Annotated in this window: 36 protein-coding genes and 1 pseudogene; 17 read left to right on the forward strand and 20 right to left on the reverse strand. The window is 54.0% G+C overall.

Annotated elements, in window-relative coordinates; all coding sequences use genetic code 11:
- Window positions 1-9: 9 nt before the first annotated feature.
- Window positions 10-195: pseudogene (locus D9K61_RS27865) on the reverse strand (helix-turn-helix domain-containing protein); the annotation flags it as partial.
- 120 nt (window positions 196-315) lie between these two features.
- On the opposite strand from D9K61_RS27865, the gene D9K61_RS13085 reads away from it, so the two are divergent.
- The 9 genes from D9K61_RS13085 to D9K61_RS13125 all read left to right on the forward strand — a co-directional run bounded on the left by D9K61_RS13085 (window position 316) and on the right by D9K61_RS13125 (window position 12,114).
- Window positions 316-2,307: a CocE/NonD family hydrolase gene (locus D9K61_RS13085; RefSeq protein WP_120633665.1), complete on the forward strand. Its 1,992-nt coding sequence runs from the start codon at window positions 316-318 to the stop codon at window positions 2,305-2,307.
- 21 nt (window positions 2,308-2,328) lie between these two features.
- On the forward strand, window positions 2,329-3,894 hold the full coding sequence (locus D9K61_RS13090; protein WP_120633666.1) for an ABC transporter substrate-binding protein: 1,566 nt from the start codon (window positions 2,329-2,331) through the stop codon (window positions 3,892-3,894).
- Window positions 3,895-3,982: 88 nt separating this feature from the next.
- A complete protein-coding gene (locus D9K61_RS13095) occupies window positions 3,983-4,921 on the forward strand; it encodes an ABC transporter permease (protein WP_120633667.1) in 939 nt (312 codons plus the stop codon).
- Between the two features lie 12 nt (window positions 4,922-4,933).
- A complete protein-coding gene (locus tag D9K61_RS13100) occupies window positions 4,934-5,791 on the forward strand; it encodes an ABC transporter permease (RefSeq protein ID WP_120633668.1) in 858 nt (285 codons plus the stop codon).
- Window positions 5,788-6,768, forward strand: a complete 981-nt coding sequence (locus D9K61_RS13105; protein WP_120633669.1) for an ABC transporter ATP-binding protein — start codon at window positions 5,788-5,790, stop codon at window positions 6,766-6,768. The genes D9K61_RS13100 and D9K61_RS13105 overlap by 4 nt, the downstream gene beginning before the upstream one ends.
- Window positions 6,765-7,709, forward strand: coding sequence for an ABC transporter ATP-binding protein (locus tag D9K61_RS13110; protein WP_120633670.1), 945 nt, complete (start codon window positions 6,765-6,767; stop codon window positions 7,707-7,709). Before D9K61_RS13105 ends, D9K61_RS13110 begins: the two co-directional genes overlap by 4 nt.
- A gap of 25 nt (window positions 7,710-7,734) precedes the next feature.
- Window positions 7,735-9,834, forward strand: a complete 2,100-nt coding sequence (locus tag D9K61_RS13115) for a CocE/NonD family hydrolase (protein WP_120633671.1) — start codon at window positions 7,735-7,737, stop codon at window positions 9,832-9,834.
- An 87-nt stretch (window positions 9,835-9,921) separates the two neighbouring features.
- Complete coding sequence (locus D9K61_RS13120) at window positions 9,922-11,529, forward strand: ABC transporter substrate-binding protein (protein ID WP_120633672.1); 1,608 nt, start codon at window positions 9,922-9,924, stop codon at window positions 11,527-11,529.
- Between the two features lie 108 nt (window positions 11,530-11,637).
- Window positions 11,638-12,114 (forward strand): L-2-amino-thiazoline-4-carboxylic acid hydrolase, encoded by a 477-nt coding sequence (locus D9K61_RS13125; RefSeq protein WP_120633673.1) that lies wholly within the window; start codon window positions 11,638-11,640, stop codon window positions 12,112-12,114.
- 3 nt (window positions 12,115-12,117) lie between these two features.
- Here D9K61_RS13125 and D9K61_RS13130 read toward each other — a convergent pair whose 3' ends face one another.
- From D9K61_RS13130 to D9K61_RS13150, 5 genes are all read right to left on the reverse strand, one after another.
- Window positions 12,118-13,752 (reverse strand): ABC transporter ATP-binding protein, encoded by a 1,635-nt coding sequence (locus tag D9K61_RS13130; RefSeq protein ID WP_174235100.1) that lies wholly within the window; start codon window positions 13,750-13,752, stop codon window positions 12,118-12,120.
- Window positions 13,742-14,662: an ABC transporter permease gene (locus tag D9K61_RS13135; protein ID WP_120633674.1), complete on the reverse strand. Its 921-nt coding sequence runs from the start codon at window positions 14,660-14,662 to the stop codon at window positions 13,742-13,744. The genes D9K61_RS13130 and D9K61_RS13135 overlap by 11 nt, the downstream gene beginning before the upstream one ends.
- Window positions 14,659-15,639, reverse strand: coding sequence for an ABC transporter permease (locus D9K61_RS13140; protein ID WP_120633675.1), 981 nt, complete (start codon window positions 15,637-15,639; stop codon window positions 14,659-14,661). The genes D9K61_RS13135 and D9K61_RS13140 overlap by 4 nt, the downstream gene beginning before the upstream one ends.
- 412 nt (window positions 15,640-16,051) lie before the next feature.
- On the reverse strand, window positions 16,052-16,762 hold the full coding sequence (locus D9K61_RS13145) for an IS6 family transposase (RefSeq protein WP_120633676.1): 711 nt from the start codon (window positions 16,760-16,762) through the stop codon (window positions 16,052-16,054).
- Window positions 16,763-16,984: 222 nt separating this feature from the next.
- On the reverse strand, window positions 16,985-18,424 hold the full coding sequence (locus D9K61_RS13150; protein ID WP_120633677.1) for an ATP-binding protein: 1,440 nt from the start codon (window positions 18,422-18,424) through the stop codon (window positions 16,985-16,987).
- A gap of 708 nt (window positions 18,425-19,132) precedes the next feature.
- On the opposite strand from D9K61_RS13150, the gene D9K61_RS13155 reads away from it, so the two are divergent.
- The 4 genes from D9K61_RS13155 to D9K61_RS13175 all read left to right on the forward strand — a co-directional run bounded on the left by D9K61_RS13155 (window position 19,133) and on the right by D9K61_RS13175 (window position 23,212).
- Complete coding sequence (locus tag D9K61_RS13155; RefSeq protein ID WP_120633678.1) at window positions 19,133-19,504, forward strand: DUF3768 domain-containing protein; 372 nt, start codon at window positions 19,133-19,135, stop codon at window positions 19,502-19,504.
- Window positions 19,505-19,753: 249 nt separating this feature from the next.
- The gene (locus D9K61_RS13160) at window positions 19,754-21,619 is read left to right on the forward strand and encodes a ParB/RepB/Spo0J family partition protein (RefSeq protein WP_120633679.1); all 1,866 of its coding nucleotides are present in this window, start codon (window positions 19,754-19,756) and stop codon (window positions 21,617-21,619) included.
- A gap of 185 nt (window positions 21,620-21,804) precedes the next feature.
- Window positions 21,805-22,347, forward strand: a complete 543-nt coding sequence (locus D9K61_RS13165) for a hypothetical protein (RefSeq protein WP_120633680.1) — start codon at window positions 21,805-21,807, stop codon at window positions 22,345-22,347.
- A 502-nt stretch (window positions 22,348-22,849) separates the two neighbouring features.
- Window positions 22,850-23,212, forward strand: coding sequence for a hypothetical protein (locus D9K61_RS13175; protein ID WP_120633682.1), 363 nt, complete (start codon window positions 22,850-22,852; stop codon window positions 23,210-23,212).
- Window positions 23,213-23,505: 293 nt separating this feature from the next.
- Here the strand turns inward: D9K61_RS13175 and D9K61_RS13180 are convergent, their stop codons facing one another.
- From D9K61_RS13180 to D9K61_RS13190, 3 genes are read right to left on the reverse strand one after another with little or no spacing between them, the layout of a single operon-like run.
- Window positions 23,506-23,748, reverse strand: coding sequence for a hypothetical protein (locus D9K61_RS13180; protein ID WP_120633683.1), 243 nt, complete (start codon window positions 23,746-23,748; stop codon window positions 23,506-23,508).
- Window positions 23,745-24,191 carry a hypothetical protein gene (locus D9K61_RS13185; RefSeq protein WP_120633684.1) on the reverse strand — a complete coding sequence of 149 codons (447 nt, stop codon included), beginning with the start codon at window positions 24,189-24,191 and terminating at the stop codon, window positions 23,745-23,747. The genes D9K61_RS13180 and D9K61_RS13185 overlap by 4 nt, the downstream gene beginning before the upstream one ends.
- On the reverse strand, window positions 24,178-25,005 hold the full coding sequence (locus D9K61_RS13190) for a ParA family protein (protein WP_120633685.1): 828 nt from the start codon (window positions 25,003-25,005) through the stop codon (window positions 24,178-24,180). The genes D9K61_RS13185 and D9K61_RS13190 overlap by 14 nt, the downstream gene beginning before the upstream one ends.
- 470 nt (window positions 25,006-25,475) lie before the next feature.
- On the opposite strand from D9K61_RS13190, the gene mobC reads away from it, so the two are divergent.
- From mobC to D9K61_RS13215, 4 genes are all read left to right on the forward strand, one after another.
- Complete coding sequence (gene mobC / locus D9K61_RS13200; protein ID WP_120633687.1) at window positions 25,476-25,922, forward strand: plasmid mobilization relaxosome protein MobC; 447 nt, start codon at window positions 25,476-25,478, stop codon at window positions 25,920-25,922.
- On the forward strand, window positions 25,919-28,654 hold the full coding sequence (locus tag D9K61_RS13205) for a relaxase/mobilization nuclease domain-containing protein (protein ID WP_120633688.1): 2,736 nt from the start codon (window positions 25,919-25,921) through the stop codon (window positions 28,652-28,654). Before mobC ends, D9K61_RS13205 begins: the two co-directional genes overlap by 4 nt.
- Complete coding sequence (locus D9K61_RS13210) at window positions 28,651-29,622, forward strand: ATPase, T2SS/T4P/T4SS family (RefSeq protein WP_120633689.1); 972 nt, start codon at window positions 28,651-28,653, stop codon at window positions 29,620-29,622. The genes D9K61_RS13205 and D9K61_RS13210 overlap by 4 nt, the downstream gene beginning before the upstream one ends.
- A 412-nt stretch (window positions 29,623-30,034) precedes the next feature.
- Window positions 30,035-30,862, forward strand: coding sequence for a DUF4365 domain-containing protein (locus tag D9K61_RS13215; RefSeq protein ID WP_120633690.1), 828 nt, complete (start codon window positions 30,035-30,037; stop codon window positions 30,860-30,862).
- A 224-nt stretch (window positions 30,863-31,086) separates the two neighbouring features.
- On the opposite strand, the gene D9K61_RS13220 is transcribed toward D9K61_RS13215, so the two are convergent.
- From D9K61_RS13220 to D9K61_RS13275, 11 genes are all read right to left on the reverse strand, one after another.
- Window positions 31,087-32,133 carry a PfkB family carbohydrate kinase gene (locus tag D9K61_RS13220; RefSeq protein ID WP_254055769.1) on the reverse strand — a complete coding sequence of 349 codons (1,047 nt, stop codon included), beginning with the start codon at window positions 32,131-32,133 and terminating at the stop codon, window positions 31,087-31,089.
- A complete protein-coding gene (locus tag D9K61_RS13225) occupies window positions 32,130-33,194 on the reverse strand; it encodes a hypothetical protein (RefSeq protein ID WP_254055770.1) in 1,065 nt (354 codons plus the stop codon). Before D9K61_RS13225 ends, D9K61_RS13220 begins: the two co-directional genes overlap by 4 nt.
- 52 nt (window positions 33,195-33,246) lie before the next feature.
- Window positions 33,247-35,160 (reverse strand): hypothetical protein, encoded by a 1,914-nt coding sequence (locus tag D9K61_RS13230; RefSeq protein ID WP_120633692.1) that lies wholly within the window; start codon window positions 35,158-35,160, stop codon window positions 33,247-33,249.
- A gap of 9 nt (window positions 35,161-35,169) precedes the next feature.
- Window positions 35,170-36,306, reverse strand: a complete 1,137-nt coding sequence (locus D9K61_RS13235) for a hypothetical protein (protein ID WP_120633693.1) — start codon at window positions 36,304-36,306, stop codon at window positions 35,170-35,172.
- Window positions 36,303-38,243, reverse strand: coding sequence for a sucrose-6-phosphate hydrolase (locus D9K61_RS13240; RefSeq protein WP_120633694.1), 1,941 nt, complete (start codon window positions 38,241-38,243; stop codon window positions 36,303-36,305). The genes D9K61_RS13235 and D9K61_RS13240 overlap by 4 nt, the downstream gene beginning before the upstream one ends.
- Before the next feature lie 489 nt (window positions 38,244-38,732).
- Window positions 38,733-39,752 (reverse strand): IS110 family transposase, encoded by a 1,020-nt coding sequence (locus D9K61_RS13245; RefSeq protein WP_120633695.1) that lies wholly within the window; start codon window positions 39,750-39,752, stop codon window positions 38,733-38,735.
- Window positions 39,753-40,024: 272 nt separating this feature from the next.
- A complete protein-coding gene (locus D9K61_RS13255; RefSeq protein WP_162946871.1) occupies window positions 40,025-42,163 on the reverse strand; it encodes a type IV secretory system conjugative DNA transfer family protein in 2,139 nt (712 codons plus the stop codon).
- A 99-nt stretch (window positions 42,164-42,262) separates the two neighbouring features.
- The gene (locus tag D9K61_RS13260) at window positions 42,263-43,558 is read right to left on the reverse strand and encodes a TrbI/VirB10 family protein (protein ID WP_120633698.1); all 1,296 of its coding nucleotides are present in this window, start codon (window positions 43,556-43,558) and stop codon (window positions 42,263-42,265) included.
- Complete coding sequence (locus D9K61_RS13265) at window positions 43,558-44,382, reverse strand: TrbG/VirB9 family P-type conjugative transfer protein (RefSeq protein WP_120633699.1); 825 nt, start codon at window positions 44,380-44,382, stop codon at window positions 43,558-43,560. Before D9K61_RS13265 ends, D9K61_RS13260 begins: the two co-directional genes overlap by 1 nt.
- A complete protein-coding gene (locus D9K61_RS13270; RefSeq protein WP_120633700.1) occupies window positions 44,382-45,119 on the reverse strand; it encodes a virB8 family protein in 738 nt (245 codons plus the stop codon). The genes D9K61_RS13265 and D9K61_RS13270 overlap by 1 nt, the downstream gene beginning before the upstream one ends.
- 59 nt (window positions 45,120-45,178) lie before the next feature.
- On the reverse strand, window positions 45,179-46,030 hold an 852-nt coding region (locus D9K61_RS13275), incomplete at its 5' end, for a type IV secretion system protein (protein ID WP_162946872.1).

A 46,030-nucleotide genomic window follows, 5' to 3' on the forward strand; every position in this document is an offset into this window, starting at 1 on the left:
GAATAACTCACTTTCAGAGATGGACAAGTAGTGAGCTATTCGACGCATCGTGTGGGCAGCAGGCAGTGCTGTTCCCTTCAAGTATCGATCAAACTGTTGCCTGTTGATTCCAATTTCTCGGCAAATTTTCGAAACTGTTCCCCGTTCGGCGCAAAGAAACCGAAGGTTTCCAGAAAAGTTGTCATTTGAACCCAATTTCTTGCTCTCTCTTACGCTGAATAGCTAAAATTCGCACAAAAAAGCATACAACCACTCACTTCCATTGTTCCAGCTAAAATCTGAGATTTGTACTAGCGAACAGAAATTTGTGAACTAATGGCTGGCCAAAACTCCCATACCTTGATCAATGATCAGTGGATTCCATTGCCCGATGGACGTCGGCTAGCTGCGCGAGTCTGGATGCCAAGTGGACTGGGGCCGTTTCCCGCCATTCTGGAGTATTTACCCTACCGCAAGCGCGACGGAACTGCACCTAGGGATGAGACCACTCACCCGGTCTTTGCAGATGCCGGCTACGTATGTGTCCGTATCGACATTGCCGGATCCGGAGATTCCGACGGCCATCTTAAGGACGAATATTGTGAGCAAGAGCTTGATGATGGAGAAGCTGTGCTCGAGTGGATTGCTGCTCAGAGCTGGTGTAGTGGAAACGTCGGGATAATCGGGATATCTTGGGGTGGATTCAATGGATTGCAGCTGGCTTATCGTCAACCAGAAGCACTAAAAGCGGTAGTTAGCGTTGCTTCCACTAGCGATCGTTTCATTGACGACTGCCGCTATATGGATGGCTGCCTCCTAACCGACAATTTTAATTGGTCTGCACAGCTTTCAACCTATCAGGCGCGGCCACCAGATCCAGAAATACGGGAGGATTGGCGCGAAGAATGGGTTAGTCGGATGCAGGGGTTACCTTTTTTTGGCGCCAAATGGTTGTGTCACCAAACTAGAGATGAATATTGGGAACATGGCTCTGTGTGTGAGGACTTCTCGAGAGTAACTGTTCCGGTTCTGGCGGTTACCGGTTGGGCTGATGCTTACGTCAACACACCCCTTATTCTCTTGGAGAACCTGAATGGACCGACCAAAGCATTGATTGGTGCCTGGGAACATCGCTACGCGCATTTGTCGCGGGTCAACCCATCAGATTTTCACTCCGAAGTCATCGGTTGGTTTGACCGATGGCTCAAGTATGAACAAAACGGTGCCGAGGATTTGCCGAGTTATCGCGCTTTCATGCAAGAGCATTTCAACCCTCAGCCTGTTAGTACGCCACGCCGGGGACGCTGGGTCGCAGAGACTAGTTGGCCATCACCTAACATCCGGCATATGAACTGGTATCTTGGAAAATCGGCGCTTACAAAATCGGTGCAAAATGGAACCGTCACGGTGGCAACACCTGCACATGTTGGGAACGCAGGAGGGAACTATTACGCGGGCATGCTAGCAGAGAATGAACTGCCCGGCGACCAAAGGCCGGATGATGCACTGTCTGTCTGCTTTGATACACCGGCCCTTGATGATCCATTGGAATTGATGGGGCGCGCCTGCTTGACCATCAACTTTTTGGTCAACCGTCCAGTTGCTCAAATAGTTGTTAGATTGTGCGATGTTTCACCAGACGGTGTTTCACAGCGGATATCATTCCGAGCAGTCAATCTGACGTATCACGGTAATAATGAAACCCCGGAGACATTGAGTCCGGGTAAACTCTACTCTGCAACTATTAAATTGAATGAATGTGCCCATCGGCTCCGCAAAGGCCACAAGTTGCGTCTGGCTTTGTCCAATAGCTATTGGCCGATGGTTTGGCCGGCACCCGAACCAGTTATTCTAGAGTTAGATCTGGCTGGGTGCAAACTGGATTTGCCAATACGGTCCGTAGGTGTTGAGACAGAAGCTGCGGCCCCTGACTTTCCGCAGGACCATCCGATTCTGATGTCCCAAATTTTGAGACATCCAGACAGTACGGTCCGGTTCGAAACCCTGCCGGACGGCACTTTTGTTCGCGAAAATGAAGATGACTTAGGCGAAACGCGTAACCCTGATCATGGGCTGGTGTCCGGATACCGAATTTCAACCCGCTATTCTATACATCCCGATAATCCTACTAGCGCGAAGATTGAATCTCGATGGCAGTTTTCGTGCGGTCGAGGGAAATGGCAAACTGAGATTGAAATTGAAGGCACAATGACCTGCGATCGGGACAATTTCTATCTTACGCGCAAATTGCGATCTACTGAAAGTGTGCACAAATCTGAAGTGGTGACGAAGGAGTGGTCTGAATCCATTCCGCGCGGGCTTCTATAATATATTCCAAGGGAGGAAAACATGAAAATCGAATGGATAAAGGCGCCGATCGGAAGGCGCAACTTTCTGAAGGGCGCGACCGCGCTTGGCGCGGCGTCTGCCTTGCCGATGGGTTGGGCAAATCGTGTGATGGCGGCAGACGATGGTGTTCTGCGAGTCCGATCCTATAGCGATCTGCGCTCGCTTGATCCGGCCTATAGTGGCGGAGCTTTCGACGAAGAAATGCACGCATGCATCTACAACAAGCTCATTCAATTCAAACCGGGCGATGAATGGGGCTGGCAGCTTGATGCCGCATCTATGATTGAGCAGGTTGATCCCACTCACATTAAATTCGCTCTTCGCGATGATATCGGCTTCACCAATGGATTTGGACCGATGACTGCCGAAGACGTCAAGTACAGCTTTGAGCGCATCATTGATGAAGAAATCGATTCGACCAACAAACCAGACATGGGATCTCTCAGCCATGTTGAAGTTACTGGTGAGCGCGAAGGAACTATTGTCCTGAATGAAGCCTTTGCGCCTTTGTGGTCAATCGCGCTTCCGTATATTACCGGCAATATCATCTCGAAGGCTGCGGCCGAGGCCGAAGGCGGCAAGATCGGCACCGACCCAGTTGCGGAATCCGGCCCCTATTTGCGCGACAGTTGGAACCCAAAAGAAAAAACTGTGCTGAAACGGAACCCGGATTGGAAGGGTGATACGCCGGCTTGGGATACGATCGAAATCTATCCAATCGATGATGAAAATACCGCAGAAATTGCCTTTGAGGCAGGAGAAATCGACTTCACGCGGGTCTCACTTGGTGCGGTCGAGCGGTATCGCGAGGAAGTGCCAAACGGTGGTACGCTGATCGAGAAACCGTCTCTTTACTATGTCTGGTTAGGGATGAATCTTGATCACCCAAAACTGCAAAATCCAAAATTGAGACAAGCTATTCAACATGCGGTGGACGTGCCAACAATATTGGAAGCCGCATATTTTAGCGCTGCTGAGCCATCTACCGGAATAATCGCCCCCGGTCTTGCTGGCAATCGCGCGGCTGGACTGGTTCCACCTGAAGCCAACCTTGAAAAAGCGGCTGCGTTGCTGGCTGAATCGGGCGAAACCAATGTTACGCTGACCCTGGATATCCTGAACAAGAATACCTACAGTGCGATGGCGCAGGTGATACAGGCCATGTTGGCCCAAATAGGGGTTACGGTTGAAATCAACGTCCTGGAGTCCGGCGCGTTCTGGGCCAGCGGTGACAACGAAGACCTGCAAATGGTCCTAAATCGGTACTCGATGACGCCTGATCCCTACTACGCAACCTCTTGGTTCACATCTGATCAGGCTGGTGTCTGGAACTGGGAACGGTTCCGCAACGATGAGTTTGACGAAATCCATGTCCAGGCTTCTCAGGAAACAGACCAGGGCAAGCGCGCTAAAATGTACCAGCGTGCACAAGACCTGATGGAAGAAAGCGGCGCCTACCGCTTTATCACCCACGAAGCGACGCCGGTTGTTCACTCTTCGCGTGTAGTACCTGCCCTGCGGCCCGACGGCCTACCGCTCCTGCGTTACTTCGGCAAGGGTTTCTGACCGTCCCGTAATCTTACAGGCGTGGCAACTGCATTCGGCTGTTGCCACGCCCAGCGACCCGCCGAATAGCTATGGGGACCAACGCGCCATGATACTTTTCACGCTCAAGCGCTTTGCGCTTGCATTGCTCATTCTGTTCGTGGCGGTGACCGTCATGTTCCTGATGATCCGCGCTGTGCCTGGCGATCCGGTCCAGATCATGCTTGGGCCGCGCGCGACGCCCGAACTTCAGGCCCAACTCACTGCCGCGCTGGGGCTGGATCAACCAATTTGGAAACAACTTTTGATCTTCTACGGAAACCTCGTGCAGGGTGACCTGGGGACCGACGTCTTCTCAGGCCGATCCGTGACGAGCATTGTGTTCCAGCAATTGCCATTCACTCTGGAACTGATTTTTGCGTCGATCCTGTGGTCTGCAACACTGGGCATTGCACTTGGCGCCTATGCAGCTGCGCATCCCAATACGCTGATCGACCGGGTCGCCGCAGCAATATCTGTCAGTTTCGTCGCGGCACCGGCCTTTGTTGTCGCGCTTTTGGCGCTTCTGGTTTTTGCCGTGCATCTGCAATGGTTCCCCGCCATTGGCGCAGGAGAAGGGTTTTGGGACCGCCTTGACCATCTGATCCTGCCGGCCTTTGCTATCGGGTTAAGCTGGGTCGGCTATATTGCCCGGCTGGTGCGGGCTTCGATGCTGGAGGTCATGGGCGAAAATCATGTGCGCACGGCCCGGGCCTTTGGTATCGCTGAACGTCGCGTGGTTCTGGTCTACGCCTTGCGCATTGCCATTTTGCCAGTCGTCACCGTGATCGGCGTAGGGATGGGCTTTCTGCTCAGCTCGGCCGTTTTTGCCGAAATCGTCTTTGCCCGGCCGGGTCTGGGTAAACTGGTGATCGATAGCATTACGACCCGAAACTACCCGATTGTTATGGGCTCTGTTCTCATATCAACGGCGCTGTTTGTGGTGTCCACCGCATTGGCAGACCTGATCAATGCGTTGCTCGATCCCCGTGCACGCACGGCTCATTGAGGAGGGGGCGTTATGGAAAAATCACGTTCCGAACTCGGGCAGATCATCGTCGGTGTTGCCCGTGACCCGCTTGGGCTTATGGGGCTGATCATCGTTGGTGTGATCGTTTTCTGCGCAATCTTCGCCTATTGGATCGTGCCCTACGATCCGATCGCGATGGATATCAAATCCCGCATGCAAGGACCGTCCGCCGCGCATTTGCTGGGCACTGACCAACTGGGTCGTGATACGTTTTCACGGGTTATCGCCGGTGGTCAGGTCGCGCTGAAGGTGGCGTTGCCGGCTGTGTTCGGTGCGATGGCGATTGGTCTGACCCTGGGTATGATTGCCGGGTATGGGCCGAAATGGCTCGACAACCTTCTGATGTTGTTCTTCGATACCATTCGGTCCTTTCCGACGGTCATGTTTGCGCTTGCCGTTGTGGCCCTGATCGGACCCAGCCTGCAAACAGTTGTGTTTGTCGTCATGGCGACCTCGATCCCGACCTATGGCCGGGTGGCCCGGACACAGACGCTGACGCTGCGCAATTCCGAGTTCATCCTGGCCGAACGGTCGATGGGGGCCAGCATGGCGCGCATTCTGGGCGTGCATATGTTGCCCAATATCATCGGCGTTCTGGCGGTGCTGGCGGCGATGGATATTCCCACGGTTATCGCACTGGAGGCAGGTCTGTCGTTCTTGGGTTTGGGTGTGAAGCCCCCAACACCCAGCTGGGGTGCTTTGCTGAAGGATGGGTATTCCCTGATCCGCCAAACCCCCTGGCTGGTCGTTGGCGGAGGCCTTCCGATCATCCTGGCAACGCTTGGGTTTACGTTCCTGGGTGAAAGCCTGCGCGATGTGGTTGACCCGAAACTGAGGAAACAGCGATGACCGATACACTTCTGGAAATCGACAACCTCAGCGTCGATTACGAAACAGGCCGCGGCGATCTCCAGGCCTTGAGGGACATCACCTTCAACGTCAACAAGGGCGAAATCGTTGGCATCGTCGGGGAATCCGGTTGCGGCAAATCCACGTTGATTTCATCCATCCTGCGTTTGACCGCTCCCAATACGCGGTTCCGCGAGGGTGAAATCAGATTCAAGGGGCAGGATTTGTTGCAGGTGTCCGAACGGCACATGCGTGATCTGCGTGGGGCTGATATATCCATTGTCTTTCAGGACCCGATGCAAACGCATAATCCGGTCCTGACCATCGGGCAACAGATGCTGGATATTCAACATCGCTCCAAACAATCAAAGGCGGACAAACGGGCGCATGCGACCAAGATGCTGGGCGCTGTTGGTATTCCCGATCCCGAAGCGCGCCTAAAGCAGTATCCGCATGAATTCTCTGGCGGGATGCGCCAACGGATCGCCATCGCGATGGCGTTGATGTCCGAGCCTGACCTCTTGATCGCGGATGAACCCACCACTGCGTTGGACGCAACGCTTGAGGTGCAAATCATCGAACGTCTGCAAGAGCTGCAGCGCGAGTTTCACTGTGCCATCCTGTTCATCTCGCACCATCTGGGCGTGATTGCGGAACTCTGTGACCGGGTGGTAGTGATGTATGCCGGCGCAGTTGTCGAAAGCGGAGAGGTGCGTGAGATTTTCCACAATCCCAGGCATCCCTACACACGGCGTCTGATCGAATGTGACCCCGGTCACATCAAGGAACGCGCCCGCATCTTGCCGACCATCCCCGGCGAAGTGCCCGATCTGGCGAACTTGCCGGGGGGCTGCATTTTCCGGGTCCGGTGCGATCAGGCAATGGCGCGCTGTGCCAGCGACGTACCACCACTGGATCAATTGAAAGAAGGCCACCATGCCGCATGCTGGCTGAACCATGAGGAGGTCACAACATGAGCTTGCTGAACGTCGTAGACCTTAAAACCAGCTATGGCCCGGTCAATGTTTTGGCGGGTGTCAGCTTTACCGTAGAACCTGGCGAAACCTACGCGCTGGTTGGCGAAAGTGGTTCTGGCAAAACGACTGTTATTCGCGCCATTGCGGGTCTTGCGCCTGCGCAAGACGGCTCGGTCACTTTTGAGGGTCAGGAAATCCGGGGTGCGCCGGAAAGTGTCATGCGCCCGTTGCGCAAAGACATGACAATGATGTTTCAGGACCCGGTCGGCAGCCTCTCGCCACGCCTGACGATCCGCAGCCTGATCACCGAACCTTATCGCATTCAAGGCATGAAAGACCGCGATCTGGATGCCGAGGCAAAGCGCCTTTTGGAAATGGTGAACCTGCCAACGCATTTTGCAGACCGGTATCCTTATCAGCTGTCAGGCGGCCAGGCACGGCGTGTGGGCGTGGCGCGCGCGTTGGCACTGGAACCAAAACTGATCCTTGCGGATGAGCCGACCGCGGGCCTTGATGTGTCGGTACAGGGTGAGCTTTTGAACCTGCTCAACGATCTGCGCGAAAGGCTGGGACTGGCGATGGTGATCATCACCCATAACCTCAGCGTTGTGCGCCATGTGGCCGACAGAATGGGTATCATGTATCTGGGCCGGTTGGTAGAAGAAGGCACAACCGAGACGATTTTCAAAGATCCGCGCCACCCCTACACCCGTTGCCTGCTGAGCGCCAACCCAGAGCCGGACCCGGATGCGCGGTTGGAACGGATCGCCCTAAAAGGTGAACCCCCCAGCCTGCTCAAACGCCCTTCGGGATGTGAATTCCGTGAACGTTGCCCTTTTGCCAAAGACATCTGCACCCAAACCCCTGAATGGAAATTGGACGGCGGCCACGGGTTGCGCTGTCTGGCCCCGCTATCCAGCGATCAATCACAAGAAATATAGCTAATAGTTATCTACAGGTGACAAAATGAGAAGTTCGGCATTGTTCGAAGAAAAACTTGGAAGCCCGAAAAAGAGCGCAGAAGCACTAAGACAAGATGGCACGGCGCCAAGCTTGGCAGAGGCTGAGTTGAAAGAGATCCAAATTATTGAGCACGTTTGGATAAAAATGTCGGACGGTGTGCGCCTATCCGCAAAAATTTGGCTGCCCGTCGACGCTGCCGATATCCCGGTCCCGGCGGTATTGGAGATAATTCCGTATCGCAAACGCGACTCCTATGCAATTCGTGATCATCGCAATCATGCCTGGATGGCTGCCAGGGGATACGCTTGCATTAGGCCAGACATGCGTGGACATGGAGACTCGGAAGGGATCATGCTGGATGAATATTCTCTCAGAGAACAGCAGGATACGATAGAAGTCATTGAATGGCTGTCCAAGCAATCCTGGTGCAGCGGCGAAGTAGGAATGATGGGGCTTTCCTGGGGAGGAATCGCCAGTATGCAGGCGGCCGTCAAGCAACCGCCAGCTCTGAAGGCGATTATTCCAGTTGGTGCCTCAGTCGATCGCTACTATGCAGACGGCGGATATCTTGTAGGCGGTTACGCTGGTCAAGGGTTGGGGTGGGGCGGTGTCATGTTCGGCTACTGTGTTCGGCCACCTGATCCAGCAGTTGTTGGAGATGTCTGGCGTGATATGTGGTTTGAGCGCTTGGAGCAAACTCCAATGTTTGCTGAAAAATGGTTAACCCATCAACTTCGCGATGAAACTTGGAAACAGGGGTCGGTTTGCGAAGACTATGATAAGATCGAAGTTCCCGTGTTGGGAGTCAGCGGTTGGAATGACTGCTGGCCAAACACCATGATCCGCCTGCTTGAGAACATTGAGGCGCCTTGTAAGGTGGTTTCTGGGCCGTGGGGACATGTATTCCCAAATCTCGGCGGGCCTGGCCCAATGGCGGGCTTCTTGCAGTTGGCACTCGCCTGGTGGGATTACTGGTTGAAGGGAATTGACACCGGGGTCATGGAAAACCCGGCATTTCTGGCATACCTACAAGAAAGCCACGCCCCAAACCCAAATCCAACTGATAGACCCGGTCGCTGGATTGGTGAGACAAGCTGGCCGTCAAAAAATGTGTCAGTGCACACATTTGGGATGATCCCCGGACAGTTGTCGGAAGACAAAGGCGCCTCCAGTGACATCGTAGAAATATGTTCGCCAGTAACTCTTGGTTTGAAAACCGGTGAATACATGCCGATCTCGGGGGTTGCTGAGTTGGCGCAGGATCAAAGTGCGGATGACGCCTTATCAGTATGTTTTGATAGCGAACCTTTGAAAGATAGGTTCGACATTCTGGGTACCACCAATGTGAACCTGCGCATTTCCAGTGACTGCTCACACGGTATGGTTGCGGCACGGATTTGCGATGTCGCACCCGATGGCAAATCTACGCTGATCAGCTATGGATTGCTTAACTTGAAACAGCGCGAGGGGCTGGAACGTTGTACCGAAATCACACCTGATGAAATGATGGAAGTTTCGGTCAGGCTCAATGATACGGGATGGTCCATAAAGCCAGGGCATCGGCTACGGTTGGCTCTGTCGAGTCATCTTTGGCCCATGGCTTGGCCACAGGCAGAGCAAGCAACTCTAAAATTGAATCTTGCCAGTTGTTCTCTGAATTTGCCGGTTCGTCACCCCGAAGCCGACAGTCTAATTCATTCACCGCTTGCTGAACCGGAAGCGGCAGACCCTCCAACCCACGAAATCGCTGCCCCTTCGCAGGGATCGCGGCATGTGAATTACGATATTCAATCTGGACAGACTGTCTACGACGTACAATTCGATGGCGGGAAGATTCGTTTTGACGCCATCGATTTGACCTATGGGTCTACAAATACGCAGCGCTACACGATCACCGAAGGAGACCCTCTTTCAGCCAAGATCGAATACAGCGCGGATTTCAGCTTCGCTCGCGAAGGATGGGATGTCAGAACCGAAAGCCGGCTTGTCACAACATGTGATGCCGACAACTTCATCCTGAACGGCAGCGTCGCTGCGTTTGAAGGAGAAAATCAAGTCTTTACACGTACTTGGGACATAAAAATCCCACGCGTGGTGTTTTGACCTCGGACCTCACTGGCCCGGTGCAACTAACCGAGGAGTAACCGCACTACTGCTCGATTCTGAACAACACAGAAACTGGAGGATGAAATGAAAAACCAATACCTGAAAAAACAATGCCAAAAACTGACAAGCGGGACTATCGACCGGCGAAAATTTGTCATGTCAGCACTGGCAGCAGGTGTCGTACTGCCGAACGCTTTGACAATGGCAGACAAGGCGATGGCCGCTACCGCGAAATCAGGCGGGACGCTTAGGATTGCAATTGGCAGCGGTGCCACAACTGACGTGTTGGATCCGGCCACAGCCACGGGCGGTTTCGCAGTTCACAACCTGTATACCCGAGGCAATCATCTGACCGAAGTATCAAATTCGGGCGAGTTGATTGGCGAACTTGCAGAAAATTTCGAACCCGCAAACAATGCCACAAAGTGGATTTTCAACCTACGAAAAGGGGTCGAGTTTCATGATGGCAAAAGTCTGACGCCAGAGGATGTCATAGCAACCCTAAATTATCATCGGTCTGAAGGTTCAAAGTCAGCAGCAAAAGGCCTGTTGGATGGAGTCACGGATATTCGCAAAGATGGTGATATGCAGGTCGTCATCGACCTATCATCGGGAAATGCAGATTTTCCATACGTACTGTCGGACTATCACCTGATGATAATGGCGTCAGCAGATGGGAAGATTATTGATCCGAATTCTGCCAATGCCACCGGAGCCTATGCACTTGAAGCATTTGACCCAGGAGTCAGCGCTAAGTTTGCTCGCAACCCGAATTACTGGAAAGAGGGCCGCGCCCATTTTGATGCTGTAGAAATGGTTTCAGTTTTGGACATCACCGCTCGCCAAAATGCGATTATGAACGGAGATGTGGATTATGCCGACGGCATTGATCCGAAAACCGTTAACCTAATGAAACGCGTGCCGACACTGGATATTCTTGAAACTACTGGGACTCAGCATTTCACTTTTCCAATGCGATTGGATACACAACCCTTTGACAATTATGATTTGCGAATGGCGCTAAAATTCGCAATCAACCGCCAAGAACTGGTTGACAAAGTTCTTTTGGGGCACGGTGTAGCAGGCAATGATGTGCCGGTATCATCTGCGATGCCGTATCTTAATACTGACTTACCGGTGCATGAGCTGGACATTGAAAAAGCGGCGATGCACTACAAGAAATCAGGGCATTCAGGTCCAATACAACTTCACACATCTGATGGTGCATTCGCAGGCGCCGTTGATGCAGCGCAACTTATTGCCAATTCCGCAAAACAAGCTGGAATTGACATCGAAGTTGTACGTGAACCCGCCGATGGCTATTGGTCTAATGTTTGGAACAATAAACCTTGGTGTGCATGCTATTGGAATGGCCGCCCCACCCAGGACTGGATGTACTCATCTGCATATACCAACGACACTGAATGGAATGATACGGCCTGGCGCGACACAGAATCAGCAATTCGTTTCAACGAAGTTGTCGCAGAAGCTCGCTCCGTTACGGATCCTGCAGTGCGTCAGGACCTTTATTGGGAAGCCCAGAGACTGCTTCAGGACGATGGCGGTGCAATTGTCGCAATGTGGGCAAACTACATCAGCGCTCATTCAAAGTCTTTGTCGCATGATGAGAATGTTGCGGCAAATTGGGAAAACGACGGTGCCAAGATTGCCGAACGCTGGTGGTTCAACTAACAAATCGTGTCGGGGCGGCATTGTTGCCGCCCCGATGTCCATTCCTCAAGGCATCGGCCGTCGCCGGGGAGATTATTCTAAATTGGGCAAATATTTTCGGATTCCACAATGACTGACAACAAAGTTTCACCCGTCGAGAAACGGCTGATTGAAGCCAAAATTGTCAGACAGATTCTCGTTGAGATGATTGGTGAAATTGGAGAGGAGAAAGCGTGGGAAATCCTTGACCGCACCATAACCAAATTATCTATCGACGAAGGTATCGAGTACGCTCGGAACGTGTCATGCGACGCCACACCCGAAAGCTACATGAACCTGATGATGGACTGGTCAGAAGACGGAACGCTGGAGATTATACCGGTTTCGGTCAGCCTGAAACATGCCCATTTCCGGATTAACCGTTGCCGCTATGCGGAAATGTATCAACAGGCTGGCATGACGGATCTCGGCAAAGTCCTGTCCTGCGGTCGCGATGGTACAGTTTGCTTGGGCTATAATCCCAACATCACCTTAAATCGGGCACAGACGATCATGGACGGGGCTGCGGTTTGCGATTTCCATCTGAAGCTGACGGAAGTCGGTTAACCACTAAGTCCCTGACTTGCGACGCTCTTCCAAAAGGTTCGTTAACCAACCCGGGTCCATCTGCGGAACAGACGAAAGAAGCAAATCAGTGTATTCCGGATATGGAGGCTCCAACACCTTGCTTTTTAAGCCTTGTTCAATAACTTCGCCTTGATACATCACTACTATTTCGTCTGAAATGGCTTGCACTACCGCAATATCGTGGGTGATGAATAAGTAGGATATGTTGAATTCTCTCTGTAGTTTCAGAAGTAACTTTAGAATTCCTTCCTGAACAATCTGGTCGAGTGCCGATGTTACTTCATCGCAAATGATAAGTTCAGGTTCCGCTGCGAGTGCGCGCGCGATGCACACCCGTTGTTTCTGCCCGCCGGACAATTCAGATGGCAAACGGTCAAAGAAGCGCTCATCAAGCTCAATCATTTTCAATAATTCTATGACCCTAGCGTCGCGCTCTGACCCGGTAAGACCAAGATAAAACTCAAGAGGGCGCCCGATGATCTCACCCACGGTCTGACGAGGGTTCATCGCTGTATCTGCCATTTGATAGATCATTTGTATTTTACGAAGCTGTTCCTTTGAACGTTGCTTATGACTTGGAGGCAATTCTTCGCCATTGAACATGACCTTGCCTTTCGACGCCGGCAACAAACCGGTGATGACACGGGCAGTAGTAGATTTGCCAGAACCACTTTCTCCAACTACCGATACAGTCCTGCCCCGGGGTATTTGGATGGACACATTGCTGAGCACCTTTGTCGCTCCATATGCCGCATCGATGTTATTGACGGACAAGATACATTCGCCCCCAGGGTCTTCAGGTTTTTCCAAAGCTCGCACGGACCATAGTGACCGAGTGTACGGCTTTTCTGGCTCGGTCAACATTTTTTGAGTGGGAGCCTCTTCCACCTCTTCACCGTATCGCAGGACCTTTATGACATCTGCCATCTGCGCAACCACGGCCAGATCATGGGTGATGTAGATTGCTGCTGTATGAAATTCATCAACGACTGCTCGCATTGCGGACAAGACTTCGACCTGAGTGGTCACATCAAGCGCAGTAGTAGGTTCGTCAAAAATGATCAAATCAGGTCTTGGCGACATCGCCATAGCTGTCATGATCCTTTGCAATTGCCCCCCCGACACCTGGTGCGGGTACCGTTCACCAATAGATTCGGGGTTGGGCAGTTGTAGTCTTTGATACAAGTCCACCGCGTCTGCACGATTTTCTGGTTCAGAGCGATTCACAACACGGTTTGTTGCACGTATCGTTTGATTGATCAGTTTGTGTGCTGGGTTAAATGACGCTGCCGCCGATTGGGCAACATAGGCAATCCGAGTACCCCACAGGGCCCTACTCTGCGCTTTGGTGATACGAGTAAGATCCATTCCATCGAATGTGATTGATCCACCCGTCAATTTACATCCAGGCTGCGTGTATCCCATCGCGGCCTTGCCTAGAGTCGATTTTCCTGCACCACTTTCACCAATCAGACCTAGAACCTCACCACGATGAAGAGAGAGATCAACTCCCTTGATAATTGGATGCCAGGCTTCATCCGAGTGCCCATCAATCCGGACACCTTTCATTTCAAGCAAGAGACTGCCCTTTTCCGTCGAGATACAATTATTTTTCATCACGCAATCCACTTGTTTGATGCAGGAACCAATCAACAATGAAGTTCACCGCGACAGTAAGAAGGGCGATCGCGGCAGCGGGCAAAAGGGGTGTAACAGCTGCCTTTAGATCATACTTGGCAAATTGGATTAAAGATGCGTTCTCTCGTACCATAGAGCCCCAGTCTGCCGTCGGAGGTTGGATACCAACTCCAAGAAAACTAAGAGCAGCGATCATCAAAAATACAAAACAAAATCGAATGCCGAATTCTGCTACAAGTGGCGGCATAATGTTTGGTAGAATTTCCCTACGCATAATCCATCCAAGTCCTTCGCCTCTGAGTGCCGCGGCCTCAACGTAGTCCATCACAGCTACGTTGACAGCAACGGCGCGAGTCAATCGGAAAACGCGAGTTGAATCCAACACAGCTATGATCAAGATCAGATTTAAGGCGCTTGATCCAAAAATTGACAACAACATTAAAGCGAAGATCAAAGAAGGAATTGCCATGAGGATGTCCACACAGCGACTGAGGGCTTGATCCAACCAACGGCGATCAATGGCAGCTGCCAACCCCAACCCACCTCCTATTGCAAACGATAATAGTGTAGTGATCAATGCTATTCCCATGCTGTTGCGCGCACCAAAAATCAGTCGAGTGAAAATATCACGCCCAATTTGATCGGTGCCTAACAAATGTTCAACGCTCCAAGGAGCATAAGGTTCCGCAAATACCTGCGCTTCCCCATATGGTGCGATCAAGGGCGCAAGCAAAGCCACACAAAAGTAGCTCAAAACGATGACCATACCGAACCATGCGGTCATTGGGGCCTTTTTGAGGACCAGCCATACACGCTCACTTCGGCTGCGACGCTTGAGGACTTCACCAGCTTCGGCAATTGCTGAATATGTATTGGGATCATGGGTCATCGCGGGTGCAGGAGCCTCGGGTTGGTGACAATGCCGATGATATCGGCCATCAGATTGAGAATTATGTAAGTGGCTGCAAAGATTAGACAGCAAGCCTGCACTACTGGAATATCACGGCTGGTTACCGCATCTACCATCAGTTGGCCTATTCCGGGATAAACAAAGACCACCTCAACAACAACGACGCCAACAACAAGATATGCAAGGTTAAAGGCGACAACAGTCGCTATCGGAGCCCAGGCGTTCGGCAGTGCGTGTTTGAAAATGATTTCGCGCTGGCTGGCTCCTGATAATCGGGCCATTTCAATATAAGGTGAGGCTAGGAGACTGATTATCGCCGCTCTTGTCATGCGCATCATGTGAGCAAGAATAACCAAGCACAGCGTCATCACTGGAAGACTTATCCTGTACAGGCGCTCACCTAGGCTCATCGTCGCATCAACATTCGCCAAGGACGGAAAGACTTGCCAAAGTGATCCAAAAAACAGGATTAAAATATACGCCACAAAGAAATCGGGTGTTGCAATCGTTGTCAGGGTTGCGGCGTTGATGGTTCGATCAAATACCGAATTTCGGTACAAGGCTGTAAGCAATCCCAACATAATCGCCAAAGGTACGGAAATTAGTGCCGTCACACCTGCCAAGAACAAAGTATTCGAAAGCCGTGGTGCAATTAGTTCTGCTACTTCCCTCGCTTGTGTCTGACCGGTGCCCGATCGGCCGGAAAACGATGTACCCAAGTTCCCCTGAAAAATTGCACCAACCCAATTGAAGTAACGAGTAATAGCGGGCTGATCGAGCCCGATTTCCTTTCGAAATGCAGCCACAGTCTCTTCTGTTGCTGCCTGACCCAAGATTGCCTGGCTGAAGTCACCAGGCAGAAGCGACATCCCTCCAAAAATAATGAATGAAACTATCAACAACGTGAATAGGCCTAAGGCTAGCCGCCTTAGAATTGTGGAAACGATCAATTGCACAGCTTGTAGTCCTCTAGGCGTACTTAACGTGAGAATTCGACCTGTAGTCCTCTTTGTACGGTACCAGGCTGTCCATTAGAATTGCGCTAATGTTGACGATATTGAGCGATTTTGTGCTAGATCGCGCAAAAATGTTGAATTTCATCAATGCTAACTGTACTTTTTGCTACATCTTTATTTTCACTTGTTCAGCAGATAATACAGCGGCCACGCAGAGCATAAGTCGGTAATAATTGTGTTTTGCCAGCCGGACGTGTAGATATGCACAGACTCTCGGGACACTTCCTGTAAATTCCCTGATTTGGGGTGGAGGAAGTTTTGATGACGAACGAAGAACGGGACATCCAACGTAAACTGAGAGGGTATTGCCAAGTTATTGACCTGAGCTTGTGACGCATTGGCAGAGGCTGGATCAAGCCGTCATTTCTTCAGTGTAATCGTCCCAGAGGTAGAATGCGTCGGAACGCGCGTGGCGGTATGAGTTTGCGGTGAGTTGATATCGGCGGGGACGGAAGATCAGGTTGATCTGGTCATGCGCAGACAGAAACCTCTGAGCCTGCCGGTGAGACTTGAACTTACCGAATAGCTTCTCTCTTTTGCGAGTCGGTCGATGGGAGACTTCGATCGCGTTGTTGAGACCCTTGTGAGCGCGATGATCCGCGTCCGGTGCCAGCGTGTTGATCGGCTTGATGTAGCTGCGCAATTTGTCGGTGATAACGACCCTGGGTTCGCCAAATTTGCCAACCAACCCTTTGAAAAAGCGCTTTGCGGCTTTGGCGCTTCGACGCGTTTGCACGAGAATGTCGAGCACATCGCCATTTGCGGCGATTGCGCGCCACAGCCAGTGTTTCCTGCCACGGATCATGATCACGACTTCGTCCATGTGCCACTTGTCGTTTGGCCGTGGACGATCACGGCGAATGCAATCTGCAAAGTGCTGACCGAAGCGATTGACCCAAAGCCGAACGGCTTCCCGGCTCACGATCACGCCCCTCGCAGCCAACAGATCCTCGACGTCAGCTGTACTCAACGCAAAGCGATGGTAAGCCCAAACCGCGTAGGCAATGATCTTGCGAGGAAAGCGAAAACCCTTCAGGCGTGGCATGATCGTTGGAATGTTCATTAGCGCGACATAGCTGGATCACTCAGCCTGAACAACTTGGCAATACCCGAATGTCTGGTATGGCGCTGTCCTTGCCATCGTTGGATCTCGAAAGAGTTCCGCCAGCCTGTCGTGTGGTGCGATCTTAGCGACGCACAAAAGCCAGCTTAGCTGGCCTATTGGGGATTAGTTAGAATTTGCCTGACAACACCCTTAGGATAAACCAAAATGACAGTCATTCGGTCAGGGCGCGCGACCCTCTGCAACATTTTTGCCAACCTGATAGCAATGTAGCGAGCAAGGAAAGTGCCTGATCATTACGCCGTCAATTTCGCTCTCGGCTGTGATGGTCTTCGTTGTCGCCCCGGCTGGGATACCGGTGTCAAAGTTACGTTTGGCAAATTCGATAAGTCCACGCAGTTCACCCGGTTGATCGGCTGCATATCTGTCTGACCATTTGATTTCATAGGCCCAAGTGGGTTTGAGACGTGCCGGGTCGACTCGGACAAGATCGACTTCCAGATCTGTTCTGCCTTTTTTCCAGCGCGCATAGTGTAAGTTCTTCATTAGGTTTGAATGAAACCACTGCGAGAAAATCGCCGTTTCCGCCATCGCGCCCATGGCATCATCCCCGTCCGAGATTTGAGCAAATAGGGCCGAACGCATTGATGGGTTCGTCAGGTAGACCTTGAAATTGCGCATCCGTTGGAATGTTTTACCGGTGTCGTCAACGCGTCGGACACGTACGATCAGAAAGGCAGCCTCAAGGTAGTCGAGGTATTTTGTGATCGTGTTCTTGGCAACGCCCGAGCTTTGCGCCAAACCATCCAGACTAACTTCCTGACCGGTGTGATAAGCCAAGGTTGTGAAAAGTCGGTTCAACTCCTGAATGTCTTGAATGCCATAAAGGCTGGGCAAATCGCGCAGCAGAACTTTGTCGATGATATCGCGGCCAAGGAAGCGCTGAACATCGGCCTGAATTGTTTCGTTCAAAACCGCCTCTGGATAGCCCCCAAAGTTCAGGTAGTGGATGAACTCTTCATTCAACCTTGCAATGTTCGGCGTGGAAAACCGCAGGGTCTCTCCAAGCGGGGCGGCCTTGATCAGATTGTCTTCCAATTCCCTAAACGCAAGAAACTCCGCGAATGTCAGTGGAGGGAGGAAAAAGTCAGTAAAGCGCCCCGCGCCCGATTCCTCGCTTTTCAGTCGCAGCGCGGCCGCTGCAGACCCGGAAGCAATGAATCTGGTGTTCGGATGTTGGTCGGTAAGCACCTTTAGGTGGACCTCCCAATCCTTCAGGTACTGTATCTCGTCGAAAACAATGATCCGCTTTTGTTGCGCGTTGTGACCTGTTTCCTCTTCGAACAGGTCGATCAGGCGTGACAGTGGCATGCCGCTGTAAAGTGGCGTGTCGATGGAAACAAACAGAATATTCTGACCGTTAAACCCTTCGGTGGTGGCCTGCTCAATCAATTGGCGCAGCATGACTGTCTTGCCAACTCTGCGCGGCCCCATCAGGATGGTCGAGCGGCGCACGGACCAATCCAGAGCGAGCGCCGAGAAGGGGCCGAAATAGGCGCGTTTCTTCTCGGTCGGGCTTTGAGACACCTTGTAAGAAGCGTCCCACCACGGGTTATCTCGGCGAAGACTTTTGAGAACGTCTGTTTTTGCAATTTCAAGCATGTCGCGCTAATATCAATCCATTGATGCTAAGTCAACATAGCCCATCAAAGCGCTGATAAAACAACGAATTTTTTGTCGCAATAACGATGTGCGCAATGCAGACGGGATGCCTCGGTTGCTTAGCAACACCGCGCAGTCTCTTCAATACGTGCACGCTGAGATGAACGACTGCCATCAATACTGACGGGACCCGCGCGTGCCGCACGGTTCACATATATCATTAGACAGGGCAGGGACTCGACGCGCTGAAGCGCGCTCACCCCGGCCCAGGCATTCTTTCATCTGGTGATGGCAGACCGCAGGGCGGTCTGCTGTACTTGTTTTCCCCGGGCGTCAGGGGGCCGAAAATCTCTCGTATCTGATCCGGTCCAGGGGGAAGGCGCAGAGAGAGACCCGCACCAGGGGCGCGGCTCGCATTTCTCGTTTTTATACGCCTCAAGCAGAAATCGTGAACATCCCGGTTCCTCCCACGCGTGCCGCGCGGGTCCCTCCCAAATCTCCCCAATTTCAGCCTGACCCCCAGTCCTCAGATCAGAAACGGATCTTTTCCATCGGCCCCCCTCCTTTCCGGGGAAAAACGCGGAGGGGTGTGGGTGTCGATGGCAGTCCAGCAGGCCGTTTCCTTGGCCTGCTGTGTTCAAACGAAATCACACGCGGATAGGTCGGGCGCAGATCGGCCACCGCATTACCACGAAAGAGAGGTCTACAATGGCTACTCAGATTGCAGAAACACCCATGACGCAGTCGCAGGTTTGCGCGCGGCTGGCAGAACAGAATGACGCTTTCCGTCGCCGTGAACCCGCTGGCGGCAGCGGCCAGTGGGTTTTTACTTCGGCAATTGATGATGAAGGGCCGGAATTCTTGAAGGCCTGCCTTGAGGCCGTCGCAGGTTACGACGGGTTCACCGAGGAAAACGATCCCTACGGGACCCATGAGATGGGGTTCATGGAGGCGCAGGGCAAAAAGGTCTGGTGGAAAATCGACCTCTACAACCTCACCTATGATGGCGGTGCGGAAAACCCGACCTCACTGGCCGATACCCGCCGCGTCCTGACCATCCTGTTCCCCACCGATTACTGAGTTCAGTCCCACCCGATGGCGGGGCTGATCGCGCAACCCGCGCACGAAAGGAGGTGAGCACATGAACCCATACACCCTAGCGCGTCAACGCAAGTTGGCTTGGAAGAACCTCAAGAAGGGCGGCCTATCCGGCAAGATTGCCCGCGCCTTCTTGAAGAAACACGCAGCCGCCTAAGCGGCCTCGCTTCAGCCCTACGGGGCTGGGGCACCCATACCACAAATCTTCACACTGAGAAAAGGGTTACCCCTATGACCAAGCAAACACAGATCACCGCAACCGAGGCCCGCTTTCCGCTGGCATCACTGTCGCTTTCCCCAATGAACCCACGCCAGACCGTGCCGGAGGGTGAGATTGTCGAACTGGCCAAGTCCATCTGGACCGCTGGCCTGATACAAAGCCTTGCCGGTTTGGCCGACGACAAAGGCGGCGCTGAAATCGTCGCCGGTGGCCGACGCCTGCGCGCGCTGCAACATCTGGCTGAGAAGCATCCGAACCTTGCCAGCATCCGCCCGGAACTGGCGAACCCATTGGTGATGATCGCGCCGGATGTGGAAACTGCTCAGACATGGGCAACCGCCGAGAACATCAGCCGCAAAGACCTGTCACCCGCTGATGAAATCCGCGCCTATGGTGCGATGGACAAGGCGGGTGCGCCTGTTTCCGGCATCGCCCGCGCCTTTGCCGTGACCGAGGCCCATGTCTACAAGCGCCTGAAACTGGCGAGCCTGCCGGAACAGGTGATCGCCGCGCTTGCCGCTAAGGAGATCAATCTTGGTGAAGCGGCAGCTTTCACCATCTGCGACGATACTGACCTGATTATGGAAGTGCTGGAACAAGCCCGGAAAGGCTACCTGTCCGAATACCAGATCAAGACCATGCTGAAACCGGATAGCGTCAGCGCAACAGATCGGCGCGCCAAATATGTTGGTCTGGATGCCTACAAAGAAGCCGGTGGTCGTGTCTCCGCCGACCTCTTTGCCGAAAAGACGTTGCTGGACGATGAGGCAATTCTCGACCAGTGCTTTGTCGACAAGCTGACCATTGCTGCGCGCACCATGCGCCAAGAGCAGGGCTGGAAATGGGCTGATGTTGTCAATGACAGCCATTTCGGCGGTTATGATATCGACCAAATGAAATGCGCCCGCATCTATGCCGAACCGGGTGACCTGACCGAGGAACAGGCCACACGCTATGACGAACTGGCCGAGCTTGCGGAAGGTGATGTATTGGACGCCGCAGGCGAGGGTGAATTGCAGGTTCTGCAAACTATCGTAGATGGCTCTTTTTCAGACGTTCAGAAAGACTGTGCCGGGATCGTCCTCTATGTCAGCAATTCCGGTGAATTGATCGTGATCGAGGGGCTGGTCAATCCGGAGAACAAAAGCGCCGCGGTCGCGGCAGGCGTGCTGAAAGCCTCGAAGCACAAGGAGGATGTTAGTAACGCCGATGCGCCCGCAAAACCGCGCATGTCGCAGGCTTTGCAGGACGACCTCGCCCGAGTGGTCACCGGTGCGCGGCAACATGCGGCGATCAATAATCCTGATCTGATCCTTGCTTTGCTGGCGTTTCAGGTTTCGGGCGGTGCGCGCTATGGCAATCCCATCGGACTGAGTGAGACGGATGTACCGAACTGGCCGACGACGAAGGAGGCGGGCTATGCGCTGGATGCGCGGCTGACAACGCCAACTGAATGGGAGGGTGATGCTTTTGACCGTGATCTGGTGAAGGCGTTCCGGGCCTTCCGCAAGAAAGGTGCCGACCACGTGCAGGCTGAGTTGATCCGGCATCTGGCGGGCCTGTTGAGCGGCGGCGACGAGGTGCTGAAAGCGATGATCGACAAGGAGGTCAAGACCGACATTCGCGCGGTCTGGACACCATCTTTCGATAACTTCTTCAGCCGCATCGCAGGGCCCTACCTCAATGAGATTTGGCGCTCTGTTCTGGGATTGAAAGCGGGCATCGTCCAGATGAACAGTTTCGAGAGCCTCAAGGTGGGCGAGAAGCGCAAGAAACTGGATGCGCTGTTCAACGATCCCGACACCCGCGCAGCCATGCAACTGAGCAAAGCCGCGCAGAAGCGGATCGCCACATGGGTGCCCGAGGGCATGGTCTGATCAAAGCGGGCAGGGCGCGCAAGCGCCCTGCCATACCGGGCTGATCGGAAAAAGAGAGGTTTGGCCATAGAGGCGTATGGTGCAATTAAAATACGGCAGTCAGCTGCACGCTCGCTTACGCTGATCACCAACACCGTCAAAGAGTTTCGCCGGGTTGAACATCTGCAATATGAGGACAGGCAATCATGACCAAAGCCACGACCCCAACGACAAGTGAGAGCACAATTCGCCGCGTCTGGAAGTCCGCGCAGATGTATATCGCGTTTCACAAGGACCAGAAAAAACGCCAGCGCGATGAGCCCAAGCTTTGGCCGCCCAAGAATGGTAGCGCGTCAATCCACGGCGATCCCGCCGAGCAAGAAGTCATCGTTGTCGTCAAAGCCGCAGAGTCTGAGGACACTCAGGATGTGCAAATCAAACTTCACCCCAATCGGATTGTTGTGCGCCGGGATGAGGAAAGCCGGTGGCAGGGGGTGGCGGTTGATGATCATTCCGTAACCGTTCGCATGGCTGACGGCACTATCATTGAGGTGCGGCATGACGGTTCCGTCAAACGTCGGTCCGCTGACGATGAAACCCACGTTGAAGCAGACGGAAGCATTTTCAAATGGACGGAGTATGCAGAGTCTCACATGACCGGCGACGGGATCGAGATGAGCCGCCGGACCGAGGATCGGATTGCCTCGATCACATATGACGGTGTTGTCGATCGGGCGCGTAAGCGGTAGCATAGAACCAATACCTAAAGACTTTCCTTCGGTTAAACTCTTGGCCCGCTTCGGTGGGCCTTTCTTTTGCCGATGTCCTGGCGTCGAAACTCTCAAGTTGTCCCTTGGCACCCAGGGCCTGCGCCCCGCGTGCCGACGCGACTGGTCGCTTCGCTTTGACGACCGCTACCGCGGCCGGCGCAGGTCGGACCCGTGATGCCTGGATTAGCCCGGCCCACCGCCTCCGCGGACAGGAAAGGGCGACTTGCACCGCGAACGCAATCGTCGTCCTGCAAGTGTTCTCGGTTCGGGACGTCCACCAACTTTCGGGTCGGAGCGACGTGCCTGTGGCCGATCTCCATGATTTCGCCGATACCCATCGAGAAACATTGGTCAGCTATCCCGCGCGCAGCAGCCCCGGTAAATTTTGCCTTTTCACTGGCCTGGCAGGATCGGTTCCGTAGCCGGGGATGATCCTCGTTGCCCGTGTTTCTTCAAGATGAACATATGCGAGCAGTCAGGAATGGCGCTCATGATCTGGGAACAGATCAGGAGCTTCAACGACTTTTTTCCGCCGTCGGGCAGGCCCGACTTTGCATCGCGAGGCAAAATAGCCGCTGACATCCCTTTAGTGCCCGCAACAGCCATGTTCATCGAAACACGTCATAGCGAGGATCAAACAATGGCTACTCAAAACATCACCCTCAAAGTCAAAACCGGCGAAAAAGACGGCAAGACCTACTGGGACCGCTGCGGGGTTCTTTTTGTTCACACCGACGAGCAAACGGGCGAAATCAAGTCGATTAGTGTGAAACACAATATGTTCCCCGGCGTCGAAATGGTGGCCTTCCCGAAACGGGACGACAATGACCCCGTCACGGAATGACAGGAGGGCAGGGCGGCACAAGTCGCCCTTTCCTTTGCTCCGGCTCCTGGCCGGGTTGGGCGCGCGAATAGCTGCGCCTCGCTTTGATCTGGCCTGGCCATAGTATCCTGCCACAGGGGGACCGGCGGTTTTTCAGTTCCGGCAATCTCAACCTTGGGCGAGATTGGCCTAATTGTAGCAGGCCGTAAGCAGAGACACCAAATATCTCAGCGTCAGCCAGCGCGTAAACCTCGGCCAGTGGTGCCTGACCGCCTGCGTGACTGGGAGTTTTGTGCAGACCGAACAAATCTGGATCAGTGTACTTGTTCGCGCTGCATCGTTGTTCGGATCATCTTGGCAATTTCTTTATCGTTTTCCAACATGACTTGCCGGAACAGACTTCCGATGTTGACACTCGCTCTTAACGGTTGCGGCACGCCAGCCAGCAAATCCAGCAACTCATTTTCGACCGCGCTGCCTGTTGGAGGCGAAATCTGAAACCGGAGCGGGGTGTGATTGGTCTTTGGTTCTTTGGTGGTCGTTTTGCGTTTGCTCATTTTGCGTTCCCATTCAGGTTGTTTCGGATCATCTCGGCGATTTCTGCATCGTTGTCCTGAAGGACCTCTTTGAAGAACGCCCCAAGGTTAAAGTTTTTCTGGAAGGCTGCAGGTATGTTGCTGCGGACCTCTTCCAGCGCTGCTGCAATCTCACTGCCGTCTGATGTGGATATCTGAACCCTGATCGGTTGCCCTGCAGTGCTCGGCCCTTCGGACTGGGCAGGTACCTCTTGCCTTAGCTTAGCCGTGACTGGTTTAGACTTTTTGGGTTTTGCGGACGATGCCTTGTCTGCCAACGGTTCAGTCTTCGCCTGCTTAGCGGGTTCGGGCTTTCGTTCCGCCGTAGGTTCGGTTTGTTCTCGCTTGCTCAGATCCGTCACGGTTGGCGCGATCTCGGATGCGGACCCTGCAAGCAGGCTGTCTATGTTCTTAGGCCGGGACATGCTGGACCTCGCTTTCCTTGAGGGCATTCAGCACGAAGTCAGCATTGCTCAGCGCCTTCCTGCAGCGATCCGCCATGCGGCGCGCATTCGACCTTGCCGTTTGTGTCTCAGCCTGTTCCGTCGCTTCCTCGGCAAAGCCCATCAACCGCCCAATCGTTGTCCCTGTGCGAAACGCGTCATCCATGGCGGCTGTGTCGGCAATACCGCCAACACAGCGGAACCGCTTTTCCAGAGCTTGCTTGCCTTTGAGAATACCGGATGACTGCGCGATAGATTGCCGGGTGAAGACGATCCGGAACTTGTCCTGCGGATCAGCCGTGCTGCCGATCTGCTTCAATGCGGCTTCGCATGACCTGAAAGTCACCATGATCGGATTGTACTCCGCCGAAGACCCATCAGACGGGCACAACACCATGTCTGCGACAGCCATTGTCACGGCGGCCGTCATGCTGGGTTCGCCTTTGGTGTCGATCAGCAGATAGTCAAAGCCCCCGGCCTTTTCGGCTTCAAGAATGTGGTCATAAGCCAGTCGGGCGTTCTCAGCATCATCCTTGGAAAACTGCCCGGCCTCGATCAGAAGTTCATCGGCGGGGATCGGGTCCAGCCCGTTTTTCGGATTCAACCATTCCGAGAGTGTACCTTGTGAATCCAGGTCGAGGACACGCACCCGTTTTCCCTGATGGTGCAAGGCGGAGGCAAAGGCGACGAGCATGGAAGATTTCCCAGCCCCGCCCTTGGAGTTTACAGCGGCATAGATTTTCAATTTGGTCTCCGGGTCTGCGCCCGAAAGCCAAGCCGCGCGGCGGCTTGCCATAACCGGGCCTACGATTTCAAACTATCGCGCGACCCGGCACCCGCGCTGAGAGAAAGGCTATTGCTTTTCAAAGCAATCATCAACCGTCAACTATCAGAAAGGCCAAAAGACTATTGTCAGCAGACGTTTGCCATCCGGCGAACGGCACAACATCCACTGGCATATGGCATCTACAAGAAGGCGGATACCACTCGCGACAAGCCGGATGCCTTCAGCCACATGGCGATCTCTTGCCGGTGGTTGGCGCGCGGCAGCGGCCATGCGTCAAAACGAGAACAGCAGGCGACAAACGATGGTGCCTCCCACTACAGCCCGTCTACATCATATGCTTGTTTTGCGGGATAATACAGATTGTGCTATCGACAATCTGTTAGACTTGCAGTCGGCCATCACTTCAACTTACACTTGAATCTACCAACGCGCGGTCTGCCGGGGCCTCGCACGATTTCTGATCGTGGAGAACCGCCCCGATGCCAACCGGCCAAACTAAATCTGTCACCACCACCATGCGGTTTGATGAGGACGAATTGGCGTTCCTCAAGCAGCGCAGTCAAGCGATGCAACTCCGCAGTGTAACCGGGTTGGTGCGCGTCTGCCTGCGCGTGGCCTTCGGAATCCCGACCAAAGAAGAGTTCAGGACCCAGCGGTTCGAAGCACATCTGGTTCAGTTGGTGCGCATGGCAAACACCCTCAACCAGATGACACGTGACGCTCATGCCGGAAAGTTTCGGCTCAGCAAACGCTCCGAAGATCAGATCGAGGCGATGAAGGCTGAGATCCGCGAATTGCGTCGCTTGTTCGAAGAGTACTCCGATGCCGCCCGCGAGCGATCCTTTACACGCGCACTTGAGATTGAGCGGCGGGCCGAGAAGCGGCGGGCAGCGCGGGTGCCCCCCAAATCGAAGGCCAGGGGATGAGCAGCCTGACCACTGCATATGACCCGGCCTGGGATGCCTTGTTTGGTGAGTTTCAACTCATTCCGAACCTAAAACCGCGGCCTGGTCAAAACCCCACGCGATCGGGACAGCGTCCAGCGCAACGACAGAGAGTGTCGGGCGGGCCGACCGGGATGATCGCCAACGCTTTGATGACCCATCAGGCGGTGGTTAAAGTTGTGCGCAGTGGCGGTGTCACGGCATCCGGCCGTCTGGGTGGTCAGCTGTCCTATATCACCCGCAAAGGCACCGTTGAGATGGAGCGCGGCGACACCGGCGAGCTGACGCATGGGATGGAAGCGCTGCACGATGTCCAGGACGAGTGGGCAAAAGACTGGGCCCGAATGGATACGCGCACGACAAGTTACACCTATCACGTGATCCTGTCTTACCCGAAAGGCACAGACCGAGAAGCCGCAAAGCAGGCCGCGCGCAGTTTTGCCGAACGGCTGACAAACGGTGAGTATGGCGACCGCTACAAATACGTCATGGCGCATCACGATGACACCGGCCATCCACATACCCATCTGGTCATCAGCAGGGCAGGGGCGTTGGGGAGGACCCTCCAGTTGAGCCGGTACGGCATTACGCCCCAGGATCTGCGCGAGCTGCAAGCCGATACTGCGCGGGACGTTGGCATTGTCCTGACCGCCACCAGCAGATTCAGCCGCAATCTGCGCCCCGACCGCGAATCCAGCGCCCGCGTTCATGCGCGGCGTGATGGTCGGGATCTGCGCGAGCGGCCGGCACCGGACCGGCGCAGCGGGTTTCCGTTCTTTGGCGTCGGGCGGCAGCAGCCGGTCGCACCTGACCAGCTTCAGTTGATGAAACATCAGCGGAACGCAGGTTATGTCGCTCTGGGCAAAACCCTTCGGTCGCATCAGGCCGGCGTCGAACAGGGCATTTTCACTACGCATTACTCAGGGCGGGCCGAGACCCTGGGCTCCTTAGCAACGGCTGTTCTCGGCGCAGCCAAAATCCTGTTGCCGGACGGGGTTCTTGAGAAAGAGGACATCGACATGAATGCTCAAGTCGACAAACAATTAGATCCGGCACAAGCTTCGGCCATTGACGGTGAGATCAAAGCCATTGGCAGTGACATCCGCAGCTTTATCCAGGGCATGACGGACAAGGCCGATGCCATGGAGGATGATGACAAGCGCAGCCAGACAGAGGCGGCGATTTCCCGCGTCCTGCGCGACTACGAACCGTTGATGGATGACGAGACCAGGACGTTCTTTGGCAAGCGCCTGGAACGGGACGAAGACATCGAGGTTGGCCGCGATGACAGTGATCCGACACGCCAGCGCCGGGCTGCGGAACGCGATGCGGTAGATCCGAAACGGACGCAAGCGCTTGGTCAGGAACGCACTCCCTCGGATCGTCAGGGACGGCCACCTGCGGATGATCTGCGCGGATTAGAAACCAAGGCTGTGCTGCAAGACGCAGACCGACAAGTGGCAGAACGGTTCGAAGCAATGGGCATCAACGGGGATCTAGTATTGTCTCGCATCCGCAATGGCGCCGATGTGGACCGCCAGACCCGCGAGAACTGGTTCGAACGGGACGTGCGGACCTTGGCAAATGCGCATTCGCTGAGTGAGAGCCAGGCCCGTACCGATATGAAGGCAGCATACCAAAACGCGGCTGAAATTTACCGGGATGCCCGTGGCGAGATCCGCGAGATTAACCGCGCCTTTTCCGAGAACAGAGGCGATCAGTATTTGGCGGATCGCGCATCCAGCGAGCTGGACAAAGACATCGCCCGCGAAAAACGCCTTGGGTTCGATAACGCATCCATTGGCGGACGTCTGGGTGAGATTGAGGCCACCGTGGACAAGCGGGTCTATGGTGAAGCCCGCTCTGATGAGACCACCCCACGCATGGAAGGCCAGACGTGGCAGGGATCGGCGCGTCCGGATCTGAAGGCAGGCGTGCGCGGTCAAATTGTGGCAACAGGATCGACACTCTACGACAATGAGGACAAAGACAGTCAGTCGCCTTATGTCGATTTGAAGATCGATGGCCGCGATAAGCCCTATCGGGTTTGGGGCGTTGATCTGCCGGACATGATAGACCGTCAGAACCTCGCAGTGGGCGACACCGCCACGGTTGCTCATAACGGGTTCAAATATGTCACCGTTAAAAAGACCGACAAGGAATCCGGAGAAGAGAAAGAGGTCGAGGTGAAGCGCCGCGCCTGGGTGGCATCTGACATCGAGCGCGCGTCCCGTGAGAACGATCGGTCCGAGGGCCATGCCATGTCGGCCCGCGCGTTTTCGCCAGAAGCGGGCGAGCGGGGGTCCGAACGCGTCGAGCAGATCGCACAGACCGGTGTCACCGGTGTCATCCTGGATGCGAAAGAGGCGCTTGCGCGCCCCGACGATCCCAACAGCAAGTCGTTCCATGTGGATATGAAGGTCGAAGGCAAAGACGACCCGCAGCGGATCTGGGGAACTGCCCTGCAGGACCAGATGACACGCAACAACATAAAGATCGGCGACAAGGTCACCTTTGTCGAAGTGGGCAAAGAAGAAGTCACCCGCTCGCGCAGAAACACCGAAACGGATGAAATGGAACGGGTCAATGTCACCCGGAAAGCCTGGGATGTGAAGAACATTGATCGTCAGATTGATCGTGATCCGGAGGTACAGGAGCGTCTGCGCCGGGAACGGGCGGATCGCGCCAAGGGGGATCGGGGTGTCAGTCGATGAGCCGTCATCTTGAAAGCACATTGCGACGCGTGTTCGGAGAGCAATTGCTCTCCGATCCGCACCTGTCTGAGATTGCCCTGAACCTGGACGGCCGGGTGTGGGTCGAGCGCAGTGGGGAGCCTGCCATGCGCCCGCTTGACGACCCCATGGAAAAAGACGACGCTATTGCGCTTGCGCAGGACCTGGCTGGCGAAAATCCGATATCCAGCAAAACACCGCTGGCGGGTTCGCAGTTTGAAATCGACGGCGCGCTGTGGCGGGCCCAGGTTGCGGTCAAACCTGCCGTCGAGGATGGCGTGGCCTTCGCCCTGCGTCGCGCCGTTGCCAAGGAAATGTCTCTTGATGATTTGATGAAGGGCCTGCCAGACTTGGATGCCAACATGGCGGACCTGAAATCCGGTGTGGACCCGGCTGATGCTGCTGTATTTGATGCCTACGACAATGGTGGTTTTGGTGACTTTCTGCGGGCAGCAGTCAAGGCCAAATGGAACATCCTTTTGTCTGGTGGGACGTCCTCCGGCAAGACCACCTGGTTGCGGGCCTGTCTGGCCGAGGTCGATCCGGTTGAGCGGATCATGACGATCGAGGATGTATTGGAAATTCGGCCGGGACAGCCCAATGCGGTGTCTCTGGTGGTGAATAAAAACGCGACCAGTCGTGATCTGCTGAAGGTCTGCCTACGATTCCGGCCCGAACGGATCATCATGGGGGAGCTGCGCGGGTCTGAGGCCTATGATTTCCTGTCAGCGATTAACTCAGGCCACCCCGGCGGGATAACCACGCTGCATGCCACATCCCCGGACTCCGCTCTGTCACGATTGGCGCTGATGGTTCTGCAGGCGGATACCGGGCTGACTTATTCGGAGATCCTTGAATACTGCCGCTCGATGATCGATGTGATTGTGCAGTTTCGGAAGACCGGGGATCGGAGACGGCCGGTTGCTATCAGGGTATTACGACAGTGGTAATCAGGAAATCAGCAGCGGCTTTACGACTCTCGCTGTCTTAGTTCTCCGACGACAGCACAGGCAAGAGGGATATCGGCCGTTCGTGCTCTGTGTGTCAAAGGAGGAGAGCCCTTTGCGGGCGTTGTTCCAAGTTAACGCGTTCACAATCGCGGCATGATTGGCGGCCCAAACCGGACCTTTGTCCAATCTTCGCCATGCTGCATCGCGGCCCGTCATTGCTGCCGTTCGCTGACAACCCAAAATACGCGGGCGATTTAACGCAGACAGAAACGCCATTCGCACTTTAGTTAGTGTCTAGTTACGGCATCGCGATTGAGTTCGGCTGCGTTAAATTGCGGTTTCAAGGCGCAGGGCGTTGAGCTACCTTTGCTCGAACTCAACCTTGGATGACTGGCACCTGAACCGAAGACGCATGATCAAACGCACAGAACAACATATCATAGATACACTTGCAGTTCGTAGGGTCATGTCTGTGCTTCCGGCAAACTGGCTCCTGCGGTCGCTAGAAGATCGAGACTATGGGATTGATGCCAAGATAGAACTGTTTAATGGCCATGATCCCACCGGCAACTTTTTCTTGATCCAAATTAAAGGACAAGAGAAACCATTCAGCTCCACGTCACCCAAGAAGAGCATTCCAACAAAAACTATCGAGTACGCCTTATTATTCGACGTACCCTTTTTTGTTTTTTTGAACTCCAATGAATCCCAGAAGACCAAATTTGTCTGGCTTCAGCGATATGTTGAGCTGGTCTTGAATCAAGAAAATCCAAATTGGCGAAGTAAAAAGAGCGTCACCATCAAATTTCCGGAAATCAATGACCTTGTCGATAACAAGCAAAAGATAGAAATGTGCGTCCGAACTGAGGCGCTAAGAGCCTTCGGCCTCAGGTTTCTGGGTGACTACCATTGGCTTGAACTGTGTCACAAAGAATCTATGCAACCTCCTGACTTAGAAAATATGCTTCTTTCAGTGAAAAGAATGTTGAAGCTCCCAGAGATATTCTTTGACGAGTATAAAGTCAGTTTTGCTGTGGACGACAGTATACATGAATTTGACCTGACAGAAATGCACGCGCAGCTGGAAATGGCTGTAGGTGGTTGCTTCACCAGTCAGTTCAGAACATTCATAGAGCATCAAGTAATGCATCTAGACGATATTAGAACAAGTTTTCTAACGCGTAATGACGCCGACGACTTCCTACTTGCGCACGGAGGGGACGAAAACATTCCTTACTGAAATCAACTGTAAAGGAATACTTGGACAGAAATAGTCACAAACTGCGAGCGGCCATACCCGGCTTCCAGCAGTCACCGCAGATGCTGCGGCGCGGCCTGTCGAAGCCGCCGTTCGCCGCCCCTGCGAATTGTTCTGGAGAGCGAATTAACACAATGTGCACAAACCATACTTTGATACTGCACCAAAGCTACGTCGGCCTATCTCTATTCATGGCTTTAGGAAAATCAAGCCGCTCGTGAGCCGCAGGCAGGACAATCAACTAATTCTTGAACGTCCTTTGACATCGGTTTTTCCGGAATGCCTTGGACACCGCCGCTCAAAATATCCGAAACCTGTTCTTCAAACTCACTAAATGTCATTGAGTACATTCCGCCTCTGGCACCCTCAAAGCGTGTATTCCATGAGGCAAGGCCCTGCCCAAATGTGAGAGCTTCCGAAAAGCCGTCCGGCCCGAGTTTGCTAAAACCTTCAAAACCTCCGGCGGCTAGCTTATGAATGATACCAGCCGTACACCAGTCTCCAGAGCCGCATGTGTCTTCCAGCCGTATGGATTGAAATGCACTCATCGGCGTCCATGGTTGAATTGTTCCATCCGTTTTGGAGCGGTAGCGAAGACCATGTTGACCCAAGGTTTGTATCTCAAGAAGAACAGAACTGTCACCATTAAGCACATCGCCTGCATCGGCCAATCGCTCGTCAGCGTATTTCAAGATGTGAGCAATTTTCAATGCTTCTGCAAAATGCTTGGGGTCGGATTTTGCCGATGGTTCAAAAATCACCACAGCACCGTTGTCAGACGCTTGTTTTGCGAGGGTTAACATTGCGCGCGACAACCTATCCATGAAAAAGACTGAAGCGTTCTCCATGTGCGGTGCCACCACGTCAACGGCAGCTTGGGTTATTGCCTTGAAACGAGGCAAGTGTTTCCCGCAAGAAGGGCAAGCCCATAAGAATTTGTGGGTCGGGTTGCCATCGGGATCAGACTTGATTTGCTGAACAATGATAGGCGTATGACCTGTGGGTTCACATTGGGCGAAATCTAACTGGACGTCCCATTTCGCCAGATCGGCCAAAACACGCTTGGAGGCCGCATCACCATTCATTCTAGCAATTGGGAATGATTTCCAGCCCAGGAAAGCTAGGATCGAAAGTACGTTTCCGCAAGTTCCACCTGTCCAGGATTTGACAGGCGCATCCGGGTCCATTCCAAGCACCAGATCTAAAGCAATCAAACCAGCACCAAAGGCTTCGGGGGCTTCATTTGAGGTCATTTATTGGCACTTCCGTTGCTTTTTAGTTTGGGCCTTGGCTGAGGGTAGGCATCACCTTCCAACCAAAGATGAACAAGCTTTTGTTCAGCGTTTGCTTGAATTGGTCCAATCACCATATCATATCCGATGGCTTCAAGATATGCGACTGGTAGGTTCCTCTCCATCGCAGCCAAAAGAGCCCCGATGGCCATAATCTTGCTTCCAAGGGGAGATAAGACCATCAATGAACCACCGATGTCTTGAAATACGCGCTGCCTCAATTCGTGTAGGTTCAAAATGGTCCGGTACAAATCCAACGGATTCGACTCATCGGCATAGACCAAGTTCCGAGTATCTACCGACCATGCGCTTTCGAGTTCGACGATGTATTCATCCGCCAAAATATCGACCTGCCGCGGGTTAGCTGCGGGAAAGGGAACGATTGGGCACGTGTCATGTGGCTCCACATAGCTGTGCAACACGTTTAACGCCGGTCTGCGACCGGCTACCAACTGAGGCAACCACAATTTTGCAGCCTTCGAAGAACTATCGAGCGAAGTCCCACCACGAAAACCATGAATGTAGCCGGGAGCATCACTGGGGATATGTGTTATAGAATTATCTAAAGACGGATTATGGGTGACGAAAACATGCAAATTCCCCGGCTTTAATCCGGCATCAATCCTTTCCGTAAGGTACCGGATCGCCGGAAAGCTCGTCCCGATCGACAGCGCACTGATATCAACCACCACGTCAGTGAAATCATCGTAATTCAGCTTGTGAAGCGCTTTCACAGCGTTACGACCGCCAACAACGGCGTTGTCAGTACCAAAAATCTCTATTTCAATGACCTCGCTGTTCTGCAAAAGGTCTTCGAGATCGGACTTGTTACCTTCTGCAAGCTCACTGAGGTTTTGCCTTGGCTTTGGTCTGATCTCCTTGATCAGGACCGCATCGAGCGCTGTACCTGAGTCCACAAGGCACTGAGCAACCAGAGTTGATCTTGGATCAAAGCCAGCGCCTGCGATTAGCAAGATTTTACGTTTGTCTGCCGCAAAATAGTCCTGTGCAAACTCAGCCACTTCCTGCCCAAAATGGGCGATGCATTGATCCCACCTCAACAGCCCGCTCCCATCAACTTGCCTTCAACATCGACAATAGGTCGTCAGTCTTGCGTTCCAAAAATCCACCACGTGTTTGCGACAAGCCGAAATGAACGCGCAAAACTCCACAAAGTTCAATCTGGCACCACATCCGATTTTTGGTGCTGTGGTTTTGAACTAGAACGAAAGCGTTGTACGCCGCTCCAAATTTCAGGATTCTAGCCAGCTCTTCATACTTATTCGGTATTTGATCGAATTCTTCTTGAAGAATGCCAAACGCTCCTGCACCAGCACCCCCACCCAGTGACGCATTCCCTTCAAGGGTCTTTGCAACGCATTGCTTGGCAATTCCTTCAGCCAGCAGTTTGACCTCCCTGTTGTGAGGGAAGTCCCAGCCTCGGTAAATCTCTCCAGCTTTTTTACGAAGCAACCGATTTTGATCTCTGCTGGACAACGAGGCCGGTTTTTCGCGGATCAGTTGAGTTTCGGCCTGGGTCACGAGCGTTGATGCGAGATGCAAAAACTGTTCCGCGTTCTCAGAGCTGGCATCGCACAACGCGTCGATATTGTAGTAGTATGGACGATCAAAATCGTGCAGAAGCCGCACCTTTGCGCCATCCGCGATACCACCATCAACCGACAACGGCCTGTTAGGTTCAACATCGTCTTCTTGATCGTCAAAGAGACCCTTTTGGGGCACCCGGTTGAGATACCGGTGAAACAGGATTGAAAGCATAGCTAGCGCCACGTCCTTGCTTTCATGCCCGTTACCCGCCAGATATTCTGAGATTTGGTTCTCAAGGATCTTCCGACGCTTATCAGATATTCCATTTTTGTGCTGAATAGTATCGATCGAATTCGCCAAAGTCTCGAGTTTGCTTGAAGAAATTATGTCGGGTTGCGTGCCGATGAAGTCCGCCAAATCTGAAATACCGCGACGCGAGAATACGTCCATTTGGCGCAAATAGCGTGTCGCCATCCCTTTGGCCATTTTGCGAAATGCTTTACGTTTGCCAAAGCGATCATCCTGGCTCTGCATCCAAATGACGTTCAACTCGCGGGCGTCTTTTAAACCCGGACGCGTGGTGTTCCCTTCGCTTTGAGCCAACAGTACATCTTCCGGCGATAGAGCATCCATGCGGGTTAATACCCACCGCGAGATCTTGAGTTCACGCCTAGCCAACCACTCTCGGAACGCTGTGAACTGTTCTGGATGTAAGTTGTGGGCATCATCGAATATTACCAACGGGCGCAAAATCTTGGTGTCCCCATCGACGGTTATCTCGAAATGTTCAATAACATCAAATGGGTGATAGGCAGCGGCGGCTTCATCATCGATGTCATCGATTGCAGGTGGAAGTAGGGCGGCTGAGATGCTGTAAATCTGTTCTTCGATAGCGCGCGCCCTGAGGAACAAGTCGCGCCCACCAATGCCACCGATTGCTGCCAATGCGGCGACGGCATCACCACGAGGCACAATCGAGATTTGGTCGAGCTCAACACCTGTGTTTGTCAAGTTGCTAATCCAGGACAGGATCGTCCTACTTTGAATGAGCGCGAACATCAATTTGCACTTCAGGTCATCAGGGTAAGGGAACTCCCAAAAATCCCGGTATTCAGATTCCAGTGGAACGCGACCACCAAGGAGGATGGGCTGCCTGTTCTTTATCGCACCACATTGTGTCAGTGTATCAACCAAAGGTTTGAAGTTGATTTGACTTTCGTGCCGGAGCAGCGTTTTTAGGGTCGTATATTGATAGAGTCTCGCAATGGTGGTTTTGCCGCTTCCGGGCGCTCCAATAATGACTGACAGCTGGTCGTATAATTTGCCGTCATCCGCGTGTTTTTTAAAAAATGTGATGAGTGGATCCGGCGTCACTAGCGGCAGGAACGCTTCGTCGTCACGACGATATTCAGATGCTCTTTTTTCAAATGGATTTGCCATATCTAAGCCTCACACATGCCGCTGGCGACGCCGGAAAAGAGGACGCATGGCAGGTGGTGTGATGCCATCTTTGGTTTCGCCGGTAGTTTCAGCCCAAAGTAGGGCTGCTGAATTATTGGGGGTATTGTGTTCAAGCACAATCGGCAGCGCGCACCCCCCATATCCCATGCCAAGATGCTTAACACCGCCAACAGCGGTGTGTTTGGTTTCAATGACAGGATCATAATATTTGTTCGCTAGGTCGATAAATGCATCATCTGTGCCAGCCGCAATTGGCAATTTTTCGTCAAAAACCGTCGCAAACGACAAATGAACTTCTTGGGGCCAGTTCTTGTGCTTCATATCTTGACGCGCAGACATTTCACTGTCGGTCATTTTCGCTTTTGCGTCAGCTGTCGCCATATAGTGATGCGCACAGAGCTGCCAGTCTGGAGCAACAATGTCTCCGACGTCAGGATCATTGATGGCTTTGAACAAAGACGTACGGAAACGCTTGAGCTTCCCCGACCATTTTTTCTCATTCGTTTTGTATCTTAAGAAGGATGTACCCGTGCCCGCAAAATCATCAACCAGATAGACGATCTTGAAGAGTGCATCTGGGTCTTCAAGATCTTCGCGCAGGTTTTTGAGGAGATCCTTCCACTTTTCGGTATCAATTTGCGGCGCGAGAACAAGCTGCTCGTTGCTGAGGCGACCCACATTGGAATGGCGCACGATATCCATTCGTGCTCCGTCACTCAGTCCAAGAACAAGCGTCTGGCGGCTGAGCCGTTTTATAGCTGCGGCTGCATCTGGGTTTGTCAAAACTGTATAGGGTTTTATGCCAAGGTTTGAAGCGACGGTCTGAACAATCCGCTGACGGATCGTATTTGGGAAAAACTGCTCCACAAGACGTCGCACCTCCCCAGGACCCACGTAGACCAAGCGTTCTTTTACAAACGTGTAGGCATCCTTGCGTTCGGCTTGATCGAACTGCTGCAACCACGTGGCCAAGCTTTCTGTGAAACGCATTCCCGCCTGAAAGTCTCGATAACCGTCATACTTAAGGCGGGCCATGAGTTTGAGCCATCTAAATTCTTTGCGCGACTCGTCGTCGTCCCACCGCATGATGTCGCCCATGATTCTGAGTGCAAGGTCCTCGTTCATTTCAGTGCCCCCGAGCGAAACTTAAAGGAACCCTCTGAGCAGATAATGGCATTGAGGTATTCAGTTAGAATACTTGGGCCACGTTGTCCTTGCGCCCCGAGGTTCCAGCACGTTTTCGGATCAGCGTTGATTTTGTCGACGCCCAAAGAATGAGGGCGGGTCAAAAGTTCATGATCATTTCCATTCAAGCCGCCACTGTCCCCGATAGATAAGATAGAGGCATCCGGGTTGTTTTGTATCACAGCGTCAGCAACGTTAAGCTTGGATACTCCAGGCGCCAAGATATCGATCGAATGCCCTGATCGGACCACTGACAGCGCCGCCGAGCCTACGCCAGACAATAGCTCAACAACGCTTTCGTACAGATGATCGGCGCTGTAACCACTTTTGGCCGTGAGGGTGATTTGATGGTTTCTGTCTTCTTGCTCAAAAAATTCACAAATCAAACCATTGGCGTTCAACAGTTCTGAAGCGGGATGAAGGTCGCCGTCGGCTCTTGCTTCACCATTGGGGGCCAAATTATCACTCAGTGAGCTGACTTCAGCCCCATTGTAGTACCCCAAGAGAACCTTGTCCCAATGGGTGCTCGGGATGCATTTTTGCAGATCAATCCGCGCGGACTTGCCTCGCCCGGTTGCCAAACAGACCCAAATATCTGCCTCAAGCATCTCGATGAGCTTTTTGACAATTCCTTCACTGGGAGGATCAAGGCGAGAACGTGTTTCGACAATGGTGCCGTCGTAATCAAGCACAACTGCATTGAAAGTTTCCTTTAGAAGCCCATCGCGAAAACTGTTTAGATGATCGTTCCAAGTCTGAAGAGATCCTGAGTGCATCAATCGATCGAAGGACTGCTTGGTTTTGCGTTCAATCGCGACAATGTCACGGCCCGAGATCCCATGTGGTGGTTTTCGCTTGGGGGTCTTTGGAGGTGTAAGTTTATACAGTTTGCGCCCAAACATCGGAACGCCTGGACGACCGGGATCAATGCGCTGCGCAATACCTGCAAGTGCGGTGAGTTTGAATGCAGCGAGCAATGAGGCCAAACCAGCGGCACTACCACCGGGCAGATCAATCGAAAGCTGCGGAATATCGTCCGGCAATAGCTCCATCGTCTTGTCGGCGAGCATTTTGTCTTCGGGAGCTACCAACGCCAGAACACCGCTATCGTCACCACGTTTTGCCAACCAATGATGCCGCCCATGCGCAAAGTTGCGGAAATCTGCCAACTGAATTGACCCGAGGGCTGCTTCGGTAAACTTGGATTCAATATCCATCGCGCCCAACCGTGTTGAGGGGCCATACAGGATGACTGTTGTTGTGCGTTGCCACAGAGGTGCGGCTTGCTCCTTTAAATTCAAACGATGGGAGAATGCTGGATCACTCATCGATCTCAGGACAGCAACTGTCTTATTCCAATCCTCAGGTTGACCAAACAATGAAGTGTAAGCCCGCTGCAATAGACCGGCAAACCCAAGCAGAGAATTTGTGGCCAAAAACCCGTCCTTGCCTGCAGGGGGTGGGTAAATATGCAGATCAACAAAAGGATGAGCGCGACAAAGGTCGGTGAGTTTTGTGTCGTCGCGGCCAGTCACGACGGTCAATTGTCTTGGCTCCCGGTCGATTAGTGCTCTTGCTGCCGCCAAAATGTCTACATTGCGACCACCCGCGCTTAGCAACCAGTTCGCTGTTTGTCCATCTATGGGCTCGCGTACTACCTCAAGGGGTGTCGCGACATTTGAAAGCTTTCCGGCAAACTGTCGGTGATTGGTCGCCAACCCGTGGGCCGCAGAAAGAGAGCCACCTGATCCTATTGCCACTAATGGAAGATCACTGGAGGCCTTAAGGGATTTGACCAACCCAGAAATATCAACTTGACAAAGCCAGTCCAGCGTTTCGTTTAGCTGCTCCATTTCCGATGCATATGGCTTGGCCATGATGTGCTACGCCCCTTTGTATATTTAGCGAACAAAAAGAGAACGTATCGCATAAATTCATTAATGTCAGCTAAGTTGCTCTTTTACATAGTTATGCGAATTGGTCAAACGGATGTCCGCTTTTTTGCTTCACGAACCCAGATGCGCGAGCGCAGCAAAGGTCCAGTCCCCTGAAGGTCTGACCACTGCCGGACGGTCGCAGCAGGGACGACCCTTGTTCGTATCTGAATGGCCTCTGTGGGTGGCTCCTGCATTGCAAGCGTTTTCTGTCGATGTTTGCGGTCATTTTCGTCAGTACCGTCGTCTGTCCGGCCTGTTTGTGTTTTGGCATTGCCTCCACTGGCCCTGATGAATTCCGCGAGCGAGGTTCCAATCGGGTTATCGGCCTCTGAAGAGGGCCGCAGCCATTCCCGGAGTGTCCTTGCTCTTGGTTGACTTAATTCCGCATCATCACTTCAACGTCTTGCATCTCGTAGACAGTCAGCGCGGTTAGAACGCTGGCTGCCGATATTCCTGTTTCTTTGTGAGCAYCGCCCAGATGGACCGCGCTGCCTTGTTTGCCATCGCGACTGTTGCCAGCCGGAATGGTTTGTCGGCAATGATCTTGGCTGTCCACAGATCAACCTTTTCTGGCGAACGTTTCGCCATCACRGCGCGAGACGTCATGCCCACGACCAGCAGCTTGCGAATGTAGCGGTCGCCAGCCTTTGTGATCTTGCCCAATCGCTCTTTGCCGCCACTGGATTTGTTGAGCGGGGTCAGCCCCAGCCAAGCCGCCAGATCGCGCCCGGTGCGGAATTGTTTTGCGTCCCCGATCGTCGCGACAATGGCCGATGCCGTTATTGGCCCAATTCCTGGCATGCGCATCAATCTGCGCGCATCTGCGTTGAGTAGCGCGTGTTGCTCGATCATCTTGGAATAACCTTCGATGCGCTCGTTCAAACCGATAAACTGATAGCACTGGATACCAAGCATTCCGTTCGCGATCTCGGGCATGTCCGGGTGATCACCGTCAAGGTGGCGCTTCGCAAAGGCCGTTACCGCTTCGATCCCGATAGGCAAGATATGCCCGAACTCGCGCAACAGGCTGCGGATCATATTGGCCAGCTGGGTGCGCTGCCGGACTGCCAGATCCCGCGTGCGGTGGATCGATAGAATAGCCTGTTGAKCCTCGGTCTTGATCTCGACAAAGCGCATCGTCGGGCGCCTGACGGCTTCGCAAATTGCCTCCGCGTCTACCGCATCTGTCTTTCCGCGTTTGACATAAGGCTTCACATAGTTTGCTGGCATTAGCCTGACGTCATGACCAAACTTGCGCAGCTGACGGCCCCAATGATGGGATGAACCGCACGCTTCCATGCCGACCGTGCAAGGCGGCAGCATCTCAAAAAACGCTAAAAGCTTCGCACGCTTGATGGCCCTGTTGAAGATCACGCGCCCACTCTCAGAAATACCGTGAACTTGAAAAACGTCCTTTGCCAAATCTAGGCCTACTGTCTTAACTGTCATTGGGTGGCTCCTTTCCTAGCAGTCGGTAACAACTGCACTTTGGCACATTCGATGCCGGTGGAGCAGGAGCCACCCACCCCATCCGGTTTCCGTCTTCCCTGCATGTGCCTTCGCGCATGCAGCAAGATTTTGGCGACCGCAGCGAATGTCCGGAATATGGCCAAATCAAGCGAGTCCGAACGAGTCACGGCGAACGTCTGTAGCTTCCAGCCAATCATCGTTTTTCGACGGATCGTATGCGCAGGTGGGCAGAATGTTTCGGGCCGATTGCACTAGGCAAATTTCGAATATTCGCCACTGAACAGAGGCATCAACCTGTTGATCAACTCGTCAGGCGACAAGCGATGCGCCAGCCCAGACAGTTCAGGCTCGGTTGCAGTATTGATTGGTGCAAAATTCAGCAAGTCGCCCAGATGGGTCGCCAGCATTGGCGCTTTGATGGACTCGATCATATTGGCAAGTTTTCGATCTTCCTGCGTCTCTTCTTCAACCGCTGTCTCACTCGGATCTTCGAAAAACCCATACCCGGCTGTGCCGTTGTCGAGAACAGACGGCGCGCGCGGATCCGCGACCGCCGCGCGCTGAGAAAGTGTTGTTTTCGGCTCAGGTTCCTCAGCTTCCGCTGACTTCGAGGGCCCCGCGTCCTTCAGGAATTCATCGTACCGGGTCACAACACCCTCTTTGACGACCGGAATCTCCGGCCAGGGTTTGCCCTTCTGGCTGTCGTTCAGCGCTTTGAATCGGTGGTCTCTGTAATACGACACTCGATTTGTCCGGATCGGGAACATGCCCTTGCCGGTGATAATGACCTCCTCTTTCCCCAGGCGGCCAATCTCTTCCGGCGTCATGAGTGCCCGGCTTTTCTCCGACCAGCTTTCAGACCGGCCCGGTTCTTTCGACCAGTTGCGGCCCGAGACGGATTTTTGCGTTACCGTCTTGTTGCCGAGCGCCTTGGACAGCTTTTGCTTGGTCTCTTCGGAGTTTGGTGTCAGCCAGACATGCAGATGCGAGCTCTCGGTTAGAATTTCCTCACCTGCAGGTCCATAATGTTCCCGAAGCGAAGCTGGCGATTGCACGACCAGGCACAGCCGGCCACCATAGCCGGGTAGGGTGGTCACGGCATCGAGCACGCCCTGCATCTTCCCAAGCGAATGAAACTCGTCAATCAAAAACAAGACGGGCAGGAAGTCCTCGCCCGAGGCCATGAGCCGCCGTCGCAGCGCATTGATAGCGCACTGGACGAACAGTCGGACAAGGGGGCGTGACACCTGCTTATGGGCTTCGGGGATACAGATGTAGCAGGTCTGCGGTTCCCAACGCATCTGTTCAAAGTTGAAGTCGTTTCGCTCTGTTGCGGCAGTGGCCCGCACAATGGCCGGGTTGCTCCAGGCATTGAGACCGCCGCCCATCAGCACCGACAGGTAAATCCCCAGCTGCTTGTTGTCCTGGCCCGCCATGCGCAGAAGCACGCCTTTGGAGATTGGGTCCGGTGCCCGGGACGCCAGCGACGCAAACATGGTTTTGTAATCAGGAACCTCATCATGCCCCTTCACTTTGGGAGTAAGCACCTGAAGAACCCGCCCGATCGAGGGCAGGGGTTCATTGCAGACAACAGCAGTGGCGGCTTTGAAGATTTCCTGTGCGTCTTCCATCAGGGAGACTTCCGCGCCGCTGGAGCTCTTCGGGGCAAGCAGTGCCGCGCTGATTTCAGAGATCCGCACAAGCCGGTCTTCCAGATCGACCATCTGCGAGATTTCAATCAGCGGGTTGAACACGTGCGATCGGCCAACAAGCGAGCCGTCCGGATTGTTGGGAAACTGCACATCGAATGGCGACAGCACCCGCACCTTGTCGCCCTTGTCCAACCGCCGCCGCGACGTGGTTTCAAAAAGCTCGCCTTTGACGTCATAGACGATAAGCGAACCGGGATAGTCGAGCAGGGTGGGGACGATGATGCCGACGCCCTTACCGGAACGCGGCGGACCCGAGACCAGTACTGTGCCTTGGTCATCGGTGTGGGCGCGCAGGTGCGGGGCCTTTTTCTCCGGTTTGCCCAGCTTGCCAAGCACCAACCCCCAGTCACTGACCAGTCGCGCCGCGCGGATCTCTTTCATCGTGGCCCATCGCGCATCACCATGCGCATCGGTCGCGGTCACACCTAAAACCATCCCGCCGAACAAATAGGCAAGACCCGCGCCGGTCATCAGCCCTAATGTGATACCGCCCCAAAGGACCAGGTCCCAATCCTTCGAGTGCAGGCTGTTGCGCTGGCTGAGCAGCAGCCAGGGCCGCCACGTTTCAATTTCGCCATTCACTTTCCAGGCAATTAGCAGCGCCGCCCAGAGCGGAATGCTGAGGATGGCAGCAGCGATGGTGTACGGAATGTGTGTCTTTGCCTGTATGGTGGTCATGGCTTTTTCCTTCAAGGCAACTGTTTGAGGTGGCGGCACGTTTTATAGCAAAGCGGGCCCCAACGCTGTTGAGCCCCGCATTGGTTCAGCTGGACGGGATCACAGGTACAGATCCCGCGAGACGAACACGTTGAACTGCTCGCCCTGGTCAACCCAGATCGACGGCGGGATGGACAGGTATTCCTCAAAAGCGTCTTTGCCGGAGTTTGCAAACCCGTCTGTGCCTGAGGCCACGTCACTGTCATTGATGGTCCGATTTCCAAAGCTCGATATTCCCGAGAAAATCGAAATGAAGAACGCCGCTTCGAACTTGAGCCCGAAGTGATGCTGCACGTTTCCAGTCAAACCGGCCCGTCCCAGAGCATCCACACCACGCGACCCGATCATAATGGAGCGCTGATCCGGCGTGATCACCCGGTTCCAGGCCACGAGAACCCGGCGCTGGCCCAGCGAGATATCCGAGGAATATTCGCCCACCAGCGTTGATCCACGCGGGATCAGGACTGTCGTGGCATCCGCTGACCAGACGTCCCGGCTGACGCGCGCGCGCAACTCGCCCGGCAGGTCTGATGAGATTGCCGTTTCAAGGATGGCCGGGATGGTGCGGCCTTGCGGAACAAGGCGATGAACGTCTTTTAACTGCGTGGCCCGGGCCATCTGAATCGAGCGGGACGCAGCCGCATCAAGGAAATCGTTGCCGGTGCTGTTGTTCGCGCCAGTGCCGGCCCCTGCACCCGCGCTGCCCCCACCCAGACTGTTGGTCAGCGGCTGCGCCAGCCGTTCCTCCTCAGCCTTGCGGACAGCTTCCAGCCTTTGCGCTTCCGTATCGCCATTGGGTGCTGTTTCCGCGGTTTGACCCGGCTCGGTAATCGGTCTGTTCGCCTGTAGCCGCGCGACCAGCTCGCGTTGGCGCCGCTCAGCGGCCAGCCGGTCATCTTCCATCTTCTTCAGGAGCGCGTCCAATGCGGCTTGTTGTTTTGCCAACGCTGCAACGGCCTCCGCATCCAATGCGGGGGAGGGTGGTTCAGTGGTTGGTTCTGCATCTGTTGCCGGTTCTTGATCCTGGCTGGCGGCGATCAGTTTGCGCAATTCCGCAATTTCGGCTTCAAGCGCGGCGACGCGCGGATCTTGCTGTGGCTGAATCTCCGGCATGCGTTCTGTCGGGACAGTTCCAAAGAGGGCACCGCCCTGACTGCGCGGATCGGGTGTTTCATTGACCTCGGGGATGATGCCGGCACGGCGACCAGCATCATTGCCACCGAGATTGATCCAAAGTGCAGCCCCGATAAATCCGATGAGAGCAAGCGCTCCCAGGATCATAGGTAAGTTGATGCCGCGTCGTTTCTCTTCGACGGTTTCGATGCGATCCGACAGGAGTTTGTTTTGGTCTGACATCAGCGGTTCTCCCCATCCAGGCTTGCGCTTTGATGTGACCGGGATGTTGGCCCTCTTTTGACTTTGTCGGGGTCACGGTTCTGATCAATTTCATAGAGGCGGTTGTTGAACACACAGACCACATAAGGCCCATCGCGGAGGACGAGGCGCGGATAAACGCCGGTCACAACAATGGTTCCGTCGGCCAGATCACTTGTGTTCACCAGACGCTCGCGGCCGTCTGCACCCATCGCGAAGACCGAGGGCCGCACGCTTTGCTGCTTCAGGCGCAAATAGGTTTTGCGACCATCGTCAAAGGCCACGTTCGGGCGCAGCAACCTGTCGCCGCTCGCGCTGTATTGGAGATTTGCGGGGCGCCCGGACGTGTTAAATGCCGTCTGGATAGTGCCCGCCTGTCGCGGCTTATATCCGCGCTTCCGATCCGGATAGTTGAACCTGTAGAGAAACCCCACATTTCCGGGGGCACCGCCTTTGTGGGCGTGCAGCAGGAACACGTAAGTGCGCAGATTGGTTTCCAGAATGAGGTTGCTGGCCTGTGGGGTGGCGTATTTTGCCTTGATGACAAACCCGTCCCGCGCGGTGTTGGGGATGAAGTCCCAGGTCTTGGGGTCGCCACGGACCTCATCAACCATCACCTCGCCCTCTTCCAGCTGGAACGTCGTGGCATACCCGGTATAGGCGTCGATCTTGTAAACGTCGTCGGGATGGTAGTTGAGCGTTCGAATGCGGGTGTCGGTACGTGTGCCGCGCCCTTGCTGTTCAGCTGAAACCGAGACAGCGCCCACGGCCAGCATCAGGGCGGCAGTACAGATTAAACGGAGCATCAGCGGGCCTCCTCATCCAAACGGTAGTTGGAGACGCAGAAGCCGGTCGGGTTTTGCCACCGTTCCTCAAGCGTCATGTTTCCGGTGCGGTCGAATTCGTACCCCATCGTCACAACGAAATTGCGCTCTGAGACGGGTGCGCCTTGTTGTGCGCGGGCGCTTTTCGTCATGCGCAGCGTGGCCGAGTTGCCGTTGTGCAGGGTGACAGACCGAATGCGCACATCGACCCGGCCATAGCTGCCATAGATGTTCATGGGGCTGTTGGGGTTTTCCTCCGCGTAGAGCGCGGCCAGATCCTGAGCTGCCCCGCCACATGTCAGGCCGTAGACAGTATTCAGCCGGACCCGCTGATCATGCGCATCATAGGTTTCGCGGTCGCGCGCATACTGGAACAACAGCGCCTGTGTGACATACTCATCATCGTCCAGCGTAAGATCGCCCAGACGGGACGCCACGTTGACCAACCCGGTATGCTTATCGACGGTCATGGTGATCGGGATCAGCTCTTTCAGCGGGGTCATGGCCATGACGGCCGCAACACCCATCACGCCAATCAGGGCGCCAACCCCGCCGACCACATAGGCCAGCCGGGCTCGGCGTTGCATCGAGAGGTACATCTCATCTTCCCAGCGATCATGACCGTCATGAATGGTTGTCGTGTCCGGTAAAAGCGAGCCCCGATCACGCCCGTCTGGATTATGCAGGTCGGGAGTAAATTCTGCTGATGAGTGTTGCATGTGGTGACTCCTCGTCTGTTGCGGGGCAAGCCCGCCAGCGGATTTGGGAAAGTTTCAGGTCAGGTTTTTCGGCGTCGGGCTTCTTCAGCCATGCGTTGGGCTCCGCGGCTTACAGCATCCCGAATGCGCTGATTGTTGGCCTCTGTTGGGAAGGGTCCGTCCGCCGCACTGGCTGCATTCGCGCGTTGATTGGCAACGTCGCCAAGGTTGTTCCCGCCGGACCCTGCGCCCGTAAGCCTGCCGCCCAGGAGTTTCATGCCTTGATGACCCGCGCCCCTGATCTGAGACTCGCCGAGAGCCAGTGCCGCGCCGCCAATCCGTTGCGCGATCATCGGACAGATGAGGAGAAGCCCTGCAGTGATCCCGCTGATGCCCGCCAGTTTGAACATTTCCAACGGAATATCTGTGCCAGCATCAACACCTGTAGAAACTGCGTCAGATACTCCCTGCGTGGCAGAAAGGGCTATACCCATGACCCCAAAGAGCAGGATCTGAAACAGAATAAGCATCGTAATGCCACGGACCCACCCATTGAAGATCTCTGCGGAACTGCGGAGATAAGCCCAGACAGCCATGACCGGGAAGATAGCAAGCAAAATGGCCATCAGAACTTTGGACGCGACCAGCAGTGCAAGGGCAATGACAATCATGGCAAGGATCGCGATCGCAGCGAGTAGCGCCATGATGACCACGCCGAGCGCTTCGCCCGACAGGTAGTCAGTCACCCCGTACGATCCCAATGCAGTTGTGATATTGTCGAATGCAGTCTCAGCGAAATCTGCAAAGGCGGTCGCAACGCCTCCGGCTGTTCCGGCCCCACCAAACTCGCTGATTATTGTGTTGCCAACATTGACGGGAAATTGCGTCAGGAATGGAAAAATGAATTGGGTCCAGAGTGCGCCACCTGACAC

Source organism: Ruegeria sp. EL01 (genome assembly GCF_900313035.1).
Lineage (GTDB): Bacteria > Pseudomonadota > Alphaproteobacteria > Rhodobacterales > Rhodobacteraceae > Ruegeria.

What these genes read in the sequence shown, in the direction of transcription:
- D9K61_RS13120 (WP_120633672.1), top strand. Translation starts at nt 9,922, where the DNA reads ATGAAAAACCAATACCTGAAAAAACAATGCCAAAAACTGACAAGCGGG.
- D9K61_RS13125 (WP_120633673.1), top strand. Translation starts at nt 11,638, where the DNA reads ATGACTGACAACAAAGTTTCACCCGTCGAGAAACGGCTGATTGAAGCC.
- D9K61_RS13095 (WP_120633667.1), top strand. Translation starts at nt 3,983, where the DNA reads ATGATACTTTTCACGCTCAAGCGCTTTGCGCTTGCATTGCTCATTCTG.
- D9K61_RS13270 (WP_120633700.1), bottom strand. Translation starts at nt 45,119, where the DNA reads ATGCAACACTCATCAGCAGAATTTACTCCCGACCTGCATAATCCAGAC.
- D9K61_RS13215 (WP_120633690.1), top strand. Translation starts at nt 30,035, where the DNA reads ATGATCAAACGCACAGAACAACATATCATAGATACACTTGCAGTTCGT.
- D9K61_RS13260 (WP_120633698.1), bottom strand. Translation starts at nt 43,558, where the DNA reads ATGTCAGACCAAAACAAACTCCTGTCGGATCGCATCGAAACCGTCGAA.
- D9K61_RS13130 (WP_174235100.1), bottom strand. Translation starts at nt 13,752, where the DNA reads ATGAAAAATAATTGTATCTCGACGGAAAAGGGCAGTCTCTTGCTTGAA.
- D9K61_RS13175 (WP_120633682.1), top strand. Translation starts at nt 22,850, where the DNA reads ATGGCGCTCATGATCTGGGAACAGATCAGGAGCTTCAACGACTTTTTT.
- D9K61_RS13100 (WP_120633668.1), top strand. Translation starts at nt 4,934, where the DNA reads ATGGAAAAATCACGTTCCGAACTCGGGCAGATCATCGTCGGTGTTGCC.
- D9K61_RS13155 (WP_120633678.1), top strand. Translation starts at nt 19,133, where the DNA reads ATGGCTACTCAGATTGCAGAAACACCCATGACGCAGTCGCAGGTTTGC.
- D9K61_RS13205 (WP_120633688.1), top strand. Translation starts at nt 25,919, where the DNA reads ATGAGCAGCCTGACCACTGCATATGACCCGGCCTGGGATGCCTTGTTT.
- D9K61_RS13150 (WP_120633677.1), bottom strand. Translation starts at nt 18,424, where the DNA reads ATGCTTGAAATTGCAAAAACAGACGTTCTCAAAAGTCTTCGCCGAGAT.
- D9K61_RS13210 (WP_120633689.1), top strand. Translation starts at nt 28,651, where the DNA reads ATGAGCCGTCATCTTGAAAGCACATTGCGACGCGTGTTCGGAGAGCAA.
- D9K61_RS13160 (WP_120633679.1), top strand. Translation starts at nt 19,754, where the DNA reads ATGACCAAGCAAACACAGATCACCGCAACCGAGGCCCGCTTTCCGCTG.
- D9K61_RS13220 (WP_254055769.1), bottom strand. Translation starts at nt 32,133, where the DNA reads ATGACCTCAAATGAAGCCCCCGAAGCCTTTGGTGCTGGTTTGATTGCT.
- D9K61_RS13165 (WP_120633680.1), top strand. Translation starts at nt 21,805, where the DNA reads ATGACCAAAGCCACGACCCCAACGACAAGTGAGAGCACAATTCGCCGC.
- D9K61_RS13190 (WP_120633685.1), bottom strand. Translation starts at nt 25,005, where the DNA reads ATGGCAAGCCGCCGCGCGGCTTGGCTTTCGGGCGCAGACCCGGAGACC.
- D9K61_RS13265 (WP_120633699.1), bottom strand. Translation starts at nt 44,382, where the DNA reads ATGCTCCGTTTAATCTGTACTGCCGCCCTGATGCTGGCCGTGGGCGCT.
- D9K61_RS13185 (WP_120633684.1), bottom strand. Translation starts at nt 24,191, where the DNA reads ATGTCCCGGCCTAAGAACATAGACAGCCTGCTTGCAGGGTCCGCATCC.
- D9K61_RS13090 (WP_120633666.1), top strand. Translation starts at nt 2,329, where the DNA reads ATGAAAATCGAATGGATAAAGGCGCCGATCGGAAGGCGCAACTTTCTG.
- D9K61_RS13230 (WP_120633692.1), bottom strand. Translation starts at nt 35,160, where the DNA reads ATGGCAAATCCATTTGAAAAAAGAGCATCTGAATATCGTCGTGACGAC.
- D9K61_RS13145 (WP_120633676.1), bottom strand. Translation starts at nt 16,762, where the DNA reads ATGAACATTCCAACGATCATGCCACGCCTGAAGGGTTTTCGCTTTCCT.
- mobC (WP_120633687.1), top strand. Translation starts at nt 25,476, where the DNA reads ATGCCAACCGGCCAAACTAAATCTGTCACCACCACCATGCGGTTTGAT.
- D9K61_RS13240 (WP_120633694.1), bottom strand. Translation starts at nt 38,243, where the DNA reads ATGGCCAAGCCATATGCATCGGAAATGGAGCAGCTAAACGAAACGCTG.
- D9K61_RS13135 (WP_120633674.1), bottom strand. Translation starts at nt 14,662, where the DNA reads ATGACCCATGATCCCAATACATATTCAGCAATTGCCGAAGCTGGTGAA.
- D9K61_RS13105 (WP_120633669.1), top strand. Translation starts at nt 5,788, where the DNA reads ATGACCGATACACTTCTGGAAATCGACAACCTCAGCGTCGATTACGAA.
- D9K61_RS13255 (WP_162946871.1), bottom strand. Translation starts at nt 42,163, where the DNA reads ATGACCACCATACAGGCAAAGACACACATTCCGTACACCATCGCTGCT.
- D9K61_RS13115 (WP_120633671.1), top strand. Translation starts at nt 7,735, where the DNA reads ATGAGAAGTTCGGCATTGTTCGAAGAAAAACTTGGAAGCCCGAAAAAG.
- D9K61_RS13085 (WP_120633665.1), top strand. Translation starts at nt 316, where the DNA reads ATGGCTGGCCAAAACTCCCATACCTTGATCAATGATCAGTGGATTCCA.
- D9K61_RS13110 (WP_120633670.1), top strand. Translation starts at nt 6,765, where the DNA reads ATGAGCTTGCTGAACGTCGTAGACCTTAAAACCAGCTATGGCCCGGTC.
- D9K61_RS13180 (WP_120633683.1), bottom strand. Translation starts at nt 23,748, where the DNA reads ATGAGCAAACGCAAAACGACCACCAAAGAACCAAAGACCAATCACACC.
- D9K61_RS13235 (WP_120633693.1), bottom strand. Translation starts at nt 36,306, where the DNA reads ATGAACGAGGACCTTGCACTCAGAATCATGGGCGACATCATGCGGTGG.